Source organism: Variovorax sp. PBL-H6, assembly GCF_901827155.1.
Lineage (GTDB): Bacteria > Pseudomonadota > Gammaproteobacteria > Burkholderiales > Burkholderiaceae_C > Variovorax.
This window is the reverse complement of the sequence record NZ_LR594659.1, coordinates 5,919,262-5,976,932: the sequence shown is the minus strand read 5'-3', so window position 1 is coordinate 5,976,932 and position 57,671 is coordinate 5,919,262. Positions and strand designations below refer to the sequence as shown.

At 66.3% G+C, this 57,671-nt stretch carries 46 protein-coding genes (2 of these 46 only partly in view); 25 read left to right on the top strand and 21 right to left on the bottom strand.

Annotated elements, in window-relative coordinates:
• Both metX and metW read left to right on the top strand, forming a co-directional pair.
• Window positions 1–725, top strand: the 3' portion of a protein-coding gene (metX, locus tag G3W89_RS28095) for a homoserine O-succinyltransferase MetX (RefSeq protein WP_162577227.1). The gene continues 430 nt to the left of window position 1, outside the view; the window shows 725 of its 1,155 coding nt (coding positions 431–1,155); its start codon lies beyond the left edge, outside the window; its stop codon occupies window positions 723–725.
• Window positions 726–843: 118 nt separating this feature from the next.
• A complete protein-coding gene (gene metW / locus G3W89_RS28090; RefSeq protein WP_162577226.1) occupies window positions 844–1,437 on the top strand; it encodes a methionine biosynthesis protein MetW in 594 nt (197 codons plus the stop codon).
• Window positions 1,438–1,458: 21 nt separating this feature from the next.
• On the opposite strand, the gene G3W89_RS28085 is transcribed toward metW, so the two are convergent.
• The gene (locus G3W89_RS28085; RefSeq protein WP_162577225.1) at window positions 1,459–2,376 is read right to left on the bottom strand and encodes an ion transporter; all 918 of its coding nucleotides are present in this window, start codon (window positions 2,374–2,376) and stop codon (window positions 1,459–1,461) included.
• A 166-nt stretch (window positions 2,377–2,542) separates the two neighbouring features.
• Here G3W89_RS28085 and G3W89_RS28080 point away from each other — a divergent pair, with 166 nt between their 5' ends.
• The gene (locus tag G3W89_RS28080; RefSeq protein WP_162577224.1) at window positions 2,543–3,070 is read left to right on the top strand and encodes a bactofilin family protein; all 528 of its coding nucleotides are present in this window, start codon (window positions 2,543–2,545) and stop codon (window positions 3,068–3,070) included.
• Between the two features lie 15 nt (window positions 3,071–3,085).
• Here the strand turns inward: G3W89_RS28080 and G3W89_RS28075 are convergent, their stop codons facing one another.
• The gene (locus G3W89_RS28075) at window positions 3,086–3,913 is read right to left on the bottom strand and encodes a DUF72 domain-containing protein (protein WP_162577223.1); all 828 of its coding nucleotides are present in this window, start codon (window positions 3,911–3,913) and stop codon (window positions 3,086–3,088) included.
• 123 nt (window positions 3,914–4,036) lie between these two features.
• On the opposite strand from G3W89_RS28075, the gene G3W89_RS28070 reads away from it, so the two are divergent.
• Window positions 4,037–5,539, top strand: coding sequence for a M20 family metallopeptidase (locus G3W89_RS28070; RefSeq protein WP_162577222.1), 1,503 nt, complete (start codon window positions 4,037–4,039; stop codon window positions 5,537–5,539).
• 69 nt (window positions 5,540–5,608) lie between these two features.
• Here the strand turns inward: G3W89_RS28070 and G3W89_RS28065 are convergent, their stop codons facing one another.
• Genes G3W89_RS28065 through G3W89_RS33420 form a run of 5 tightly spaced genes read right to left on the bottom strand, consistent with a single transcriptional unit; the run spans window position 5,609 to window position 10,532 of the window.
• Entirely contained in the window at window positions 5,609–6,781 is a 1,173-nt protein-coding gene (locus tag G3W89_RS28065) for an MFS transporter (protein WP_162577221.1), read from the bottom strand.
• Window positions 6,782–6,790: 9 nt separating this feature from the next.
• Window positions 6,791–7,246 (bottom strand): YidB family protein, encoded by a 456-nt coding sequence (locus G3W89_RS28060; RefSeq protein ID WP_162577220.1) that lies wholly within the window; start codon window positions 7,244–7,246, stop codon window positions 6,791–6,793.
• Between the two features lie 43 nt (window positions 7,247–7,289).
• Window positions 7,290–8,651: a M20/M25/M40 family metallo-hydrolase gene (locus G3W89_RS28055; protein WP_162577219.1), complete on the bottom strand. Its 1,362-nt coding sequence runs from the start codon at window positions 8,649–8,651 to the stop codon at window positions 7,290–7,292.
• Between the two features lie 55 nt (window positions 8,652–8,706).
• Entirely contained in the window at window positions 8,707–9,441 is a 735-nt protein-coding gene (locus G3W89_RS28050; RefSeq protein ID WP_443083190.1) for a 16S rRNA (uracil(1498)-N(3))-methyltransferase, read from the bottom strand.
• Window positions 9,438–10,532 carry an aminoglycoside phosphotransferase family protein gene (locus tag G3W89_RS33420; protein WP_162577217.1) on the bottom strand — a complete coding sequence of 365 codons (1,095 nt, stop codon included), beginning with the start codon at window positions 10,530–10,532 and terminating at the stop codon, window positions 9,438–9,440. The genes G3W89_RS28050 and G3W89_RS33420 overlap by 4 nt, the downstream gene beginning before the upstream one ends.
• A gap of 90 nt (window positions 10,533–10,622) precedes the next feature.
• Here G3W89_RS33420 and G3W89_RS28040 point away from each other — a divergent pair, with 90 nt between their 5' ends.
• The 3 genes from G3W89_RS28040 to rsmA all read left to right on the top strand — a co-directional run bounded on the left by G3W89_RS28040 (window position 10,623) and on the right by rsmA (window position 15,299).
• Window positions 10,623–13,013, top strand: coding sequence for an LPS-assembly protein LptD (locus G3W89_RS28040; RefSeq protein WP_162577216.1), 2,391 nt, complete (start codon window positions 10,623–10,625; stop codon window positions 13,011–13,013).
• A gap of 13 nt (window positions 13,014–13,026) precedes the next feature.
• The gene (locus G3W89_RS28035) at window positions 13,027–14,442 is read left to right on the top strand and encodes a peptidylprolyl isomerase (protein WP_162577215.1); all 1,416 of its coding nucleotides are present in this window, start codon (window positions 13,027–13,029) and stop codon (window positions 14,440–14,442) included.
• Between the two features lie 86 nt (window positions 14,443–14,528).
• Window positions 14,529–15,299 carry a 16S rRNA (adenine(1518)-N(6)/adenine(1519)-N(6))-dimethyltransferase RsmA gene (rsmA, locus tag G3W89_RS28030; protein ID WP_162577214.1) on the top strand — a complete coding sequence of 257 codons (771 nt, stop codon included), beginning with the start codon at window positions 14,529–14,531 and terminating at the stop codon, window positions 15,297–15,299.
• Between the two features lie 329 nt (window positions 15,300–15,628).
• On the opposite strand, the gene G3W89_RS28025 is transcribed toward rsmA, so the two are convergent.
• The 3 genes from G3W89_RS28025 to G3W89_RS28015 form a co-directional block, all read right to left on the bottom strand.
• Entirely contained in the window at window positions 15,629–16,063 is a 435-nt protein-coding gene (locus tag G3W89_RS28025; RefSeq protein WP_162577690.1) for a barstar family protein, read from the bottom strand.
• Window positions 16,064–16,110: 47 nt separating this feature from the next.
• Entirely contained in the window at window positions 16,111–16,524 is a 414-nt protein-coding gene (locus tag G3W89_RS28020) for a ribonuclease domain-containing protein (RefSeq protein WP_162577213.1), read from the bottom strand.
• 182 nt (window positions 16,525–16,706) lie between these two features.
• The gene (locus G3W89_RS28015; RefSeq protein ID WP_162577212.1) at window positions 16,707–19,046 is read right to left on the bottom strand and encodes an NADP-dependent malic enzyme; all 2,340 of its coding nucleotides are present in this window, start codon (window positions 19,044–19,046) and stop codon (window positions 16,707–16,709) included.
• Window positions 19,047–19,210: 164 nt separating this feature from the next.
• On the opposite strand from G3W89_RS28015, the gene G3W89_RS28010 reads away from it, so the two are divergent.
• The 7 genes from G3W89_RS28010 (at window position 19,211) to G3W89_RS27980 (ending at window position 26,251) form a co-directional block, all read left to right on the top strand.
• Window positions 19,211–20,275, top strand: a complete 1,065-nt coding sequence (locus G3W89_RS28010) for an SPFH domain-containing protein (protein ID WP_162577211.1) — start codon at window positions 19,211–19,213, stop codon at window positions 20,273–20,275.
• A 75-nt stretch (window positions 20,276–20,350) separates the two neighbouring features.
• A complete protein-coding gene (locus G3W89_RS28005) occupies window positions 20,351–21,829 on the top strand; it encodes a DUF4178 domain-containing protein (protein ID WP_162577210.1) in 1,479 nt (492 codons plus the stop codon).
• A 22-nt stretch (window positions 21,830–21,851) separates the two neighbouring features.
• Window positions 21,852–22,073, top strand: a complete 222-nt coding sequence (locus tag G3W89_RS28000) for a DUF350 domain-containing protein (RefSeq protein ID WP_162577209.1) — start codon at window positions 21,852–21,854, stop codon at window positions 22,071–22,073.
• A 16-nt stretch (window positions 22,074–22,089) separates the two neighbouring features.
• Complete coding sequence (locus tag G3W89_RS27995; RefSeq protein ID WP_174258298.1) at window positions 22,090–23,655, top strand: polyamine aminopropyltransferase; 1,566 nt, start codon at window positions 22,090–22,092, stop codon at window positions 23,653–23,655.
• Window positions 23,652–25,235, top strand: coding sequence for an FAD-dependent oxidoreductase (locus G3W89_RS27990; protein WP_162577208.1), 1,584 nt, complete (start codon window positions 23,652–23,654; stop codon window positions 25,233–25,235). The genes G3W89_RS27995 and G3W89_RS27990 overlap by 4 nt, the downstream gene beginning before the upstream one ends.
• Before the next feature lie 51 nt (window positions 25,236–25,286).
• Entirely contained in the window at window positions 25,287–25,655 is a 369-nt protein-coding gene (locus G3W89_RS27985) for a TA system antitoxin ParD family protein (RefSeq protein ID WP_162577207.1), read from the top strand.
• The gene (locus G3W89_RS27980; RefSeq protein WP_162577206.1) at window positions 25,655–26,251 is read left to right on the top strand and encodes a zeta toxin family protein; all 597 of its coding nucleotides are present in this window, start codon (window positions 25,655–25,657) and stop codon (window positions 26,249–26,251) included. The genes G3W89_RS27985 and G3W89_RS27980 overlap by 1 nt, the downstream gene beginning before the upstream one ends.
• Here G3W89_RS27980 and G3W89_RS27975 read toward each other — a convergent pair.
• Window positions 26,248–27,633, bottom strand: a complete 1,386-nt coding sequence (locus tag G3W89_RS27975; protein ID WP_162577205.1) for an aminopeptidase P N-terminal domain-containing protein — start codon at window positions 27,631–27,633, stop codon at window positions 26,248–26,250. The two genes, G3W89_RS27980 and G3W89_RS27975, sit on opposite strands and share 4 nt — an antisense overlap.
• Window positions 27,634–27,770: 137 nt before the next feature.
• Between G3W89_RS27975 and G3W89_RS27970 the strand changes: the two genes are divergently transcribed.
• A complete protein-coding gene (locus G3W89_RS27970; RefSeq protein WP_162577204.1) occupies window positions 27,771–29,837 on the top strand; it encodes a hypothetical protein in 2,067 nt (688 codons plus the stop codon).
• Window positions 29,838–30,661: 824 nt separating this feature from the next.
• Here the strand turns inward: G3W89_RS27970 and G3W89_RS33045 are convergent.
• Entirely contained in the window at window positions 30,662–30,835 is a 174-nt protein-coding gene (locus tag G3W89_RS33045) for a membrane or secreted protein (RefSeq protein WP_174258297.1), read from the bottom strand.
• Window positions 30,836–30,924: 89 nt separating this feature from the next.
• Between G3W89_RS33045 and G3W89_RS27960 the strand changes: the two genes are divergently transcribed.
• Together G3W89_RS27960 and G3W89_RS33120 are read left to right on the top strand one after the other, a co-directional pair.
• Complete coding sequence (locus tag G3W89_RS27960) at window positions 30,925–32,712, top strand: hypothetical protein (RefSeq protein WP_162572190.1); 1,788 nt, start codon at window positions 30,925–30,927, stop codon at window positions 32,710–32,712.
• Between the two features lie 469 nt (window positions 32,713–33,181).
• Window positions 33,182–35,617, top strand: a complete 2,436-nt coding sequence (locus tag G3W89_RS33120) for a hypothetical protein (protein WP_162572189.1) — start codon at window positions 33,182–33,184, stop codon at window positions 35,615–35,617.
• 54 nt (window positions 35,618–35,671) lie between these two features.
• Here the strand turns inward: G3W89_RS33120 and G3W89_RS27950 are convergent, their stop codons facing one another.
• Both G3W89_RS27950 and speD read right to left on the bottom strand, forming a co-directional pair.
• Window positions 35,672–36,364 (bottom strand): nucleotidyltransferase family protein, encoded by a 693-nt coding sequence (locus G3W89_RS27950; protein WP_162577688.1) that lies wholly within the window; start codon window positions 36,362–36,364, stop codon window positions 35,672–35,674.
• Between the two features lie 11 nt (window positions 36,365–36,375).
• Window positions 36,376–36,768, bottom strand: a complete 393-nt coding sequence (gene speD, locus G3W89_RS27945) for an adenosylmethionine decarboxylase (protein ID WP_162577203.1) — start codon at window positions 36,766–36,768, stop codon at window positions 36,376–36,378.
• 104 nt (window positions 36,769–36,872) lie between these two features.
• On the opposite strand from speD, the gene tkt reads away from it, so the two are divergent.
• Both tkt and gap read left to right on the top strand, forming a co-directional pair.
• Complete coding sequence (gene tkt / locus G3W89_RS27940; protein ID WP_162577202.1) at window positions 36,873–38,912, top strand: transketolase; 2,040 nt, start codon at window positions 36,873–36,875, stop codon at window positions 38,910–38,912.
• Between the two features lie 40 nt (window positions 38,913–38,952).
• Window positions 38,953–39,957 carry a type I glyceraldehyde-3-phosphate dehydrogenase gene (gap, locus tag G3W89_RS27935; protein ID WP_162577201.1) on the top strand — a complete coding sequence of 335 codons (1,005 nt, stop codon included), beginning with the start codon at window positions 38,953–38,955 and terminating at the stop codon, window positions 39,955–39,957.
• Window positions 39,958–40,038: 81 nt separating this feature from the next.
• Here gap and G3W89_RS27930 read toward each other — a convergent pair whose 3' ends face one another.
• A complete protein-coding gene (locus G3W89_RS27930; RefSeq protein WP_162577199.1) occupies window positions 40,039–41,031 on the bottom strand; it encodes a hypothetical protein in 993 nt (330 codons plus the stop codon).
• A 109-nt stretch (window positions 41,032–41,140) separates the two neighbouring features.
• On the opposite strand from G3W89_RS27930, the gene G3W89_RS27925 reads away from it, so the two are divergent.
• The 4 genes from G3W89_RS27925 to G3W89_RS27910 all read left to right on the top strand — a co-directional run bounded on the left by G3W89_RS27925 (window position 41,141) and on the right by G3W89_RS27910 (window position 47,465).
• The gene (locus G3W89_RS27925; RefSeq protein WP_162577198.1) at window positions 41,141–41,743 is read left to right on the top strand and encodes a restriction endonuclease subunit S; all 603 of its coding nucleotides are present in this window, start codon (window positions 41,141–41,143) and stop codon (window positions 41,741–41,743) included.
• 26 nt (window positions 41,744–41,769) lie between these two features.
• Window positions 41,770–43,290, top strand: coding sequence for a type I restriction-modification system subunit M (locus tag G3W89_RS27920; RefSeq protein ID WP_162577197.1), 1,521 nt, complete (start codon window positions 41,770–41,772; stop codon window positions 43,288–43,290).
• A 135-nt stretch (window positions 43,291–43,425) separates the two neighbouring features.
• Window positions 43,426–46,728 (top strand): type I restriction endonuclease subunit R, encoded by a 3,303-nt coding sequence (locus G3W89_RS27915; RefSeq protein WP_162577195.1) that lies wholly within the window; start codon window positions 43,426–43,428, stop codon window positions 46,726–46,728.
• Window positions 46,725–47,465: a M48 family metallopeptidase gene (locus G3W89_RS27910; RefSeq protein WP_162577194.1), complete on the top strand. Its 741-nt coding sequence runs from the start codon at window positions 46,725–46,727 to the stop codon at window positions 47,463–47,465. The genes G3W89_RS27915 and G3W89_RS27910 overlap by 4 nt, the downstream gene beginning before the upstream one ends.
• Here G3W89_RS27910 and G3W89_RS27905 read toward each other — a convergent pair.
• The 5 genes from G3W89_RS27905 to G3W89_RS27885 all read right to left on the bottom strand — a co-directional run bounded on the left by G3W89_RS27905 (window position 47,419) and on the right by G3W89_RS27885 (window position 51,977).
• Window positions 47,419–48,216 carry an alpha/beta fold hydrolase gene (locus G3W89_RS27905; protein ID WP_162577193.1) on the bottom strand — a complete coding sequence of 266 codons (798 nt, stop codon included), beginning with the start codon at window positions 48,214–48,216 and terminating at the stop codon, window positions 47,419–47,421. The genes G3W89_RS27910 and G3W89_RS27905 overlap by 47 nt on opposite strands.
• A complete protein-coding gene (locus tag G3W89_RS27900) occupies window positions 48,216–49,235 on the bottom strand; it encodes a M14 family zinc carboxypeptidase (RefSeq protein ID WP_162577191.1) in 1,020 nt (339 codons plus the stop codon). The genes G3W89_RS27905 and G3W89_RS27900 overlap by 1 nt, the downstream gene beginning before the upstream one ends.
• Window positions 49,236–49,494: 259 nt before the next feature.
• Window positions 49,495–50,883: a hypothetical protein gene (locus G3W89_RS27895; protein WP_162577190.1), complete on the bottom strand. Its 1,389-nt coding sequence runs from the start codon at window positions 50,881–50,883 to the stop codon at window positions 49,495–49,497.
• 187 nt (window positions 50,884–51,070) lie between these two features.
• Window positions 51,071–51,517, bottom strand: a complete 447-nt coding sequence (locus G3W89_RS27890) for a VOC family protein (RefSeq protein ID WP_162577189.1) — start codon at window positions 51,515–51,517, stop codon at window positions 51,071–51,073.
• 52 nt (window positions 51,518–51,569) lie between these two features.
• A complete protein-coding gene (locus G3W89_RS27885; protein ID WP_162577188.1) occupies window positions 51,570–51,977 on the bottom strand; it encodes a VOC family protein in 408 nt (135 codons plus the stop codon).
• Between the two features lie 96 nt (window positions 51,978–52,073).
• Here G3W89_RS27885 and G3W89_RS27880 point away from each other — a divergent pair, with 96 nt between their 5' ends.
• The gene (locus G3W89_RS27880) at window positions 52,074–52,730 is read left to right on the top strand and encodes a TetR/AcrR family transcriptional regulator (protein WP_162577186.1); all 657 of its coding nucleotides are present in this window, start codon (window positions 52,074–52,076) and stop codon (window positions 52,728–52,730) included.
• Between the two features lie 34 nt (window positions 52,731–52,764).
• A complete protein-coding gene (locus G3W89_RS27875; protein WP_232076780.1) occupies window positions 52,765–53,355 on the top strand; it encodes a DNA-3-methyladenine glycosylase in 591 nt (196 codons plus the stop codon).
• Here the strand turns inward: G3W89_RS27875 and G3W89_RS27870 are convergent.
• Window positions 53,336–57,671 carry the 3' portion of a non-ribosomal peptide synthetase gene (locus G3W89_RS27870; protein WP_162577183.1) on the bottom strand. 878 nt of this gene lie beyond the right edge of the window, so the window shows 4,336 of its 5,214 coding nt (coding positions 879–5,214); the start codon falls outside the window, past its right edge — the gene reads right to left on this strand; it ends in the stop codon at window positions 53,336–53,338. The genes G3W89_RS27875 and G3W89_RS27870 overlap by 20 nt on opposite strands.

The window sequence follows — 57,671 nt, the reverse complement described above, 5'->3', positions numbered from 1 at the left end:
CGGTAATGGGCGGCAGCCTGGGCGGCATGCAGGCGCTGTCGTGGACACTGCAGTACCCGGAGCGCGTGCGCCACGCGGTCGTGATCGCCAGCGCCCCCAGCCTGACGGCGCAGAACATTGCCTTCAACGAGGTCGCCCGCCGCGCGATCGTCACCGACCCTGACTTCAACGGCGGCCACTTCTACGAGCACGGCGTCATCCCCAAGCGCGGCCTGCGCATCGCCCGCATGATCGGCCACATCACCTACCAGAGCGACGACCTGATGAACGAGAAGTTCGGTCGCGCGCTGCGCAGCGCCGTCGAGGGCGAGGTGGCCGGGACGGACTTCCTCTACTCGACCCAGGAGGTCGAGTTCCAGATCGAAAGCTACCTGCGCTACAACGGCGACAAGTTCAGCGAGTACTTCGACGCCAACACCTACCTTCTGATCACGCGCGCGCTCGACTACTTCGATCCCGCCCGCGCGCATGGTGGAGACCTGCGGGCCGCGCTGGCGCCGGCCACCGCCCGATTCCTGCTCGTGAGCTTCACGACCGACTGGCGCTTCGCACCCGCGCGCAGCCGCGAAATCGTGAAGGCGCTGCTCGACAACCGCCGCAGCGTCAGCTACGCCGAAATCGATGCACCGCACGGGCACGACGCCTTCCTCCTCGACGACGTGCGCTACATGAGCGTCGTGCGCTCCTACTTCGAACGTATCGCCAACGAGGAACTGTCGGCATGAGCCGCACGGCCGCTCCGAAGGCGAATAGCACCGCAGTCGAAGGCGCAGGTACGCCAGCGAGCTGCACAGCCGCTTCGAATGCTCATGGCAAGGCTTTCCCCAGGGCGGAGGATGCTTCATGAGCGACCTGGACACCCAGCGCGTGATCGCACGGCTCGTGCCCGAGGGCTCACGCGTACTCGATCTCGGCTGCGGCGACGGCGCCCTGCTCGACCTGCTGCAACGCGAGCGCGGCTGCAGCGGCTACGGCGTGGAGATCGCCGACGGCAATGTGCTGCAATGCATTCGCCATGGCGTCGACGTGATCCAGCTGAACCTCGACGAAGGCCTCGCGATGTTCGACGACGCGTCATTCGACGTCGTGCTGCAGATCGACACGCTGCAGCATCTTCGCAATGCCGAGGTGATGCTGCGCGAGACGGCGCGCGTGGGACGCATCGGCATCGTCGCCTTTCCCAACTTCGCGCATTGGCCGAACCGCATCAGCATCGCGCGCGGCCGCATGCCGGTGACGCGGCGCCTGCCTTACCAGTGGTACGACACGCCCAACATCCGCGTGGGCACCTTCAAGGACTTCGAGGTGCTCGCGCGCAAGAACCATCTGCGCGTACTCGACGCCTTCGGCCTTCAGGCAGGTGCCGAGGTTCGCTGGCTGCCGAACGCACGCGCCGCCACGGGGGTATTCAAGTTCGAGCGCGAGCGCGAGCGCTGAAGCCTTCCCGCCGCGCCGGCTTCATCGAAGCGATCGATGATGTTGCGCAAGGGCGCGCCGCCGTGCAGCCGGCGTGAGCCGCCGACGCGGGGCCGCGGTCTCGGGCACCGCCAGCGAGAACACGCCGCGCGGGGCGACAGGCACCGGGCCTTCGTGCGGTCCGCGGCGCGCCATCTCGGCCGTCACGATGCCGGTCGGGACGGCGAGCACGCCCCAGCCGATCAGCATCATCACGGAGGCAATGGCGCGGCCGAGATCGGTCTTCGGCACCAGGTCGCCGAAGCCGACCGTCGCCATGGTCGAGATCGCCCAGTACACCGCCACTGGAATGCTGGTGAATCCGTGCGCGGGGCCTTCGACCACGTACATCAGCGTGCCCATCACCAGCACCACAAGGATCACGAAGCCGACGAAGACGGTGATCTTGCGCCGGCTTGCCGCCACTGCGGTCACCAGCGCGCGGTACTCGACCGAGTAGCGCGACAGCTTGAAGATCCGGAACACGCGCAGCAGCCGCAGGACGCGCACATCGATCAGGTAGGCGAACTCCGGCGCGAGCGCGACCAGGAAGGTGGGCAGCAACGCCAGCAGGTCGATCACGCCGTAGAAGCTCGTCGCGTAGCGCAGCGGCCTTTGCACGCAGGCGAGCCTCGCGAAATACTCCAGCGTGAAGAGCGCGGTGAAGATCCATTCGAGCACGCCGAACACCTGGCCTGCGCGCTCCCTGACCGACACCACGCTGTCGAGGATCACCACCGTGACGCTCGCCACGATGACCGCGATCAACACCAGATCGAAGAGCCGACCTGCTGGCGATTCGGACTCGAAGATCACAGAAAAGAGCGTGCGTCGCCAGCCGTGCACAGGCTTGCCGAAACGGGCGTCGTTGTCAGGGAGCGGCTCGGCAGTCGGGACTGCAGGTGAGTGGATTTCCGGCATCGTTCGATCGCATGAAGTCAGGTCGAGCCATTGTCGATGCGCGCCAACGCAGCCGAAAGTTCCCAGGGATGGCCATTCGAGACTTATTCAGTTACGCTTCTTGCGCAATGAAGTGCAGAGACTTCCGAGCGCGTTCTTACGATGAGCCCTTTTGAGGAGCTACCCATTGGCTACACAGTCCCCCTTCTTCGGCAAGCGTGATCGCGAAACCGAACCCCTCGTCTCTCGTCCCGCGCCACTGGTGGGCTCAGGCACCAACCTCTCGGGCACGCCTGTGACCCCCGCCAACCTGTCGGCACAATCGGCGACCAGCGCTGCAGTGAAAGAAGGCGGCAGCAAGCTCACCGTCGGCCCCAACATCAAGCTCAAGGGTGTGGAGATCACCGACTGCGACACCCTCGTCGTCGAAGGCCTTGTCGAGGCGACCATGGACTCGCGTGTCATGCAGATCGCCGAGCAAGGCGCCTTCAAGGGCTCGGCCGAGATCGACATCGCGGAGATCCGCGGCCTCTTCGACGGCAACTTGACGGTTCGCGAAAAGCTCGTCATCCATTCCACCGGCAAGGTCACCGGCAAGATCCGCTACGGCAAGATCGTGGTCGAGGAGGGCGGCCAGCTCTCCGGCGAGATCAGCTTCGGTGCTGCCCCTGGCACCAGCAGCGGCAGCAAGCCGGCGCTGCAGGCCGCAGCCTGAGGTCGCGGCCTCCATTCAGCTCAGGCGTTGGATCAAGGCACCGGCAGCCGCCGGTGCCTTTTCTTTTGCGCCGTTGATGAAGTAGATGAAGACATCTCGCGTGCTCTTCGCCCCCTTCGTGCTCTTGGTGCCTCTCGTGCCCTCCTCGACGCAGGGCAGCGCCTCCGGCAGGCCGCCGCCGGCCCAGGTCTTGGCCGCCTCCGCCCAGGCATCGAGTGCCTTGGGCGCATAGCCGGTTTTCTGCCCGGCGTCGCTCATCATCAGCCGCGCATACACGAAGTCGCTCGTCAGATCGGCGAAGGATGGGAACTTGTCCGAGTCGGTGAACACCGTCGCCGCCTGATATTTGCGTGCCAGTGCCAGGTATGCCGGTGTCATGAAGCTCGGATGCCGCACATCCAGCACATGGCGCAGCGCACGGCTGCCCTCCTTCCTCGGCAGCAGCGCGAGAAAGGCCTCGAAGTCCTCCGGGTCGAAGGACTTGGAAGGCATGAACTGCCAGACGATCGGGCCCAGCTTGTCGCCCAGCTCGGTGATGCCGCTTTCGACGAAGCGCGAGACGGATTCGCCTGCGGCCGACAGCTGCTTGCGATTGGTCGCAAAGCGCGAGGCTTTCAGCGAGAACACGAAGTCCTCCGGCGTCTCGTCGTGCCATTTCTTGAAAGTCGGCGGCTTGAAGCTGCTGTAGTAGGTGCCGTTGACCTCGATCGCCGTGAGTTGCCGGCTGGCGTAGTGCAGCTCACGGCTGTGCGGCAGTCCTTCGGGATAGAAGTTGTCGCGCCAGGGCTCATAGGTCCAACCGCCGATGCCGACGCGAACGCGCTTGTTCGTGCTGCTGCTCAAATCTGCCTCCGATCGGGATGCCACTGCAAAGCCGGCAGAGATTAGCCCAAAGGGCTGCGGCCCGCGCGGCATGCGCCCATAATTCGCGAGGTCCCTTGCCAGTCCCTATGCGCGGAGAAACTCATGAACGCCCCCCTGCACCGCGAAATGCCTTCGGGCCTGCTCGACGCCGAGCGCGCCCTGTCCGATGTCTCGACGAAGTGGGACCAGGACATCGTCCGGCAACTCACCGACTACATCGCCATTCCGGCCAAGTCGCCCGGCTTCGACAAGGACTGGGTGCAGAACGGTTACCTCGACACCGTGCTGCGCAATGCGGCCCAGTGGGTGGAGGCGCAGAAGGTCGAGGGCCTCAGGCTGGAGATCGTGCGGCTCGAAGGGCGCACGCCCGTGCTCTTCTTCGAGGTGCCCGCCACCGGTACCGACATGACAGAGACCGTGCTGATGTACGGCCACCTCGACAAGCAGCCCGAGTTCACCGGCTGGCGCAGTGACCTCGGCCCATGGACGCCCAAGTACGAGGACGGCCTGCTCTACGGCCGCGGCGGCGCCGATGACGGCTACGCGGTGTACGCGAGCGTCGCCGCGTTGCAGGCGTTGAAGGCGCAGGGCGCAGCGCATCCGCGCGTGGTCGGCCTGATCGAGACCTGCGAGGAGTCCGGCTCCTACGATCTGCTTCCCTATGTCGACGCCCTGCGGCCTCGCCTCGGAGAAGTCGGCCTCGTCATCTGCCTCGACTCCGGCGCGGGCAACTACGACCAGTTGTGGCTCACCACTTCGCTGCGCGGCATGGCGAGCGGTACGCTGAAGGTCGAGGTGCTGACCGAAGGCGTGCACTCCGGCGACGCCTCCGGCCTCGTGCCCTCGAGCTTCCGCATCATGCGCCAGGTGCTCGACCGCCTCGAGGACAGCAAGACCGGCCGCCTGCTGCCCGAGAGCTTCCACTGCGAGTTGCCGGCCGATCGCCTCGAGCAGGCCAAGGCGACCGCTGCCATCTTGGGCGACGAGGTCTACAAGCGCTTTCCTTGGGCGCACTACGATTGCGGCGGCGCGACGGCCTTTGCGCTGCCGACCACCAGCGACCCGGTGGAAGCGTTGATCAACCGTACCTGGAAACCCACGCTCTCGGTCACCGGTGCCGAGGGCTTCCCGGCCTTGAAGGACGCGGGCAATGTGCTGCGCCCCTACACCGCGTTCAAGCTGTCTCTGCGCCTGCCACCGCTGGTCGATGCCGCCCGAGCGGTCCAGGAACTCAAGATCCTGCTGGAAGACAACGCGCCTTACCAGGCCAAGGTCACTTTCGAGAGCAACGGCGGCGCGACCGGCTGGAACTCGCCCTCCACCGCGCCCTGGTTCGAGCGTGCGCTCCATGCCGCGTCGCAGGCGCACTTCGGCGCGAGCTGCGGCTACATCGGCCAGGGCGGCACCATTCCGCTGATGAACATGCTCAGCGTCGGCTTCCCGAAGGCGCAGATGATGGTTTGCGGTGTGCTCGGCCCCAAGAGCAATGCGCATGGGCCGAACGAGTTCCTGCACGTGCCCTACGCCAAGAAACTGACCGCCGCGGTGGCCGAGGTGATTGCCGCGCTGCCGGCCGCCCAGGCCGCCCAGGCGGCCGCAGCCTGATGCGCGGCAGGTAAACGCGGCTCCAAGGAAGCTGCCGGCGTTCAGCGCCGCTGTGTGCGGGACGGAACCCTAGGCGATCGTCGCAGCGGCGCGCCGCCTGCGTGCGAGCCACAGCAGCGCCGCGCCGGTCAGCAGCACCGGCAGCAGAGAGCCGAGGTTCAGCAGCCGCCAGCCTTGCGTCGTGACCAGCACGCCGGAAGCGAATGAACTCAGCGCCAGCGTCGCGAACACGCACAAGTTGAGAGCGCCTTGCGCGCGGTCCTTCTCCTCGGCCGTGTACGCCGAGAGCGAGAGGGTCGTGCTGCCGGTGAAGAGAAAGTTCCAGCCCACGCCCAGAAGGAAGAGCGCGACCAGAAACCGGTGCAGCTCGACACCCGACAGCGCGATCGCGATGCAGCCCAGGGTGAGGAGCAGGCCTGCGCCCATCACCGGCAGCGTCCCGAAGCGGCGGATCAGGTGGCCGGTGAAGAAGCCCGGCGCGAACATGCCGATCACGTGCCATTCGAGCACCAGCGCGACATTTTCGAAGGGCAGGCTGCAGACCTGCATTGCGATCGGCGTGGCGGCCATCAGCAGGTTCATTACCCCGTAGCCGAGAGCGCCCGCCACAGCGGCGACGATAAACACGGGCTGGCGCACGATCTCGCCAAGCGGGCGGCCGGCCTTTCGCGTGCCTCTTGAAGGCGGGGCCGGAAAGTCGATGAAGTGCATCAGGGCCATCGCGAGCAGCGCAACGCCGGCCAGCGCGAGATACACCCCAGCGAAGGGCACCTCGAACCAGTGGCGCGCGACGGCCGCGAGATTGGGCCCCGTCACGGCACCGATCAGCCCGCCGGCCATTACCAGCGACACCGCCTTCTCGCGCCATGCCGGCGCCGCAAGCTCGGCGGCGGCGAAGCGATAGAGGCTGGCATTCGCGTTGTAGTACCCGGCCACGAGGGTGGCAGCGCACAGGAGCCAGAAATCCTTCAAGAGTGCGGCCTGCGCGCACAGCAGCGCAGAGCACAGGGCCACCGCCAGTCCGATCTGGAAAGAGCGGCGCCGCCCGAAGCGCTGCTGTGTGCGAGCCACCACGCCGGTGGCGAGCGCGCCGCCGACCACATAGCCCATGACCGGCAGCGTGGCCATCCAGCCGCGCGGCGCCAGCGCCAGGCCGACCAACCCGTTGATTGCGATGAAGGCGACGTTGTTCGTCAGGAACAAGCCCTGGCAGGCGGCGAGCAGCCAGAGATTGCGATTCATCGAGGCCGCTCAGCCCTTGTGCAGCAGACCGCTGAGCGAGGACAGCAGCTCGTCCTGGTTGCCCAGGCCTTCCTCCGGCGCGTGGCCCCTGGGCGTGAGGCGATCGACCAGCATGGGCAGCAGCGTGGCCAGCATCGGCAGCAGCGTGGCGGCATTGATGCCGAGCTTCTGCGCGAGCCCGGAGATGACATCGCTACCCAGCGCATCCTGCAGTTGCCCGCCCGAGACCGGCTGGTTCTCGCCCTTGCCGATCCACGAGCCGATCACGTCGCCCATGCCGGCCTGTTCGAACCTGGAGACGAGTCCGCCGAGTCCGCCTACCTCGCCGTTGTCGGCGAGCAGCCCTCCGAGCGCGCCCGCAAGCCCGCCACCGAGCCCATCGAGGCCGCCCAGGCCTTGGCCGTCAGGCTGCTGCGCCTGCCCGCCGCCGAGCACTTGTCCGAGTACCGAATCGAGCAGTCCCATGGTGGGCTCCTGAAGTGAATGGGTGTGAGGGAAAGAGCGCCGACTACGACTTCGGACGCGGCGGACGCTTGGGAAGGAGCGGCTCGCTCACGCCCTGCACGCCGACCAGGCCGAGCACGGTCGCGAGGGCATTCTGCGCGCCTTTCCAGCCCTCCGTCACGTCGATCCACTCGGACAGCGCATGGAAGCCGCCGGTCTTGCCGCCGCCGCCGATGATGATGGCCGGAATGCCGAGCGACATCGGCACGTTGGCATCGGTGCTGGCGCCCGTCAGCAGGCTCTTGTGACCGAAGGCGCTGTTCGAGCGAACCGCCGCTTCGACGATGACCGAGTCCGAAGGCGTGCGGCCGCCCGGGCGGTCGCCGATCAGCTTGTTGCTGACGCTGAGCGTGCTGACGTTCCAGCGCTTGTTCTCTTCCGCCACCGCCTCGTCGATCGCAGCCAGTACCTTCTTCTCGGTCTCGAGCAGCGCGCCCATCTCGTCGGAGCGGATGTCCACCGCCATGCGTGCGTCGGGCGCGATGGTGTTGACCGACGTGCCTCCTCCCACGGTGCCCACGGTGAAGGTGGTCTTGGGGAAGCTGGGTGTCCTGATCTCGGCGATCTTGGCGATCGCGCGGCCCATGCCATGGATGGCGCTGGGGACCTGGCCGAACGCAGCGTAGCTGTGGCCGCCCGGGCCCTTGAAGCTCACCTCGTAGCGATGGCTCGCCGTGCCCAGGACCAGCACCGTGCCCTCGGGCGCGGGCTCGACGCCCACCATGCCGTCGATGTCGAGATGGTCGCGGAAGATGGCCTTCATGCCACGAAGATTGCCCAGCTCCTCTTCGCCGACGTTGCCGACGAAGAGCAGGTCGCCGACCGTCTGAATCTTGTTGTCGTTGAGCACCTTGAGCCACGACAGCAGCACCGCCAGCCCGCGCGTGTCGTCCGAGATGCCGGGCGCGTAGAGCTTGCCGTCACGCTCCTTCACCTTGACATCGGTGCCAGCGGGAAAGACCGTGTCGAGATGGGCCGAGACCAGCAGCTTGGGGCCGTTGCCCGTGCCCTTGCGCAGACCCACGACGTTGCCCTCGGCGTCGATGCGCGCATCGCTGAGCCCCAACGCCTTCATGCGCGCCAGGAAGGCCTCCGCGCGCCTTTGTTCCTTGAAAGGAGGTGCCTCGATCTCGGTGAGCATCCGGAGGTCTTCGACCGAGCGCTCGTGATCGGCCTTCACCGCGTCGAGCAATTGCTTGATGACCGGTGCTGCCAGCAACTGCGTGTAGGCCTGGTCGACCACCGGCTTTACCTGCACAGGGGTCGGCGCAACGGCAGGGCCCTGGGCTTGGACGGGTCCCGCAATGCACAGGGTGGCGAGGAGAACGGGCGCAAGGCGGAATGACGCAGGCAAGAGCGATGGCATGGATGGGGGGAGGGAGTGGGGAGTGAAGGTCGAGGAAGCGGCCGGAGGATTCTGATCAAGGGTGCGCCAGCAATGCAAGCGCAGCCAGCGCCGCGGTCTCGGCGCGCAGCACGCGCGGGCCGAGCGTGAGCGGTGCAAAGCCGAGGGCGGTCGCATCGTGCTCCTCTGCGGCGCTCAGACCGCCCTCGGGGCCGCTGAGCACACAGGCGCCGCGCAGGCGGTCGGCGGGGACGCCTTCATGGATGTCGCGCAGGCTGCGGGCGCCCTCGGCCAGGCTCAGCACGAAGCGCTCGGCATCGTCCACGGGCGGGGATTCGATCCAGCCGGCGAGCGCGCGTACCGGGTGCACCAGCGGCACCCGGTTGCGCCCGCATTGCTCGCAGGCTGCAACGGCAATCGCCTGCCAATGCGCGCGCTTCTTGTCGGCACGCTCGCCGGCCAGGCGCAGCACGCCGTGCGCGGTCATCAGCGGCTGGATGCTGGCGACGCCGAGTTCGGTCGCCTTCTCGACGAGCCAGTCCATGCGCTCGTTGGCCGGCATCCCGATCGCCAGGTGTACGGCGCGCGGCGCCTCTCGCTCGATCGGTGCGTGCGCGCCGAGCTGCACGGTCACTTCGCTGCGCCCCATGCGCTCGACGGTGGCTGCGTATTCGCCGCCGTTGCCGTCGAAGAGCGTGAGCGCATCGCCGGGCTGCATCCGCAGCACCTGGACATGGCGCGCGGCGCCGGCCGGAAGCGCCATGGTGCCTTGCGCGGCCAAGGCCGTGGTGCAGTGAAAGCGTGGCGTCACAACCGCCCGTATGCGAAGCCGCTGATCGGCTGGGTACCTTCGATCTCGTCGACCGCGCGCAGGAGCGGCGTCAGCTCGCGATAGCGGCTCGCGGTCGCGCGGATGTAGGCGATGAAGCGCGGCGTGTCGGCCAGGTATCGGGGCTTGCCGTCGCGCAGCGTCAGCCGCGCGAAGATGCCCGCGACCTTGAGGTGGCGCTGCAGGCCCATCCATTCGACCGCCCGGTAGAAGGCGCCGAAGTCCTCGTCGAGCGGCAGCCCGGCTTTGCGCGCCTTTTCCCAGTAGCGCACGGTGAGGTCGAGCACGAAGTCCTCCTCCCAGCTCAGGAACGCATCGCGCATCAGGCTCGCAATGTCGTAGGTAATGGGGCCGTGCACCGCGTCCTGGAAGTCCAGCACGCCGAGCGTCGGTCCGCCGGTGATCATCAGGTTGCGCGGCATGAAGTCGCGATGCACGTAGACGCGCGGCGCCGCCAGGTTGTGCTCGACGATCAGCTGGAAAGTGCGTTGCAGCCTGTCGTGCAGCGTGCCTTCGACCGCCAAGCCTCGATACCGGGCCACGTACCAGTCAGGGAACAGCGCCAGCTCACGCTCGAGCAGCGCGCGATCGTAGGGCGGCAGGACCTGCGGCCTGGATGCCAGCTGCCACTGGATCAGGGCATCGATCGCCTGGACATAGAGCGGCCGCGCGGCCTCCGGATCGGCGGAGTCGATGACGTCGAGCATGGTCTGGCGACCGAGGTCGTCGAGCAGCAGGAAACCCTGGGGTTCGTCCCACTCGAGCACCTGCGGGGCGGTCAAGCCGGCGTCGCGCATCAACCGGGCGATGTGCACGAAGGGGGCGCTGTTCTCCTGGGCGGGCGGCGCGTCCATCACGATGCGCGTGGCGGCCGCGTCCTCGGTATCGATGCGGAAGTAGCGCCGGAAGCTCGCATCGGCCGAAGCCGGTCGCACGGTGGCCGGCAGCAGCCGGTGCTGCGGCCCGACCTTGGCCAGCCATTGGGCGAACGCCTGGGCGCGTTCCGGATCGCTCCAGCTGATCGTTGGGGATGGCGTTGCGGCGCTGCTGTCCGGGGGCGGGGAAGCTGTCATGGATAATCGATTCTACAAATCCACCCGGCGCGGGCGTCCGCGACGCCGGGCCCTCCGGTGCACCATCCCCGAAGACTCCTTTCCGTACCGATGCCTGACCTGATCCGAGCTGACTGGCGCCGGTGCCGACCGCCTCTGCCGCTTGCTTTGTTGACGCTGGCGCTGCTGCAAGCCCAGGGCGCATCGGCACAGGATGCCGGCCTGGACGCGCCGATCACGCTGAAGCGCACCCCGCAACTGCAGGAGACGATTCCGAAGACCCAGCGCGGCGAACTGCCGAGCTTCGTGGACGGCGACCGCATCTCCGGCCGCACCGATCTCGAAACCGTGATCGAAGGCAATGCCTCGTTGCGCCGGGGCGACACGGTGATCCACGCCGACCGCCTCGAGTACTACCAGCCCGAGGACCTCGCCAAGGCCAATGGCAATGTGCGCGTGAACCAAGCGGGCAATGTCTACGAGGGTCCTCATCTCGAGCTCAAGCTCGAGACCTTCGAAGGCTTCTTCGACAAGGTGCACTACCGCTTTCTGAACTCGGGCGGCCAAGGTGACGCCGAGCGGATCGACTTCGTCGACAGCAACGTGTCGATCGCGCGCCAGGGCACCTACACGACCTGCCGGCGGGAGGACTATCCTGGCTGGATGCCGGCCTGGATCCTGAGCGCCGCCACCTTGACCACCGACACCGAGGAGAACGTCGGCGTGGCCACCGATGCGCGGATGAGCTTCATGGGCATCACGACCCCGCCTTTCCCGTCGCTGAGCTTTCCCCTCAGCAACGATCGCAAGAGCGGCTTCCTGCCACCGACCGTTGGCGTGAGCAGCGTCAATGGCGTGGACGTCACCGTGCCCTACTACTGGAACATTGCTCCCAACCGCGACGCGACCTTCTACCCCGAGTTGATGGGCAAGCGAGGCGTCAACCTCGGCAGCGAGTTCCGCTACCTCGAGAAGGACTACAGCGGCGACATGCGTCTCGACTACATGCCCACGGACAGCCTGCGCAATCGCAAGCGCTGGGGCATCTGGACGAACCATACGCAGACTTTCGACCCCAAGCCGCTCGGGCTGGACTCGCTGAGCGCCTCGATCAGATTCAATCGCGTGAGCGACGACGACTACTGGCGCGACTTCACGCGCACGCCCTCGCTGACGACGCGGCTGCTGTCGAACGATGCCTCGCTCAACTGGACCAAGGGCGACTGGAACGGCATCGTGCGCGCGCTGAAATACCAGACGCTGCAGTACGACCTGTCGCCGATCATTCCGCCGTACGACCGCCTGCCGCAGATCACTGCGAACTACTACAAGTACGACTGGCACGGGTTCGACTTCTCGCTCAACACCGAGTACACGCGCTTCCGTGGCGACCCGGTGCAGCAAAGGCAGCCCAACGGCGAACGGGTGTATGCGCAGGCGGCGCTCAGCCGGCCCTTCCTCACGCCAGGCACCTTCGTCATTCCCAAGATCCAGCTGCATACGACCAGCTACCAGTTCGAAGCGCCGCTGGCCAACGGGGCGAACTCGGCGAGCCGCACGGTGCCCACCTTCAGCCTGGACAGCGGCATGATCTTCGAGCGCGACGCCAGCTTCTTCGGGCGCGCGTTCCGTCAGACGCTGGAGCCGCGCGCCTTCTATGTCTACACGCCTTACCGCGACCAGAGCCTGCTGCCGAACTACGACTCGGCGGCCAACGACTTCAACTTCGCCACGGTCTATACGGAGAACGCCTTCTCCGGCAACGATCGCATCTCCGACAGCAACACGCTGACGGTAGGCGTGACCTCACGGCTGATCGATCCCGACAGCGGCGCCGAGGCGGCGCGCTTCGGGGTCGCGCAGCGGCTGCGCTTCAAGGACCAGCGCGTCACGCTGCCGGGCACCACGGCCGTGACCGACCGGGTCAGCGACCTGCTGTTCGGCGCCCAGGTCAACTGGACGCCGCGGTGGAGCGTCGACGGTACCGTGCAGTACAACCCCGACGATCACAAGTCGGCCCGGACGGCCTTGAGCGCCCGCTACAACCCGGGGCCCTATCGCAATATCTCGGCGGCCTACCGCTACCAGGCGAACTCGACGCCCACTCTCAACGACGGCAACAAGTCGCTGGACGTGAGCTGGCAATGGCCGCTCAACGATCTTTGGGGCGACAAGGGCAAGGACCTCGGTCCGGGCCGCGGCCAGGGTGGAGGCCGCTGGTATGCCGTGGGCCGGCTCAACTACAGCCTGCAAGATCGCAAGCTCACGGACGGCGTGCTCGGCTTCGAGTACGACGGCTGCTGCTGGATCGGGCGCGTGGTCCTGGAACGCCTCACCACTGGCCAAGCCACGGCCAACACGCGCATCATGTTCCAGCTCGAGTTCGTCGGCTTCGCCGCGATCGGAGCCAGTCCCATGCGCACCCTGACCCAGAACATTCAGCGCTACCAGCCTCTGCGGCAACCCTTCCTTGCCCCCAGCCGCTTCACCAACTACGACTGAGCCCCTCTTCGCCATGAATCACATCCGCTCCATCCTCACCCTGGCGTGCCTTGCAACGCTGGCCGCGGCGGCCGGTGCGCAAGGACAGGGAGGCTCGCGCCCCGGCGTCGGCATCACCGACATCATGCGCGGTGGCCCGCGCCTCGCGCCGCCTCCGACAGTGCCGCGCGCCTCCCCGGCGCCCGCCGAGCCGACAACGCAGCGCTCGGCCGAGTACATCGTGGCGCTCGTCAATTCCGAACCCATCACCAATACCGACGTGCAGTCGCGGGTCGAGCGCCTCCTCAGGGAGAACGCCGAGGCGCAGCGCGTGCCGCGGTCCGAGCTCACGCGCCTGGTGCTGGAGCGGCTGATCGCCGAGCGCACCCAGCTGCAGGCGGCCAAGGACGCCGGCATCAAGGTCGACGAACTTGCCATCGATCAAGCCGAGCAGACTGTCGCGCGGCAGAACCAGATGAGCCTGACCGAGCTGCGCAGCCGCGTCGCATCCGAGGGAATCACGGCGCAGACGTTCCGTAACGACCTTCGAGACCAGCTCCTGCTGACGCGTCTGCGCGACCGCGAGATCGAAGCCAAGGTGAAGATCAGCGACGTCGAGGTCGACCAATTCATGCGCGAGCAGCGCAACGGCGGCAATGCCGCGGTGCCATCGAACATCAATATCGCCCAAGTGCTGGTAGCCGTGCCCGAGAACGCCACCGAGGCGCAGATCGCCCAGTTGCAGCAGCGCGCCCAGGGGATCGCCCAGCGAGCCCGCGCCGGCGAGGATTTTGCCAAGCTGGCTCAGGAGTTCTCCGATTCGCCTGATCGCGCCAACGGAGGCGTGCTGGGCATGCGCAGTGCCGACCGCTATCCTGGCCTGTTCGTCGAGGCGACGCAGTCCACCGCCGTCAACGGCATCGCCGGCCCGATTCGCTCCGGCGCGGGCTTCCACGTGCTCAAGGTGCTGGCCAAGAGCCAGCCTGGCTCGGCCGACGCGGTCGTCACCCAGACCCAGGTGCGCCACATCTTGCTGCGCAATGATCCGAAGCGCACGACTGCGCAGGCGGTGGCACAGCTGGCGGAGTTCAAGGAACGCATTCAGAAGGGTGCCGACTTTGCGGGGCTGGCTCGCGACAACTCGCAGGACACGAGCGCCAAGGAAGGCGGCGACCTGGGCTGGTCGCGCCCCGGGCAGTTCGTGCCCGAGTTCGAGGAAGCAATGAACCGGCTGGCGCCGGGGCAGGTCAGCGACCCGGTGGTGTCCCGATTCGGCGTGCACCTGATCCAGGTCGTCGCCCGCCGGGAAGCCAAGCTGACCCAGACCGAGCAGCGCGAAGCCGCGCGCGCCGTGCTGCGCGAGAAGAAGCTCGAGGAAGCCTACGAAACCTGGGCGCAGGAACTGCGCACGCGCGCTTACGTGGAGTACCGCGAGGCACCGCAACAATGACGCTTATGCACGGTCCTCCTTCGCTGGCCCGAGGCGTGAGAGCGCGCTAGAGCCATCCAGATGACCAAGCGCTGTGGCGGCCCTCGGTGAAGCACATTGCACGCAAGCGCTTCGGACAGCATTTCCTGTCCGACGCAGGCATCATCGATGCGATCGTGCGTGAGATCGCGCCGCGGCCGGGCGATGTGATGGTCGAAATCGGGCCGGGCCTCGCGGCGCTGACTCAGCCGTTGGTCGAGCGCCTCGGCCGGCTGACCGTGATCGAACTGGACCGCGACCTGGCGCAACGGTTGCGCGGGCATGGCCAGCTCGAGGTGGTCGAATCGGACGTCCTGAAGGTGGACTTCGCAGCCCTGACCGCTCGCTTGGCGGTGCCGCCAGCGGCGCTGCGCGTCGTCGGCAACCTGCCGTACAACATCTCGACCCCGATTCTTTTCCACCTGCTTGGCTTCGCGCATCTCGTCGCCGACCAGCATTTCATGTTGCAAAAGGAAGTCATCGACCGAATGACCGCCCAGCCGGCCACCTCGGACTACGGGCGCCTGAGCGTGATGCTGCAGTGGCGTTACGCGATGGAAAACGTGCTGTTCGTACCGCCGGAGAGCTTCGATCCGCCGCCGCGGGTGGACAGCGCCGTGGTACGCATGGTGCCTTTGGCCGAGCCGCCGACGGTCGACCCCGTCCGACTGGGCGAGATCGTTCAGGTCGCCTTCAGCCAACGGCGCAAGCTGCTGCGTCATAGCCTGGGGAAATGGCTTGAGCAGCATGGGTTCGCCGGCGATTTCGAAATACAGCGGCGCGCCGAAGAGGTGCCTGTGGCCGAGTACGTCTCACTCGCCCAATCACTTCCCCCATAAAGAGAAAGCCCGTTCAAGACGGGCTTTTCTGTTCGTGACGGCCCGTCGCTCTCGGCCACTCGGAGCGGTCAGCCTACCGACCGCCGGCAAAAGACGGCGGCAAGCAACATGACGTGCGCAGCCAGGGGCCTACTATGCCGCGGCGAGCCAGTAGCCCGCATTGAAGGGGCTGCTCATGCGCAGCGCCAGGGGCGACACGTCGACCAGCTTGTCGGTGGGCATTTTTTCTGCCGCCGGGTCGCTGTTGTTCTGGAGATCGATGCCCGAAACGGATTCGGTGCCGTTAGCCTGGTTCGCCCGTTCTGCTTGGCTGGTGGGTGCAGAACGGGCTACAGAAAAGAATAGAAGCACCGAAACGGTATTTTCCGATCGCCCCAATAGTCGGCGGCGTCCCGGAAGATATCGAGCAACTGCTCGCGCGCTTCCTTGTCGAACTTGGCGTTGGCAGGAATCTGCTCGAGCACGATGACAAAGCCGGGCTGCGGGCCCGATTTATGCAGCGGGTCGGTCATGCAGTCGTACAGCGCATCGAAGTTCTTGCCGAAGTGCTGCGGAAAGGTGAACTGTTGAGCGATCAGGTCGAGCACGTCCTGCTTCGATTGGGCGTTGCCCAGATTGGCATAGAGGAAGTGCTGCCCTGCCGCGTGTGCCGCCTCCTGCAGATCGCTCACGCGAAATGCACGAATCGATTGCACGATGTTGGGTCGCACGCCCCGAAGGGTGGGGGTCATCTCCGCTGGTCTTTCCATAGTTGTCGTGGTCATCTTTACCTCAGGGCGCCTGGGTGCGCCGCTCCAATCCAGTTCATCGCTCACGGCAAGATCTGCCTGAAACTCGCGTAATGGTCTGCCGTGTACCAGCAGACCGACGGCACCTTGCGCTCGCCTCCGCAGACGATGCGCCGTGGGCCGCGATCCCGCGAGCCGGGTGTTTCGACCGTGTACTCTCGGTAATGGCCCCGGCGCTCTCGCGGCAAGAGGTGTTCGCGATTGCCGAACACCGAGCCGTCCTTTTCATATCGGAAAGGGCCACCGTTCAAGATGGCTCCATAAGTGCGCTGGCCCTGTACCGGCAATTCGGCCAGCGCGATCGTTTCCTGTGCCGATCGATCGGCGCGGATGCCAAGCCATTCACGAGCCTGGGCTCCGGCACTCAGGGCCATCAACAAGAGGCCTGCGAGCGCGAATTTGGAGACCGGTAACGTGATCGAGGCGTAAGCCGCCATGGGGCACCAGAAGAAAAAGAGCGAGGGCCGAATCGCAGGTCAACCTCCGGGTTAACCCGCAAATTCAAGGCCGCAAGTGTGCCCCAGGGACGCACAAATAGCAAGCGCCTGCCCAATCTTTGAGCAGGCTGCCAGGGTCTTACCGATGCATTCGAAGTTAGCGGCCGCTGTCGTACAAACGCTTAACGCTCGGCGTTGGCATCCGCCACCGTCAAGGCGGTCATGTTGACGATACGGCGCACCGTCGCGGTCGCGGTGAGGATGTGCACAGGTTTGGCCGCCCCAAGCAGCACCGGGCCGATGGCGATGTTGCCGCCAGCGGCCGTTTTGAGCAGGTTGTAGGAAATGTTGGCAGCGTCGATGTTCGGGAATACCAGGAGATTGGCATCGCCAGCCAGGGCGCTGTGCGGCATCACCTGCGCGCGCTGCTTGCCGTCCAAAGCAACGTCACCGTGCATTTCTCCGTCGACTTCAAGCCACGGCGCCTGCTCGCGAAGCAATGCGAGCGTCTGACGCATCTTGATCGCGCTGGGGTGCTCGCTGGTTCCGAAATTCGAATGCGACAGCAGTGCGGCCTTCGGCTTCAAGCCGAAGCGCATCATTTCCTCGGCCGCCATCGTCGTGATCTCGGTCAGTTCTTCGGGCGTCGGGTCGTAGTTGACGTGCGTGTCGACCAGGAACACCTGCCTGTCCGGCAGCAACAGGCCGTTCATGCAGGCGTAGATCGGCATGTCCTGGGGCGTGCTTGCGCAACCACCGACACGCTTGCCGATGACCTGGTCGATGTATCGCAGATGCAGCGCGGTGGTGCCCCAGGTGCCGCAGATCAGGCCATCGACGTCGCCCTTGTGCAGCAGCATGGCGCCGATGAGCGTGAGGCGGCGGCGCATCTCGATCTTGGCGACCTGCACCGTGATGCCCTTGCGTTCGGTCATCCGGTGATAGGTTTGCCAGAAGTCGCGGTACCGGTGGTCGAAATCGGTATTCACCACGTCGTAGTCGAGTTCCTCCTTGAGGCGCAGGCCGAACTTCTCGATGCGCTGGGCGATGATGGCGGGCCGGCCGATCAGGGTGGGCCGGGCGATGCCCTCGTCGACCACGATCTGCGCCGCGCGCAGCACGCGTTCTTCCTCGCCTTCGCTGTAGGCCACCCGTTTCTTCGGCGCGCGCTTGGCGGTGTCGAAGATTGGCTTCATCGTGGTACCCGAGGCGTACACGAAGCTCTGCAGCTTGTCGCGGTAGGCGTCGAGATCGCCGATCGGACGCAGCGCGACGCCGCTCTCCGCCGCCGCCTTGGCGACTGCGGGCGCGATCTTCATCATGAGCCGCGGATCGAAGGGCTTCGGAATGAGGTAGTCAGGGCCGAAGCTCAGCTTCTCGCCCACATAGGCTGCCGCCACGCGCTCGCTCTGCTCGGCTTGTGCGAGTTCGGCGATGGCGTGCACGGCTGCGACCTCCATCTCGTCGGTGATGGTGGTGGCGCCGCAGTCCAACGCGCCGCGGAAGATGTAGGGGAAGCACAGGACATTGTTGACCTGGTTCGGGTAGTCCGTACGGCCAGTGGCCATGACGACGTCGTCGCGCACCGCCTTCGCCTCCTCGGGTGTGATTTCCGGATTTGGGTTGGCGAGCGCGAAGATCACTGGCTTCGCCGCCATCTTGGCCACCATGGCGGGCTTGAGGACCCCACCGGCGGAAAGGCCAAGGAACACGTCCGCGCCCTCGATCACCTCGGTCAGCGAGCGCGCCGAGGTTTTCTGCATGTATTGGCGCTTGTCGTCGTCCATCAGCTCGGTGCGGCCTTCATACACCACGCCCGCCAGGTCGGTGACGAACACGTTCTCGCGTTTCAGGCCGACCTTCAGGAGCAGGTTGAGACAGGCCAGCGCCGCAGCGCCCGCGCCGGAGGCGACCAGCTTGATCTGCCCGATGTCCTTGCCGACCACCTTCAGCCCGTTGAGCATGGCGGCAGCCACCGTGATGGCCGTGCCGTGCTGGTCATCATGAAAGACCGGAATCTTCATGCGCTTGCGCAACTCGCGCTCGACGTAGAAGCAGTCCGGCGCCTTGATGTCCTCGAGGTTGATGGCACCGAAGGTCGGCTCAAGCGCGGCAATGACTTCCACCAGCCTCGCGGGGTCCTTCTCGTCGATCTCGATGTCGAACACATCGACGCCCGCGAACTTCTTGAACAGCACGCCCTTGCCTTCCATCACCGGCTTGGAAGCCAGCGGCCCGATGTCGCCCAGGCCCAGCACCGCGGTGCCGTTGGTGATCACTGCGACCAGGTTGCCGCGCGCTGTGTACTTGAAGGCGTTGACCGGGTCCTTGACGATCTCCTCGCAAGGCGCTGCCACCCCAGGCGAATAGGCCAGGGCCAAGTCACGCTGGTTCATCATCTGCTTGGTCGCCGCGATTGCAACCTTGCCCGGAACAGGAAGCTCGTGGTACTCGAGGGCCGCCCGGCGCAGTTCGGCGCGCTTGTCTTCGGGCGTGGGGATCGGGGAGGTCAGATCGGACATGTGCCTTTGCTCCGTGCAACGCTTCTTGTAGGGGGCGCCGATTGTAGGCCTCGCGCTTTCTCGCCTTTCGTCAAGGCAGCTTGGCGCGCGACCAAAATGCCTGCCCGACGCCGGGCCGATATGGCAGTATGGCCGCGCTCACAACAACCGGACGAGGAGTTATCGTGGCGCTGATGGATTTCATCAAGAAACAGTTCATTGACATCATCCAGTGGACCGAGACTGGAGACGGGACGCTGGCGTGGCGCTTCCCCATGGCGGAGATGGAAATCCAGAATGGCGCTTCGCTCACGGTACGCGAGTCGCAGGTGGCGGTTTTCGTCAATGAGGGCCAGGTGGCCGACGTGTTCGGCCCGGGCATGTACAAGCTCACGACGCAGACTCTCCCGGTCCTCACCTACCTCAGGAATTGGGACAAGCTCTTCGAGTCCCCGTTCAAGAGCGATGTCTATTTCTTCAGCACCCGCCAGCAGGTCGATCAGAAATGGGGCACGCCCCAGCCGATCACCATCCGCGACAAGGACTTCGGCGCCGTTCGCCTGCGCGCCTTCGGCAACTTCAGCTTCCGCATCGGCGACGCGAAGCTCTTCCACACAGAGATCTCGGGCACGCGCGACATTTACACCGTGGCCGACCTCGATGGCCAACTGCGCGGCCTGGTTCTACAGAACATCAGCAACGCGATCGCCTCCAGCGGTGTCCCTTTCCTCGACCTGGCGGCCAACCAGATCCAGTTCGCGCAGGCACTGGCGGCGCAGCTGGTGCCGGAGTTCGCCAAGATCGGGATCCGGCTCGAGGCCCTCACGGTCCAGAACGTCTCACTGCCGGAGGAGCTGCAGAAGATCCTCGACCAGAAGATCGGCATGGGGATGGTCGGTAACGACATGGGCAAGTTCATGCAGTACCAGACGGCGCAGGCGATTCCGAAGTTTGCCGAGGGCGCCGGCCAGGGCGGCGGCATTGCCGGCGACGCGATGGGCCTCGGGGCCGGCGTGGCGCTGGGCCAGGTGCTGGCGCAGAACCTTCAGCAGGGACTCAATCCGGCGAGTACCGGCGCCGTCCCTGCTGCTGCAGATGCGGCGCAGCAGCAGCAGCCCACTGTCGCCGTGGTCAATCCGGCCGACGTGATGACCACGCTCGAGAAGCTCGGCGAGCTCAAGACCAAGGGCGTCCTCACGCAGGAAGAATTCGACGCCAAGAAGGCGGAACTGCTGAAGAAGCTGGTCTGAGCCGCTCCGCTCCGGTTGAGCCTGTCGAAGCGTCTTCGACAAGCTCGCAGTGAGCGGACCTCGCCGTCGCCTTTCGTGGCCACCGACTCTTCCCAGCAGCGCTACTACCGCGCGCCCTGCCCTGGCTGTGGCGCGCCGGTCGAATTCCGGTCGGCGCAGTCCACCCACGCGGTCTGCCCCTATTGCCAGAGCACCGTCGTGCGCCAGGGCGACACGCTCGCGCGCACCGGCAAGATGGCGGAGCTGTTCGACGACTTCAGCCCGTTGCAGCTGTTCGCCGCAGGGCGTATTCAGGACCAGCCCTTCACCCTGGTCGGCCGGCTGCAGTACAGCTACGACGGCGGCCGGTGGACCGAGTGGATCGCCGCGCTCGACGGCGAGCGCACCGGCGTCCTCAGCGAGGACAACGGCGCCTTCGTCTTCTCGCTGCCGTACGAGTTGCAGCGCGAGGCGCCCCATCCGGCCGAGCTGCGTGTGGGCGCCACCACGGCATTCAACGGCCAGAGCTACACGGTAGCCTCGAACCAGCAGGTTCGACTGGTCTCTGCGCAAGGCGAGCTGCCGCGCCTGCCGGAGCTTGGCCGCCCTTTCGCCGTGGTCGAGTTGCGCAACGATCAGGGGCTGGTGCTCAGCCTCGACTACGACACCCAGCCGCCGGGCGCCTACCTCGGCCGAGCGGTGCGGCTGGAGGACCTGCAGCTGACCGGTCTGCGCGATGAATCAGCCAAAGAGGAAAAGGGCCGCAGCTTCAACTGCCCGAACTGCGGCTCGCCGGTCACAGTCAACTTTGCCGAGAGCAAGAGCGTCACCTGCCGCGCCTGCAACAGCATCATCGACCTGACGCAGGGTATCGGCGGCGAGTTGCGTCACGCGACGCAGGACGAGCGGGTGCAGCCGCTCATCCCCATCGGCACCACGGGCCAGCTGCAAGGTGCACAGTGGCAGGTGGTCGGTTTCCAGCACCGCATGGGCGTCGCGCCCGGCGACGACGAGCATTTCGGCTGGAACGAGTACCTGCTCTACAACAAGAAGCGCGGCTTCAACTTCCTGGTCGATGCCGAGGATGGCTGGAGCCTGGTCAAGCCCACCACCGGTGCGCCCACCATGGCCGAGAACGGCGCGCGGGCCACATACCTCGGGAAGGTCTACCAGCAGCAGTACACCTACAACGCCGAGACCAGCTACGTGGCGGGCGAGTTCTATTGGCAGGTCGAGCGCGGCCAGAAGACCTTCAACCGCGACTTCGCCAGCGGCAGCGCGCTGTTGTCGATGGAGCGCTCGGCCAAAGAGCTGACCTGGTCCTCCGGCACCAAGATCGACAGTGCCGCGGTGGCCGCAGCCTTCAAGCTCGACGGCAAGAACGACATGTTCAAACGCGGCGACGCGCTGCCGGTGAGCGCGGCCGGCAAGCTCGGCTGCGGCACCATCATCCTGATCATGGTGGTGATCCTCATCCTCTTGATCATCCTGAGCACCTGCACCAGCAGCTCGAGCGGTTCGCGCAGCTCGGGCGGCTCCTATGGCGGCTACTCCAGTGGCGGTGGCCACAAATGACTCTTTTTTCCGGAGGTCCTTCATGTTTGGAATTGAATGGCTGAGGCCCGCGGCCTTCCTGGGCTCGATCCTCTACGCGCTCATCGGCGTGCTGATGTTCTGGATCACCTTCGTGCTCATCGACAAGCTCACGCCCTACGACCTGTGGCAGGAGATCGTCGAGAAGCAGAACGTGGCGCTCGGCCTCGTCGTGGCCGCGATGAGCCTGGGCATCAGCATCATCGTCGCCGCCGCGATTCATTGATTTCTCGGTGAGCTCGATGAGCGAGGCCGCCTTGAATCCGGCTCCCGCGGCGGCGGGGCGCGGCCCGCCGCCGGTCGAGATCGCGCTGCTGGCCAGCGTGTTCGTGGTCGCGGCCTGCGGGCTGGTGTACGAGCTGAGCGCCGCGGCGCTCAGCTCGTACCTGCTGGGCGATTCGGTGCTGCAGTTCAGCACCATCATCGGCACCTACCTGTTTGCGATGGGCGTGGGCTCCTGGCTCTCGCGCTACTTCGAGCGGCAGCTGCCGGCGCACTTCCTGCGCATCGAGCTGATGGTGGCGCTGATCGGGGGCGCGTTGCCGGCGCTGCTCTTCATTGCCAACGCCTACATTCCCGGCGCGTTCCGCCTGCTGCTCTACGGCCTGGTGCTGGCGGTCGGCACGCTGGTCGGGCTCGAGATCCCGCTGGTGATGCGCATCCTTCGCCGCAACGTGATGCTCAAGGACCTGGTCTCGCAGGTGCTGACCTTCGACTACCTGGGCGCGCTGGCGGTGTCGGTCGCCTTCCCGCTGCTGCTGGTGCCCCAGCTTGGCATGATCCGCACCGGGCTGCTCTTCGGGCTCATGAACGCGGCGGTGGCGCTGTGGGCCCTGTGGCTCTTCAGGCACGAGCTGCGCCGCCTGGGCGCGCATGCGCTGGCCTGCGCGCTGGCGCTGGCCGTGCTGACGGCCGCCTTCGTCTTTGCGGGGCACATCACGACGCTGGCGGAAGACAAGTTCTACCAAGACCGCATCGTCTTCAGCGAGAGCTCGCCCTACCAGCGCATCGTCGTTACGCGCGGCGGCGCCGGGCACCGGCTTTTCCTCAATGGCAACCTGCAGTTCGCCGAGCGCGACGAGTACCGCTACCACGAGGCGCTGGTGCATCCTGTGATGGCGGCGCAAGGCGCACCGAAGAAGGTGGCCGTGCTCGGCGGCGGCGACGGCATGGCGGTGCGCGAGATCCTCAAGTACCCCTCGGTGGAGAGCATCACGCTGGTCGAGCTCGATCCGAACATGACGCGGCTGTTCAGCGAGCACGAGACGCTGGCCGCCCTCAATGGCGGTGCGCTCAAGTCGCCGAAGGTCAGGGTCGTCAACACCGACGCCTTCCAATGGCTGCAGCAGTCCGGCGAGGCCTTCGACGTGATCGTGGTCGACTTTCCCGATCCGACCAACTTTGCGATCGGCAAGCTCTACACGAATTCGTTCTACGCCTTGCTCGACAAGCGGCTCGCCGCCAGCGGCTACGCCGTGATCCAGACCACCTCGCCACTCGTCGCCCGCAAGAGCTTCTGGACCGTCGTCACCACCATCGAGTCCGTCGGCCTGGTGGCGACGCCCTACCACGCGCATGTGCCCAGCTTCGGCGAATGGGGCTTCGTGGTGGCGGGCCGCAGGCCTTACCGGCTGCCCGAGTCCTTGCCCGAGGGGCTGCGCTTCCTGGCCCTCCCGGCGCTGCCCCAGCTGTTCGAGTTTCCCCGCGACATGGCGCGCGTGCCGGCCGAGGTAAACCGGCTGTCCAACCAGACTTTGGTCACGACCTACGAGCAGGAGTGGGGCAAGGTTGTCGGCCACGGAGGATGAAGCGTCGCGCATTCCTCGGTGCCGCCGGCGCGCTGGCGCTCGGCGCCTGCATCGAGCGGCACGAGATCGAGGGCGGCTTCAACGGCATCGATGTCGCGCGCGGCCACGCACTGCGCGACGAGGTGTGGCGCCGCAGCGAGGCGCCTTCGGTCACGCGTCGTACGCGCGTCGTCATCGCCGGCGGCGGTGTGGCGGGATTGGCAGCCGCGCGCGCCTTGCGCATGGCCGGCATCGAGGACTTCGTGCTGCTCGAGCTCGAGGACCAGGCGGGTGGCAACAGCCGCGGCGGTCAGGTGGGCGGCATCGCCTGCCCTCTCGGCGCCCACTACTTGCCGCTGCCGGGCGACCAGGCACACGAGGTGCAGGACCTGCTCGAAGAACTGGGCCTGCGCCGCCGCGTGGGGGGTCGCTGGGAGTACGAAGAACGCCACCTTTGCCACAGCCCGCAGGAGCGGTTGTTCTTCCAGGGCGCCTGGCAGGACGGCTTGCTGCCCCTGCAGGGCCTGCACGAGCGCACGCTTGCGCAGTACCGCCTGTTCTCGCGGCGCGTGGAAGCCCTTCGGCGCGAAGCGCGCTTCGCCATCCCGACACTGCGCGCGCCGCTCGCGCCGCGCCTGCTGGAACTGGACGCCCTGCCCTTCGCGGCCTGGCTCGAACGCGAAGGACTCGACGATCCGCAGCTGCGCTGGTACCTCGACTACTGCTGCCGCGACGACTACGGCGCCGGTATCGCGCATGTCTCGGCCTGGGCCGGCATCCACTATTTCGCGAGCCGGCACGGCTTCCATGCACCCGGCGATGAGGACGCCGAGCGCGACGCGGTGCTGACCTGGCCCGAGGGCAACGGCTGGCTTGCGCGGCGGCTCGCGTCGCCGCTGGAGGACCGCCTCAAGACGGGTCATGGAGTGCTGCGCATCGCCGAGACCCGCTCCGGCGTCGAGGTCGAGGCCTTCGATGCCCCCGCCGGGGCTCGCGTGCGCTGGCAGGCGGAGCGCTGCATCGTCGCGCTGCCGGGCTTCATCGCCGCCCGCGTGGTGGAGAACCCGCCCGCGCCGTTGCGCGATGCGGGCGCCGCATTGCGCTATGCCCCCTGGCTCGTGGCCAACGTGCACTTGCGCGGGCCGCTGGCCGACCGGCCCGGCGCGGCGCCGAGCTGGGACAACGTGGTCTACGGCACACGCGGGCTCGGCTATGTCGACGCGCGCCATCAGGCGCTGGACCCGACCCCGGGCGCCACTGTGCTGAGCTGGTACCGGCCGCTCGGCCCCAGCACTTACGACGGCCCGGATGGCCGGCGCCTGCTGCTGGATCGGCCCTGGAGCGGCTGGCGCGACGAACTGCTGGCGGAGCTGTCGCTGCCTCATCCCGATCTTGCCGCGCTCGCCACACGCATCGAGATCACCCGCTATGGTCATGCCATGGCCATTCCCGCACCCGGAATGCTTGCCCGGCTCCGCACGCACGAGCGCATCGTCGCCGGCCGCCTGGTATTTGCGCACAGCGACTGGTCGGGGTATTCGATTTTCGAGGAAGCCTTTGTGCGCGGGCATCTCGCGGCAGCCCTGCCGAGCAACCGCTGAATTGCGGGGCATTGCCCATCTGGCGCAAAATGCGCCAATCAGGAGTGACACATGCCGATGCCAACCCCCTTTGCTTCCGTCAAGCTGCCGGCCGCACTGGTCGACAAGGCGCGCGATGCGGCCCAGCCCATGCGCCGTTCAGTGGCGAGCCAGATCGAGTATTGGGCCACGCTCGGCCGCGCGCTGGAGCAGACGGGTCTCTCCACGCAGGACAGCCAGGCATTGATCGCGCGCGAGGCAGGCGCAAGTTACACCGTTGCCGGCGAGGCGCCGCCGGCCCTCTCGTCCGAGCTCGATGCCCTGCACGGCCACGTCCTGGCTCTTGCCCAGTCCGGCGCGCTGGCCGAGCGCGCCAAGGCCGCGGTGGCCGAGAATCGCGCCAGGTCGCAGACGCGTCCGCGCAGCCGCCGCGCGGCCTGATGCCCGTTCTCCACCTCATCGCCGGCCCGAACGGTGCCGGCAAGTCGACGCTCTACCGCTACCTGATTCAGCCGCGCTACCCGCAACTGCCCTTCGTCAACGCCGACCTGTACGAGCGTGAACAGCTCGGCCACATCCGCCATGCTGTCCGACGCTCCGAGGCGGCGCGAACGTGGGCCGACGTCCAGCGCAAGAACCGACTGGACGCCGGACAGGCCTTCGTCAGCGAAACCGTCTTCTCGCATCCGTCCAAGCTGCAGCTCATCGCCGACGCGCGCGCCTTGGGATTCGAGGTCGCGCTCTATGCGGTGTGCCTGGACGATCCGCGCCGGCTTCTGGACCGGGTTCAGCAGCGCGTGAACGAGGGCGGCCACGACGTCCCCGTGAGCAAGATCATGGCGCGCTATCCGCGCACCCTCGAGAACCTGCGCCTGGCCGTGCGCGAGGTGCAACTCGCCATGTTGTTCGACGCAGCGGACACCGACACCGGAGGCCCCCACCTGGTCGCCTCCGTGGTGGGCGGCGAGGTCCGTCCCCACGGACCATGGCTGCCCGCCTGGGCTCGCCAAGTGCTGAGCCCCGCCGAGGCGGCTTAGGCCCGCATCAATGCCTCGATCTCGTCCGGCTTGACCGGCACCCCGCGCGAGATCAGCTCGCAGCCTGTCTCGGTCACGATCGCGTCGTCTTCGATGCGAATGCCGATGTTGTGGAACTGCTCCGGCACGCCTTCGCCCGGCCGCACATAGATGCCCGGCTCGATGGTCAGCACCATGCCCGGCTTCAGGATGCGGCTGGGGCGGTTCTTGATCAGCTCGTTCGACAGCGGGTCCCTTCGCTCGCTGACCTCGCCGGCCTGCGTGGGCTCCACATAGCTGCCGCAGTCGTGCACGTCCATGCCCAGCCAATGGCCGGTGCGGTGCATGTAGAAGGCAAAGTAGGCGCGCTTCTCGATCACGTCGTCCACGCCGCCCACTTTGTCGGCGTCGAGCAGCCGCAGGTCCAGCATCCCCTGCGACAGCACCTTCACCGTCGCCTCGTGAGGGTCATTGAAGCGAGCGCCCGCTCGCGTCGCGGCTATCGCTGCGTCTTGACTGGCCAGCACCAGCTCATAGAGGGCACGCTGCGGGCCGGTGAAGACGCCGTTGGCCGGAAAGGTGCGAGTGATGTCGCTCGCGTAGCCGTCCAGCTCGCAGCCTGCGTCGATCAGCACCAGCTCACCGTCGCGCACCGGCGCCACGTCGGCGCGGTAGTGCAGCACGCAGGCATTGGCGCCGGCGGCCACGATGGAGGTGTAGGCCGGGTACTGCGAACCGCCGAGGCGAAACTCGTGCAGCAACTCGGCATCCAGGTGGTACTCGCGCACGTCCCGGCCTTCGCGCAGCATGCGCGCCGACAGCTGCATCGCGCGAACATGGGCCCGGGCGCTGATCTGTGCCGCACGGCGCATCGTGTCCTGCTCGTGCGCATCCTTGATCAGGCGCATCTCGTCGAGCGGGCCACACAGGTCCCGCTGCTCATCGGGGCACAGCGCGCCGTAGCGAACCCTGGCGCGTACCGCCGACAGCCAGCCGTCAACACGCGACTCGAGCCCCTTGTGCGTCGCGAAGGGATACCAGACTGTTTTCTTGTTTTCCAGGAGCTTCGGCATGCGGCTGTCGAGTTCCTCGATCGAGAAAGCTTGGTCAACCTCCAATTCCGCCGCTGCCGCGTCGGGACCCAGGCGGTAGCCATCCCAGATCTCGCGCTCCAGGTCCTTGGGAGCGCAGAACAGGGTGGCATGTCCTTCGCTAGTGAGCACCAGAAGCGCGTTGGGCTCGACGAACCCAGTCAGGTAATAGAAGTAGCTGTCGTGCCGGAACAGGAAATCAGTGTCCCGGTTGCGGGGGCGCTCGGGCGCCGTCGGGACGATCGCAACCGCGTCCGGCCCCATATAAGAAGAAAGTTCTTTACGCCGAGAGGTTTGATGATTTGCGGCCATAGCGTGACTATGCAATACCTTTGTAACCCTCTCCTGGGAGAGTGAAAACACATCACGAAAACATTTGCAAGAAGGGTTGCCCTGTAGGAGTCCTCCCACGTACAAATCACTATCTTGTCAAACTGGAGGTGTTTTTGTTGAAGTTTTCATATAAAGGCGCTGCGCTGCTCACGGTGGTCGCGAGCGCCCTCATCACGGGTTGTGGAGGAGGTGGCGGAGGCGGCGGCGGTGGATTCGCCGCCCTCGGCGCGACAGCTACCGCAACAGACGCGGCTACGAGCACCGGCACCACGACGGACACGAGTACCGCCGCTGGCGCTGGCGCTGGCACCGGTACCGCCGCCGTTTCGGGCTCGGGCACCAATGCCACGCCGAGTACCCAGGCTCCGGCCAGTACAACCCCCGTCCCGAACGAAGTGATCGACACTTCCGGCGCTATTGCGGCCGATGCCTACAAGGCAACTGCCGCCCAGTTCGCCAAGGATGCGGGCATCGCTTACCGTTACGGCAATCCGGCTCCGGTCGACAACGCTGGCATTCCGACGCTGTCCCAGCGCTCGGACCAGACCATGAGCTATCACGCCGGTACCTGGCAAGTCGGCGGCCCTCTGCTCGCCGACGCTGGCCTTTATTCGACCAACCAGGCCCACGTGGGCTTCGTGGCGGACAACCCGGCGGTGCGCATGGGGGTGGGCGATCTGCAGATCTCGGCCGTCGACCACAACACGTTCTCGCAGGCGCCGCAGCTGCCGTGGCAGGAAGCCGCGGCGTGGGACGGCAGCGCAGGGCGCACCAACTACAACGTCAGCACCTACAAGACGGCCGGTCTCACGAACGGCGACCCGGTGGCGGTGGCGCGTTGCGGCGGACGCACGGGCTTCTGCTCGACCTCGCTGGTGGCCTTCAACAACGGCCTGATCGGCACGGCCGGCAGCAATACGGCGAACAACAAGGGTTCCGTCAAGCTGCCCGCGAACAAGGTGCCCACGGGCATCGCAGTAACCAACACCAGTGAATACGCGCTGGTGACGGTGTGGGACACGACGGCGATGAAGGGCCAGGTCGCGGTGATCTCGCTGGCCGGGCTGTGCAACAACTGCAATCCCTACGATTCCACTAAGAACGGCAGCTACGACGCGTGGTATGACTGGTGGCACGAGTGGATGGGTGTGTACCCGGGCTTGCCGAACATGGGCAACATCGCCTTCATGAAGGTACTGGGCTACATCGACCTGCCGGGCATGAACGCGCCGACCGAGATCGCGGTGACCACCGGCTTCGACCAGTTCCAGACCGCTTTGGGCGACAAGGGCGGGGAATTCATGGGCCAGACCTACTCGCCCCTGACCGATCCGGCCAAGCGCGCGACGTTCTCGGGTTCGGGCACCAACGCGAACCGGTACGCCAAGGCGGGTGTGGCGGTTGTCATCTCCAAGTCGGAGAAGAAGGCTGCGTTCATCGACCTGAAGCCGCTGTTCAGCTACGTCAACAGCGTCTACTTCGGCAATGGCCCGACGGAGTTCACGAACCTTGGGCAGGGTGACAGCCAATGGCCGTACACCTTCGCGTACAAGCCGCAGCAGACGCCGACGGTGATCTCGACCGTGGCACTGGACGACCGCCCCACCGCTGTAAAGACGACCCTGTTCGGCAACGTGCACCGCGCGTGGATCGGCACCGAATCAGGTTCCCTGCGGATCTACGGACTGGGCAACGTTCCCACCGGCACCACGGCGACGGATGTCGTTGAGAAGGGCCGTGTCGCGATCGGCAGAAACCCGACATCGCTCGCGACTTCGAAAATCGACCCCGACAACAAGACGATCGAGCCGCTGAACCAGCAGGTGTTGGTGGCCTCGCGCGGCGACCGCAAGATCCAATGGGTTCGGTTCAGTTCCGACGGCAACAGCGGCAGCGTGGTGCGCACCCTGCAGGACTCGCGCATCGTCGACCCGATCGCGGTGGAAGACGCCGACAACTTTGCCAGCGACAACATGGTGCTGAGCATTGCGGACTATGCAGGCAAGAAGGTGTCGAACTACCGCTACGGTTCCGTCATCTTCGCCAGTCGCGGTGGCTCCTGGTCCTGCCAGCCGCCCGGTGGTTGCCCCGTGCAACCTACCAACGGCGTCAACATCGAGTTCGGCGGCAGCTTTGCCATGGAAGGCAAGCCTTTCAACATTCGCACTGCGAACGTGCCCTGATCTGCTGAGATCCGGCGTCTTCCAGACCAAAAAAGCCCGCCTCGCGCGGGCTTTTTTATTTGTTTCCGCCGCCTTCCGGCCGCTCGTCCTACAAAACCGCGCGCCGAAATCCACTTACCCAACGTCGCGAATTTGCGTTGGAAGCGTTAGCAAGCACAACGTTAGTAACACGTCCCTAGGGAACCCAATACACATAGGAAAGGAAGTGCAAGAAGAGTTGCCCGGGGAGTGGATCACCCGTACAAACCCGAACTTGATCAATCTAGGAGGGATTTGTTTGAAAGTCATAGACAAAAGCGCGCTTCTGCTTTTTGTTGCAGCAGGCGCACTCGCAGGATGCGGGGGCGGAGGCAATGGTTCCGGCGGCGGCTTTGCCGCTTTGGGCTCGGAGACGTCACCAACGACCGCATCTTCCACCGGCGTCGCGCCGGCCGAATCATCTGCCGCGACGAAGGAAGGCGCGGCGCCCCTCAGCAAGCTTGATTCCAGCTGGGTCAAGATCGCGAACGAGGGCCAAACATTCACAGCGGCTGCGGGCACTCCCGTTCAATACGGTGCAAACGACACCTACGCCAGCAAGTCGCTGTCAGGCTCGGTAGCCTGCGGCAATGGGACCTTCGGGGACCCACTGCCCTATGTGGCGAAGGCGTGCTATGTGCAGACCGCGGCTGCGCCGGCGCCAGCCCCTGCACCCGCACCCGCACCCGCACCCGTAGCCGGTACGCGGCTGGCTAGCGAGGGCTCGTCCTTCACGCTGGCCTCCGCGACGCTGGTGCAATATGGCGTCAATGGGAAGTGGGCGCAAAAGACCGTGAGCGGCAGCGTCAACTGCACGAACGAGGTCTTCGGCGGCGACCCAGCGCCCTTTGTCGCCAAGGCCTGCTACTCGCTCGGCTCGGCGACCGCGCCGGCACCAGCGCCAGCACCAGCACCAGCACCAGCACCAGCACCAGCACCAGCACCAGCACCAGCACCAGCACCAGCACCAGCACCAGCACCTCAGGCCCCGTCCCCGGCTCCGGCGCCGGCCCCTGCCCCTGCCCCGGCTCCCGCCGTCTCCGGAGACGTCGTCGACAGCGCGGGCAACGTGCAGGCCAGCGCGTACCGTGCGATGGCGCCGCTTCTCGCCAAGGCAGAAGGCATTGCCTACCGCTACGGCAACGCGCCGGCGGTGGACAACAGCGGCATCCCGACGCTATTCAAGCGCGGCGACCAGACCATGAGCTATCACGCCGGTACCTGGCAAGTCGGCGGCCCTCTGCTCGCCGACGCTGGCCTTTATTCGACCAATCAGGCCCACGTGGGCTTCGTGGCGGACAACCCGGCGGTGCGCATGGGCGTGGGCGATCTGCAGATCTCGGCGATCGACCACAACACCTTCTCGCAGTCACCGCAGCTGCCGTGGCAGGAAGCGGCAGCGTGGGACGGCAGCGCAGGGCGCACCAACTACAACGTCAGCACCTACAAGACGGCCGGTCTCACGAACGGCGACCCGGTGGCGGTGGCGCGTTGCGGCGGACGCACGGGCTTCTGCTCGACCTCGCTGGTGGCCTTCAACAACGGCCTGATCGGCACGGCCGGCAGCAACACGGCGAACAACCGCGGCTCGGTCAAGTTGCCCGCGAACAAGGTGCCCACGGGCATCGCAGTGACCAACACCAGCGAATACGCACTGGTGACGGTGTGGGACACGACGGCGCTGAAGGGCCAGGTCGCGGTGATCTCGCTGGCGGGGCTGTGCAACAACTGCGACCCGTACAACCCCAACGGCGGAACGCCCACGGGCATGCGCAGCGGGACCTACGACCGCTGGTATGACTGGTGGCACGAGTGGATGGGTGTGTACCCGGGCTTGCCGAACATGGGCAACATCGCCTTCATGAAGGTGCTGGGCTACATCGACCTGCCAGGCATGAACGCGCCGACGGAAATCGCGGTGACCACGGGCTTCGACCAGTTCCAGACGGCGCTGCCGGAGAAGGGCGGGGAATTCATGGGCCAGACCTACTCGCCCCTGACCGATCCGGCCAAGCGCGCCAGCTTCAGCGGTTCGGGCAGCAATGCCAACCGGTACGCGAAGGCGGGTGTGGCGGTCGTCATCTCCAAGTCGGAGAAGAAGGCTGCGTTCATCGACCTGAAGCCGCTGTTCAGCTACGTCAACAGCGTCTACTTCGGCAATGGCCCGACGGAGTTCACGAACCTTGGGCAGGGTGACAGCCAATGGCCGTACACCTTCGCGTACAAGCCGCAGCAGACGCCGACGGTGATCTCGACCGTGGCACTGGACAACAAGCCGACGGCAGTGCGGACGACTCTGATGGGCAACGTGCATCGCGCCTGGATCGCCACCGAGGAAGGCTCGCTGCGGATCTACGGACTCGGTAACGTTCCCACCGGCACCACGGCGACGGACGTGGTCGAGAAGGGCCGTGTCGTGATCGGCAAGAACCCGACCTCCTTGGCCATCTCGAAGATCGATCCGGACAACAAGAGCATCGAGCCGCTGAACCAGCAGGTGCTGGTGGCCTCGCGCGGCGATCGCAAGATCCAGTGGGTGAGGTTCGGGTCCGACGGCAACAGCGGCAGCGTTGTTCGCACCCTGCAGGACTCGCGCATCATCGACCCGATCGCGGTAGAGGACGCCGACAACTTTGCCAGCGACAACATGGTGCTGAGCATTGCGGACTACACGGGCAAGGCGGTGTCGAACTATCGCTACGGCCCCGTGATCTTCGCAAGCCGCGGGGGCTCCTGGGCTTGCCAGCCGCCCGGCGGTTGCCCGGTCCAGGCGACCGGCAACATGAACATGGAGTTCGGCGGCAGCTACACGATGGAGGGCCGGCCCTTTACGCTCCGGTCGGCCAACGTGCCCTGATAGCCCCTCGCTTCAGCCAATTTACGGCCCGCCGATGCGCGGGCCTTTTTTTTGGCTGTTGTTTCCCTCAGACATCGGCTGTCCACAACGAATTCTTCAGTATGCGAATTCCGAAATCTCAAGTAACCATATGAAACTAACGTAACGCCAAGGCGTTAGAAAGCGCAACAAAGCAACCGAATGAAAGTAACGTAGGACTGAACTTACAAGTTAACTCGATTCGGAGCCCTGGATGAAAGTCACGGAAAAAAGCGCTTTGCTCCTCTTTGTTGCCGCGGGCGCCCTGGCGGGTTGTGGAGGCGGCGGAGGTGGCTCCGGTGGAGGATTTCCGGTTTCGTTCACAGGCGACGCCACGCTGACGCCCGCGCCCGCCGTTGCAGATCTGGCGGTCGCAAAAGAGTCGGAATCGTCGGACAAGCCACTCGATTCGAGTTGGACGAAGGTCGCCGAGGAGAATCAAGGGTTCAGATTGGCTACCTTGCAGGCGGTGAAGTACGGCGCCAAGTCGACCTGGCAGACCAAGTACCTGTCAGGGTTCGTCGTCTGCAGCAACGCGACCTTCGGCGACCCGCTGCCCTATGTGGCGAAAGCCTGCTACGTCCAGCCCACTGGTGCCGCATCGACACCAGCGCCAGCGCCAGCGCCTGCACCAGCGCCTGCACCAGCGCCAGCACCAGCGCCAGCACCAGCACCTGCAGCAGCACCAACCACAGGAACGCAGCTGGCCCAGGAGGGGGCTTCTTTCACCGTGCCTCTTGCCACTTTGGTGAAGTACGGCTCTGGCACTTCGTGGCTCGTGAAGACTGTGACTGGCACTGGGCAGTGCACCAACGAGTTCTTCGGCCGCGATCCCCTACCCTTCGTAGTGAAGGCCTGCTATTCGCTCGGCGCTGCCGACGCCGCGCTCGTGCCTGCACCAGCACCAACACCAGCACCAGCGCCAGCGCCTGCTCCCGCACCAGCGCCTGCTCCCGCACCAGCGCCGGCTCCCGCACCAGCGCCTGCTCCCGCACCAGCGCCGGCTCCCGCACCAGCGCCGGCTCCCGCACCAGCGCCGGCTCCCGCACCAGCGCCGGCTCCGATCCCCACCGGCGACGTCGTCGACAGCAGCGGCCGCGTCGTTGCTGACGCTTACCGATCGCTGGCATCCAAGCTCGCGAAGGCAGAGGGCATCAGCTATCGCTATGGCAGCGCGCCGGCCGTGGACAACAGCGCTATCCCGACCTTGATCAAGCGCGGCGACCAGACCCTGAGCTATCACGCCGGCAACTGGCAGGTCGGCGGCCCGGTGTCGGCAGATCCGGGCCTGTACTCGACCAATCAAGCCCACGTGGGCTTCGTGGCCGACAACCCGGCCGTGCGCATGGGCGTTGGCGACCTGCAAATCTCCGCCGTCGACCACAACACCTTCTCGCAAGCGCCGCAGTTGCCTTGGCAGGAAGCCATGGCATGGGATGGCAGCGCCGGGCGCAACAACTACAACGTCACCACTTACAAGAGTGCGGGCCTGGTGAGCGGGGATCCGGTCGCGGTGGCGCGTTGCGGCGGCCGGACCGGTTTCTGCGCGACCTCGCTGGTGGCCTTCAACAACGGCCTGATCGGCACCGCCGGGAGCAACACGGCGAACAACCGGACCTCGCTCAAGCTGCCCGAGGGCAAGGTGCCGACGGGCCTGGCGATCACCAACAACAGCGAATACGCGCTGGTGACGGTGTGGGATACCGTGGCGCTGAAAGGCCAGGTGGCCGTGATCTCGCTGGCCGGGCTCTGCAATAACTGCGACCCGCTCAACCCCAACGGCGGTACCCCGACCGGCATCGGAAGCACTACGTACAGCGCCTGGTACGACTGGTGGCACGAATGGGGGGCCGTCTATCCGGGCCTGCCCAACATGGGCAACACCGCGTTCATGAAGGTCCTGGGCTATGTCGACCTGCCGGGCATGAACGCGCCCACGGAGATCGCTGTCACCACCGGCTTTGACCAGTTCCAGACGGCGCTGCCCGAGAAGTACGGCGAGTTCATGGGCGAGACGTACACGCCGCTGACCGATCCGGCCAAGCGTGCGACTTTCACGGGCACCGGCACCAACGCCAACCGATATGCACGGGCGGGCGTGGCGGTGGTGATCTCCAAATCGGAAAGGAAGGCCGTCTTCATCGACCTGAAACCGCTGTTCAGCTACGTCAACAGTGTTTACTTCGGTGCCGGTCCGACCGAGTTCACGAACCTGGGCTACGCGGACAACCAGTGGCCCTACACCTTCGCCAGCAAGCCGCAGCAGACGCCGACCGTGATTGCCAGCGTGGCGCTGGACGACCGGCCCACGGCGGTGCGTACTACCCTGTTCGGCTCGGTCCATCGCGCCTGGGTCGCGACGGAGAGCGGTTCGCTTCGGATCTACGGACTGGGCAACGTGCCGGCCGGCACCACGGCGACGGATGTCGTCGAGAAAGGCCGAGTGGTCGTCGGCAAGAACCCGACCTCGCTGGCCATCTCGAAGATCGACCCGGACAACAGAACCATCGAGCCGCTGAACCAGCAGGTGCTGGTGGCCTCGCGCGGCGATCGCAAGATCCAATGGGTTCGGTTCAGTTCCGACGGCAACAGCGGCAGCGTGGTGCGCACCCTGCAGGACTCGCGCATCGTCGACCCGATCGCGGTGGAGGACGCCGACAACTTTGCCAGCGACAACATGGTGCTGAGCATTGCCGACTACACAGGCAAGGCCGTGTCGAACTACCGTTACGGCTCCGTGATCTTTGCGAACCGGGGCACGTCATGGGCCTGCCAGCCGCCGACCGGGTGTCCGGTCCAGCCCACCGGCAGCATCAACATGGAGTTCGGCGGCAGCTACACGATGGAGGGCCGGCCGTTCCATATCCGAACGGCCAATGTGCCCTGATGCAGCGGGTCTCCCGGTCTGGCGACTGTCCGTCCCGCCCCTGTGCGGGCCGCTTCATTCCGCGTTCAGTGCTGCGAGTCGCTCGGGCGTACCGACGTCGGTCCAGGGGCCTCGGTAGAGCTCGGCACTGACCCGGCCGCCGGCGATGGCCTCGCGCAGCAAGGGCGCGAGAGGCGCCTTGACCCCGCCCGCGTTGCCAGCCGGAATGTCGCAGTAAGGCGGCGCGAAAAGTGCAGCGCGGTACAGGCCGATGGTCGAAAAGGTGTGCTTCGCCGGCGCATCGTTCAGGGCCAAGCCGTCGGCCGAGATCCCGAAGTCGCCACGCGGGTTGTGCGGTGGGTTCGGCACCAGCCACAGGTGCGCGAGCCTTCCGCTGGCCACGAAACGGTCCACCGCTGCCCGGCTGAACGCGAAGTCCGGCGCGTACACGTCGCCCGCCAGCACCCAGAAGACATCTCCCAGCAGCGGCAGCGCACGCACGATGCCGCCCGCCGTCTCCAGCGCACTGCCGAAGTCGCGAGCCTCATGCGAATAGACGATTTCGGAAGCGGCGTGACGCGGCCCAAAGTGCAAAGCAATCTGTTCGCCCAGCCAGCCGGTATTGACCACCAGCCGCGCGAAGCCGCCGGCAGCCAGAGCTTCCATGGGCCATTGCATCAGCGGCTTGCCCCGTACCTCGAGCAGTGGCTTGGGCCGCTGGTCGGTCAGCGGCCGCATCCGTTCGCCGCGACCGGCAGCGAGGATCATGGCGCGGATGCTCACTGGAAGGGCTCCGCCCCGATCGTGCCGCGTTGCAGCGAATGCCGCTCCGTGCGCTTCGGCATGAAGATCGCCTCGAGCGACGCCGTCAGCGCCTGCGCCTTGGCCGAGTGATCGCCGCCAAAATTGCAGACATAGACATCGAGCGTCGCACCACGCTGCTCGGGCCAGGTGTGCACGCACAGGTGCGACTCGGCCAGCAGAACCGTGGCCGTGACGCCGCCCGGTCCGTGCGGGCCACCTGGAAAGGAATGGAACAGCGTGCCCACCGCCTGCAGGCCCACGGCATCGACCGCCCTCACGCATGCAGCCCCCAGGGCCTGCGCGTCCACAAGCCAACGCGTCTCGCAACGGCAATCGTGGAGGTCGGCGGTCAGGTGCAGGCCATGCATGGCCGGCACTCTATCAGCCCTCTGCCGCACCTCCGGGCGAGCACCAGGCACCGCCCGCTAAAATCTCGGGCTCCCCAACCTGCTCCCAAGAAAGTTCCGACCTCATGGCCAACCAAGCCTTGATGGCCAACGCGATTCGCGCGCTGGCCATGGATGCCGTTCAACTCGCGAACTCGGGGCATCCGGGCGCACCGATGGGCATGGCCGACATGGCGGTCGCGCTGTGGGGCGATCACCTCAAGCACAACCCCGTCAACCCGCAGTGGTTCGACCGCGACCGCTTCGTGCTGTCCAACGGCCATGCTTCGATGCTTATCTACGCCGTGCTGCACCTGACGGGTTACGCGCTGCCCGTAGACGAGCTCAAGCGCTTCCGCCAACTGCACAGCAAGACCGCCGGCCATCCCGAAACGGGGATCACGCCCGGCGTGGAGACCACCACAGGTCCGCTCGGCCAGGGCATCACCAACGCGGTCGGCTTTGCGCTGGCCGAAAAGCTGCTGGCCGCAGAGTTCAATCGGCCCGATCACCCCATCGTCGACCACCGCACCTACGCCTTCCTGGGCGACGGCTGCCTGATGGAGGGCATCAGCCACGAAGCCGCCGCACTGGCCGGCGCCTGGAAGCTTGGCAAGCTGATCGCGCTCTACGACGACAACGGCATTTCGATCGACGGCCCCGTCAAGCCCTGGTTCATCGACAACACGGCGGAACGCTTCAAGGCCTATGGCTGGAGCGTGATCGGCCCCGTCGACGGCCACGACGTGAAGGAGGTGTCGGATGCCATCCACCAGGCCCGGCAGCAGGACGAGCGCCCCACCCTCATCATCTGCAAGACGCAGATCGGCAAGGGCAGCCCCAATCGCGCCAACACCGCCAAGGCGCATGGCGAGCCGCTGGGAACGGACGAAATCGGCCTCACCCGCACGGCGCTGCAATGGCCGCACGAGCCCTTCGATCTGCCGCAGGCCGTGTACAAGGAATGGGACGCCAAGGCGGCCGGCGCGCAACGCGAAGGCGCGTGGAACGACAAGTTCGCCGACTACGCCAGGCAATACCCGGACCTGGCGGCCGAGTTCACCCGCCGCATGAAGGGCGAGCTGCCGAAGAACTTCCACCAGACCGCGTTCGATACCGTCGTCACGGCCCACACCAAGGCTGAAACGGTGGCCTCGCGCAAGGCCTCGCAGCTGGCGCTCGAAGCCTTTACTGCCACCTTGCCCGAGCTGTTGGGCGGCAGCGCCGATCTCACCGGCTCCAACCTGACCAACACCAAGAGCACGCCGGCCCTGCGCTTCGATGCCACCGGCGCCGTGGTGCGCACCGAAGGCAACGAACAGCTGCCCGACGGCATGCCGGGTCGCCACATCAACTACGGCGTGCGCGAGTTCGGCATGGCAGCCATCATGAACGGCGTCGCGCTGCACGGCGGCTTCATTCCCTACGGCGGCACCTTCCTGACCTTCAGCGACTACAGCCGCAACGCCATCCGCATGGCGGCGCTGATGAGGCAACGCGTGGTGCACGTGTTCACCCACGACTCCATCGGCCTTGGCGAGGACGGTCCCACGCACCAGTCCATCGAGCACGCCGCCTCGCTGCGCCTCATTCCCAACCTCGACGTCTGGCGCCCCGCCGACACGGCCGAGACCGCGGTGGCCTGGGCCGTCGCGCTCCAGAACGCCACGCGCCCGACTGCGCTGCTGCTGTCGCGCCAGAACCTGCCCTACGCGCCCAAGAAGGACCTCGCCGACATCAGCAAGGGCGCCTACGTGCTGGCCGAGCCCGAGCTCAAGAAGAAGCTGCAGGCCGTCATCATCGCCACGGGATCCGAAGTGCAGCTCGCGCTCAAGGCGCAGGAGCTGCTGGCCGCGAAGAAGATCGCCGTGCGCGTGGTCTCCATGCCTTCCACCACCACCTTCGATCGCCAGAGCGTCGCCTACAAGAAGAGCGTGCTGCCGCAGGGAACACCGCGCATCGCGGTCGAGATGGGCGCCACCGACGGCTGGTGGAAGTACGGCGTCGCGGCCGTCGTCGGCATCGACACCTACGGCGAGTCGGCGCCTGCCGGCGTATTGTTCAAGCATTTCGGCTTCACGGCGGAGAACGTCGCTGCCACGGTCGAGGCGGCGCTCGCGCGCTGATCCGGCCGCATCCAGTTTTCAACTTCCAGGAGCAAACCACATGGCTATCAAACTTGGCATCAACGGATTCGGTCGCATCGGTCGCAATGTGCTGCGTGCGGCGGTGCAAAACTTCAAGAACGACGTCGAGATCGTCGCGATCAACGATCTGCTCGAGCCCGAGTACCTGGCCTACATGCTCCAGTACGACTCGGTGCACGGCCGCTTCCAGGGTGAGATCACCGTCGAGGGCAACACCCTGATCGTCAACGGCAAGAAGATCCGCCTGACGCAGGAGCGCGAACCTGCCAACCTCAAGTGGGGCGAAGTGGGTGCCGACGTGGTGCTCGAATCCACAGGCCTCTTCCTCACCAAGGAGACCTGCCAGAAGCACCTCGACGCGGGCGCCAAGAAGGTGATCATGTCGGCGCCGAGCAAGGACGACACCCCCATGTTCGTCTACGGTGTGAACGACAAGAAATACGCCAATGAGGCCATCATCAGCAACGCCAGCTGCACCACCAACTGCCTGGCGCCTCTGGTCAAGGTGCTCAACGACAAGTGGGGCATCAAGCGTGGCCTGATGACCACCGTGCACGCCGCCACTGCCACCCAGAAGACCGTGGACGGCCCCAGCAACAAGGACTGGCGCGGTGGCCGCGGCATCCTCGAGAACATCATTCCCTCCAGCACTGGCGCGGCCAAGGCCGTGGGCGTGGTGATCCCGGAGCTCAACAAGAAGCTCACCGGCATGAGCTTCCGCGTGCCGACCTCGGACGTGTCCGTGGTCGACCTCACGGTCGAGCTGGTGAAGGAAGCGACGTACAAGGAAATCTGCGCCGAGATGAAGGCCCAGAGCGAAGGCGCGCTGAAGGGCGTGCTGGGCTACACCGAGGACAAGGTCGTCGCCACCGACTTCCGCGGCGACCCGCGCACCTCCATCTTCGACGCTGAAGCCGGCATTGCACTCGACGGCACCTTCATCAAGGTGGTGAGCTGGTACGACAACGAGTGGGGCTACTCCAACAAGTGCCTCGAAATGGTGCGGGTGGTCGCGGCCAAGTAGCCCTTCCTCCGCTGCCGCTCGGAACGCGCCCATGGGCGCGTTTTTTGTTGTACGAGCGTATCTCGGGCCGCCAAGCGGCGCTCAGGCGCCCGCTCCCATCGGCTTGGCCGGGTACCAGCTGCGCTGCGGCATGTCGTAGGCATGGTGCAGTTGCGTCCCCTGGTTCAGGAAGGTCAGAACGCCCCGCCGCTTGAGGGCGTCTGTCACGATGCGGTAGCCCATCGAGAGCGAGTCGACCGGCGCCGACATGAAAGCCGTCTTGGTGTACTCGCGCTGCTCGCGTGGCTGGCGGTCGCCGACCAGCCGGTCCAGCACCCGGCTCGAGAGATGGTCGGGGTTGCCGTCGTTGGGTACCTGCATCAGCCGAAGATTCGTGGGCAGGCCCAGGCCCAAGTGTTCCGCGAAGGTGGAGGCGTCGCTCAGCGCCCGGATGCCTGCATTGCTCGTCAGCAGCACGCCCCGGCCTTCGAACTCCCCATACAGCACGACGCTCGACTCGTCCTCCGCAGATGTCGCTGCATCGCGGGGCAGCGGCTCGAAATCCCAGCGGCTGCCCATGCCTGCACTCGCCAGCCGCATCCACCGTGCCGCGTCGGCCAGCGTCAATCCGGCCCCGCGCGGCAGCGCCGTCCCGAAGGCGGGCAGCAGGCCCTCCACGTACCAGCTCCGGTTGGGCGACAGCACGGTGAACGGGCCGACGACCGCGCCGGCGAAGGGCTCATGCACCGACACCTGTCGTGCCAGCGCGAGCGCCTCCAGCTTCTTGGCCATGGCCATGGCCTCCCAAGTGCGATCGGTGTGCGCCCAGGGCCGGTGCATCCACAGCTCTCCGACGCTGAGCCTTTCGAGAATCAGCTCGAGGCCTTCGGAACGCCGGGCGCCAGGATGCGAACTCACCATGTAGTCCACGTGCGTGCTGAGGCAATACGCCTGCACGTGGCTCACCAACTGTTGGGCCGAGGCACGTGTACCGCCGTCGCAGACCAGCAGCTTGTAATTGCCGGGTGTGCCCCATCGCACGAGGATGGCCGAGCCGCCGGTCTCGGCGGGGAAGAAATCGACTTCGTAGCCCACGAATGCTCCCTGACATATCAACGCATCACTCGAGTTGATGCATAGAAATTTGTTGTTGATGCTCAGAGTGTGTGCGAGAAGATGCAGCTGTGCAAGTAGCATGTGCATCATGTCCATTCATGCAATTAGCACGCCTTTGGGCGCCGAGGTTCGCATTCGAGCGGGCCATCCCTTCCGCGGCGCCATCGCGGACGTCCGCGGCGGCCCCGTCCTTGCCGTACAGATGAAAGACCTGGACCCGGTCCACGGCGTTGATTGGCAGGGCGTCATCCGCACGCGGCTGGAGGGACGGCGCGAGCCCGACTGGCTGGCGGCCGAAGACCTGCTCTTCGTCGCGCGGGGCACGCGCTTCTACGCCACTTGCGTCGGCGATCTTCCCGGGCCGTCCGTGTGCGGCCAGCACCTCTTCCATCTCCGGGTCAAGCCCGGGCGCGCGCTGCTGCCCGCCTTCCTTGCCTGGTTGATCAATCAGGCACCGTTCCAGCGGGCTTTGCGGCGCGCAGCCGAGGGCTCCAGCCAGCTGAGCGTGCGCCGGCCTGTGCTTGAATCGCTGCCCATCGGCGTGCCGTCTCTGGCCGACCAGCAGCACATCGTCGCGCTGGCCAGCCTTGCGCGACGAGAGCGGCAGCTGCACGACCTGCTCGTGCGCAACCGCGAACGGCAGTTCGAATCGATTGCCGAAGCGCTTGCCCGCGCCTCGGGCAACGCATGACACAACCCAGGGAAATCGAGAAACGCATGAACGAGACAACCACCAGAGCGATCAGCCAGGACAGCATCAACGCCGCCGTGTGGGCAGCCTGCGACACCTTCCGAGGCGTCGTCGATCCGAGCACCTACAAGGACTACGTGCTTCCGATGCTCTTTCTCAAATACGTATCGGATGTCTGGCAGGACCACTACGACGGCTACAAGGCGCAGTACGGCGACACCGCCTCCGACCTCATCGAGGAACTGCTCAAGACCGAGCGCTTCGTCCTGCCGCCCAGCGCCAGCTTCTACGCACTGCATGCCTCCCGATACGAGCCGGGCAACGGCGAACGCATCGATCGCGCGCTGCATGCCATCGAAGACGCCAACATCGCCAAGCTGCGAGACGTGTTCCAGAACATCGGCTTCAACGCCAACAAGCTCGGCGACGAACAGCAGAAGAACGACATCCTGCGCCACCTGCTCGAAGACTTCGCCAGGCCCGAGCTCGATCTTCGCCCCAGCCGTATCGGCCAGCTCGACCTGATCGGCAACGCCTACGAATACCTCATCAGCCACTTTGCCTCGTCGAGCGGCAAGGCCGCCGGCGAGTTCTACACCCCGCCCGAAGTTTCCAGCCTCATGGCGCGCCTGATGGACCCGCAGGAGGGCGAAGAGATCTGCGACCCGGCCTGCGGGTCCGGCTCGCTGCTGCTCAAGTGCGGCCGACTGATCCGCGACCGCACCGGCTCCAAGCGCTACGCCCTTTACGGACAGGAGGCCATCGGCAACACCTGGACGCTGGCCAAGATGAACCTGTTCATGCATGGCGAGGACAACCATCGCATCGAGTGGGGCGACACGCTGCGAAACCCGAAGCTGCTGGCGAGCGACACGAGCCTGCGCCACTTCGACGTGGTCGTCGCCAATCCGCCATTCAGCCTGGAGAAGTGGGGGTACGAGGCGGCAGAACGAGACAAGTTCGGCCGCTTCCGTCGGGGCTTGCCTCCGCGAACGAAGGGCGACTACGCTTTCATCCTCCACATGGTCGAGACCATGAAGCCCGCCAGCGGGCGCATGGCCGTCGTCGTGCCGCACGGCATTCTCTTTCGTGGCGCCGCAGAAGGGCGCATCCGTCAGAAGCTCGTGGAGGAAAACCTCCTCGATGCCGTCATCGGGCTGCCCGAGAAGCTCTTCTACGGCACCGGCATTCCGACCGCCGTGCTCGTGTTCCGCAAGAACAAGGCCGACGACCAGGTGCTCTTCATCGATGCGAGCCGTGATTTCCAGGCTGGCAAGAACCAGAATCTGTTGCTGGAGGCGGACTTGCAGCGGGTGCTCGACGCCTACAGCGCACGCGTGCCGATTGAGAGGTTTGCGCATCTCGCAACTTCGAAAGAAATAGCGCGCAACGACTTCAATCTGAACATTCTTCGCTATGTCGACATCTTCGAGGAAGAGAAGCTGATCGACGTAGCGGAACTGCAGCACGAGCGAGAGGTACTCAAGAGGGAGCTCGCGGGGGTCGAGGAAAAAATGGCTGCGCAGCTCGCGGAGATAGGGGTATGAGCGACACGCCCAAATTGCCGCGACCCTACGACGAGGCCGAGGTGACTTCACACCCAACCATTGCAGTCCTGGCAACGGTTCACGCCGAAGTTGTGCGCCAGTCATGCGGAGACTGATCGTCGCCGGACTCCCACGATGAGCGTCGCTCCTTCTGCCCACGAGCCATGCAGCGCACAGATGTGCGCGCTGCGCATGCTCTGCAGGATGGGGTGGAACTACTTGAGCGCGACCGATTGCCTTGCTCTCCGGCGCTCAACGCGCGAAGTCCTTCTCAAGCCGCGCCTCATCGAACTCCTGCAGACTCGCCGCTTCGATTACAAGGGCGAGGCCTACCCGCTCTCGCCCAGCGCAATCGACCAGATCCTGCGCGAGCTCTCCAACCTCGGAATCGGTGAGGGCCTGCTCGCCGCCAACGAACGCTTCTACGCCAAGCTCGCCTACGGCATCACAGTCACCGAATTCATGCCCGACGGCAGGCGGCACCAGCCGACGATCCATGTGATCGACTGGACAAACCCGAGCGCCAATCGTTTCGACGTCACGGAAGAGCTGCGGGTGCTATCCAGCCACGGTGCCCACTCCCGCGCGCCGGATATCGTCGCCTACGTCAACGGTATTCCGCTGGTCGTGATCGAGGCCAAGCAGCCGCAATGGCAGCATGGCGGCAGCCTGGCCGACGCGATGGTGCTCGAAGGCATCAGCCAGCAATTGCGCAACCAGCGCCACGACGAGATACCGGAGCTCTTCGCCTATGCTCAGTTGCTCTTGTCCATCAGCCAGACGGACGGTCGCTATGGCACCACCGGCACGCCGGAGAAGTTGTGGGCGCGCTGGAATCAGGATGAAGAATTCGACGATGCGATGCTCACGGCCCTGAAGAATGCGCCACTGCCCGCCTCGGTCGACGCGACCCTGTTGAAAAGCAAGGCCGCCCTGATGCGCGGGCGCTTCCAATCGCTCGGTTCGCCAACCCTGCTGCCCAACCAGCAGGACCGCCTGCTTGTCGGTCTGTTGAAGCCGCAACGGCTGCTCGACCTGCTGCGCGGCTTCGTGCTTTTCGACAGCAAGATCGGGAAGATCGTCGCGCGCCACCATCAGTTTTTCGGTGTTCGCGCCCTGCTCGAGCGACTGGCTGGGCAGCGAGCCGACGGTGGGCGCAATGGCGGTGTGATCTGGCACACGACGGGCTCGGGCAAGAGCTTCACCATGGTCTTCCTCGCCAAGGCGCTGCTGTTGAACGAAGGCCTGAAGGAATGCCGGCTGGTGGTCATCACCGACCGGCGCGATCTCGAACAGCAGCTCGCACGCAACTTCATGACCGGCGGGGCCTTCGGATCGTCCATCGTCACGCACAAGGAGGGCGAACACAGCAGGGCCCTGACGGGGCGCGACCTGGCCCTGCGCATCGGGCAGGGCACGAAGCGCATCACCTTCGCGCTGGTGCAGAAGTTCAACACCGCTTCCAGGCTGGCGGCGTGCCGCAACGATTCGCCCGATGTCGTGGTGCTGGTGGACGAGGGCCATCGCAGCCACGGCGGGGAAACGCACGAGCGCATGAAGAGGTCACTGCCGCGTGCCGCTTACGTGGCCTTCACGGGCACGCCGCTGCTGAAGGAAGAGAAGACTGCGCAGAAGTTCGGCCCCATCATCCACGCGTACACCATGCAGCGCGCGACCGAAGACCATGCCATCGCGCCGCTCCTCTACGAGGAGCGTGTGCCCGGGCTGTCCATCGATGCCGACGCGGTCGATCGCTGGTTCGACAAGATCACCAACGGCCTCGCCGAGGCGCAACGCGCCGACCTGAAGAAGAAGTACGCTCGCAGCGGCGTGGTCCACGGTGCTGCCAAGCGCATCGATCTGATTGCATGGGATATCGCCACGCACTTCCATGAAAACTTCAAAAGGGTCGGGTCGGGCCTGAAGGGCCAGGTCGCCACGGCCAGCAAGCTGGATGCCGTGCGCTACAAGAAGGCGCTCGATGCCACGGGCCTGGTCACGAGCGCCGTCGTGATCTCCCCGCCCGACATGCGCGAGGGCAACACCCGGATCGACGAAGACGGCATGGCCGAAGTGCAGAAATGGTGGAGGCAGAACGTGGACCCGGGCATCGATGCGGTCCACCACGAAAGAAGCGTATTGCAAGCCTTCGGCACCCGCGGCGACCCCGACCTGCTGATCGTGGTCGATCGCCTTCTCACCGGTTTCGACGAACCGCGCAACGCGGTGCTTTACATCGACAAGCCGCTGAAAGGTCACAACCTGATCCAGGCCGTGGCCCGCGTGAATCGCCTCCATGGCGCCAAGCGCCACGGCCTGCTGGTGGACTATCGCGGCATCCTGAAGGAACTCGACACGGCGATCCGCGCCTACCAGGACCTCGAAGCCCGGACGCAAGGCGGCTTCGAGATCGGCGATCTCGAGGGTCTCTACGCGCAGGTCAGCACCGAATACAAGCAACTGCCAATGCGACACGAGACGGTGTGGTCCTTCTTCGAAAGCGTTGCCGATCGCAAGGACCCCGAGCAGCTGCGCCAGGCATTGAGTCCTCGCCTCGTGAGCGATGGGATGGGCGGCGAATACGACGAACGGCAGAAGCTGCGTGACGACTTCCATGCTGCCCTGACTGCTTTCGGCGCGGGTCTGCAGGCCGCGCTCGCTTCGCGCGGCTTCTTCGAAGACCGCAGCGTTTCGCAAGCGCTGATCGCACAGTACAAGGCGGACCTCAAGACATTGATCCAGGTGCGGCAGGCCGCACGGCGCGACGCCGGTGAGACGGTCGACTTCAGCGAATACGACGAGCAGATCCGCAGGCTGGTGGACCAGCAGGTCATCGGAACGAAGGTGCAGGAGAGCGACAAGGCCTATCTGGCGGACAAGCTGGGCCTGCGCGACGTTGCCGGGATCTGGTCTCGGGACAAGGCGCGCAACGAGGCAGACCTGATCAAGACCCGCCTGCGCAAGACGATCGAGCAGGATCTGGCTGACGACCCCTACGCGAGGCAAGTGTTTTCCGAGCTGCTGCAAAGCGCAATCGAGCAAGCCGAGGCCATGTTCGACCATCCGCTCAGGCAGTACTCGATGTTGAAGGATTTCGAGCGCGACCTAGACCGGCGCGCAACGCCCGGCGTGCCGGAAGCCCTGGCCTCCAACCCGATGGCAAGGGCCTGCTATGGCGCGATCCTGATCGCGCTGGGCGAGGAGGCATCGAGGCTGGACGAGGCGCAGCAAAGCCAGCTTGTCAACCAGGCGCTCGCCATCAGCCACGTGATTCAGGCAGCGCTGGCCGAGCATTCATTGAACCCGCAGAACATCGAAGCTGCCATCCGCAAGGGCCTGCTGCAACTGCTCTACGCGCCGCTCGGCCTCGACAGGGCCAACGATGTGATCGGGCATGTGCTCCAGATCACCCGCGTGGTACTGGCGCGTCGCACATGAGTGTTGCAGCCCTTCGCAGCCTTCGCTACGGTGACGAACGGATTGCGTTCAGCTTGCGTGTCCAGCCGGCGCGCAAGGCACAGCGCATTGCCATCCACGTCGAACCCGACGGGCGCGTGGTGGTCGATGTGCCGCAAGAGACGTCCGAAGCCGCGGTGCAAGCGGCTGTGCAGCGGCACGCGCGCTGGATCAGCGGCCAGGTCGCCGCAGTTCGAGCGCGCCTTGCGCATGCGTTGCCGCGTGCGCATGTCAGTGGCGAGTCCCTGCTCTATCTCGGCCGGCGCTACGTGCTCAAGGTCGCCGTCGATGAAGGTCGGGACGGCCACGTGCGTCTGTGCGGCACGTGCATTGAAGTCGCGGTGGCGAAGGCCGACATGGCCCGCGTGCAGGCATTGCTCGACGCCTGGTACCGAAAGCGCGCGGGCGAGGTGCTGGCCGCGCGACTGGTGGTCCTCGCGCAATCTTTGAGCTGGGTCCGCACGCCGCCGCCGATGCAGCTGCGCGTCACGAAGAAGCGATGGGGCAGCTGCTCGCCGGCGGGCCGTCTCACGCTCAACCCGAATCTCGTCAAGGCGCCGCGCGAGTGCATCGACTACGTGCTCATCCACGAGTTGTGCCATCTTGGCGAGCACAACCACGGGCCACGCTTCCACCGGCTGCTGGACACGCTGATGCCGGACTGGCGCGGGGTCAAGGCGCGTCTGGACGATCTGGTCGAGCAGCTGATGCCCGCCTGAGCGCCCGAGCAGCCCAGCGCGCCACTTGCGCCGCAAGCCATGCCCCATCGTCCAGGGGCAGGTCATGGCCGGCGCTGGCGTGCTCCGCCATCTCCACGCCCCACTGGCGCGCCAGCCGCCGCGAGCAGTTCGGGTTCACCAGGCCATCGCAGGCACTCGCCAGCACGAGCAGCGGCACGGAAGGAGCCTGCGCCGGGGCTCGGTAGCGCGCCGCCGCAAGCACCTGGCGCACCGCATTCGATCGCGAAACCGGTCGCGCCTCGCGCATCGCCGTCCAGTCGTCGAGCACGGCCGTGCCGCGGTCGGGACGGCGGGTGGTGAGCCGCAGGATGGTCGCCTCGCGCTCGCGTGTGTTCTGGCGGCCGAAGGCCAGGCCGAGCAGAGTGCCGTAGTTGGCGGGGCGCAGACGCTCATGGAAGGGACTGAAGGGCCGCAGGCTGGTGTTGATCAGGACGCAGCCTGCGAGCTCGCGCGGGTGCTGCACCGCCCAGTCCACTGCCACCATCGCGCCCAGCGACATCGCGAGCAGGTTGTAGGGCGGCGCGATCCCGAGCGTGTGAAGCTGCTCGCGGCAGGCTTCCATTGCGGCGCCGATGCGAGCCGAGCTGCGCAGTTGGTTCAGCCGCCCATTGCCGGGGAGGTCGAGCGCCACGATCCGCGCGGCAGGGAAGCCGTCTTGCAATTGGCCGATGAAGCGCCCCCAGTGCCCACTCTCGCGGGTGAGTCCACGCATCAGAACCCATGTGTCCATCAGTGCCTTCCGTACCAGCGCGCCATCGCCTGCTGCTCGTGCTGCGTGCGTCGCGTGCCGGCGGGCAGCCAGCGTTCGTGGCTGCCCACGGCGCGGGTGATGAAGTCCATCCATCCGATGTGCTGGCGCAGCACGCGCTGCTGCCGGTGCTCGATCACCGGGTTGAAAATGCCATGGCGTGAGAAGAGCTGTCGCGGGTTCTTCTTGACCCACAGCCAGGATCCCATCTCGAGCGTGACCGGCAGGAATACGTTGCCCGGCCGTTGATCGGCGCCCAGGTAGAGGTGGTCCCAGAGATCGCCGTGCGCCAGGTACTGTCGGCTCTGCGGCTCCAGCTTGTAGCGATGGTGCAGCAGGCTCTGGTCGAGGATCTCGCACAGGGCGTGCATCTCCGCCAGTTGCCCGATCGGCCGCGTGGTGTGGGCATACGGGAACCAGATGCGGTCGCTGAGGCCGAAGCCCGAATGGCAGTCCACCGCCACGCTGAGCGGCCGGCCCAGCAGCTCGGTCTCCACCAGCGTGCACATCGCCGCGCTCTCGCATTCCATCGGGTCGCCGGCGGCGCCGCGGTACCAGGGCAGCTTCGCACTGATGCGCTGGCCGCCGACGAGGTACGGTACCTGCTCCTTCGACTCGACCGGCGCGTTGCGCATCAGGTCGACGCCGTTCGGGTTGGCGCGCGTGCCCAGCCACATGCCGCCTGGGTTGACCAGCGGCATGAACACGAGTCGCATCGTCTCCAGTTGCCGGTGCAGCGTCTCGTCCCAGGCGAGCCGCATCACCAGGCTGCGCAGATAGGCGATCACGACCTGCGCGCCGATGCGCTCCAACCCGTGCACGCCGCCGAAGAACCCCGCGGCGGGTGCGTCCGGGCGCGTGCTGCCGAGCAGAAAGGCCTGGACCGGGAAATGCCGCGCGCCGGCGGCCACTTCGCACAGGACGCGCGTCTCCAGGTGCGCGCCGGCCAGTTCGATCAGCTGCGCCAGCTCCAGCAATTCGGGCAGGTCCGTGGAATTCACGCGTCGATGGCAGGTGAAGGAGTGCGCGCAGGATAGCGGCAATGCATGCCATCAACATGTCATGCAAGTCCCTTAGCGTAGCGAAAGGAACACCCATCCAGGGCACACCCGCCACACCATGCAATCCTCCGTCCTCTGGCCTCCGAATCGCCACACCTTTCGCGCGCTCGGCGGTGCGCTGGTGTGGGGGTTGATCGAGTTCGTCGCCTTGGCGCGCTCGCGCCGCACCGCGAGGCGAGCCGCCAGGACCCGAAGGCGCTCAATCCGCGAAGAATTTCGGTAGCTTGGCGAACACCCCGCTGGCCACCAGATCGTCGCGATGCCGTCCGCGAAACTCCTTCCACAGACTGTCCATGGTCTGGGCGACCGCCTCGTAGCAGGCCGCCTTTTCCTCGGGGGAGCTCTGCTTTTCAATAGGAGCGATAGAAAATCCGACTTCGTTCAGCAGCGTAATCATGTCCACCACCTCGAACTCTCGGACGAAGAATTCCCTGGCGCAGTCAAGAAAGGACGTCTTGTCATCCGGCGTCTGGAGCAGCGTCACCCATTTGACGTTCTCGTGCAGCATGTGGAAAAGCACCACCAGATCTTTTTTCACATCCTGGGCGGGCAGGTTGCTTTGCGGGTCTACCAGCTTTAGATAGATCGGCATCAACCTAGGAGCGATGACGTCGATCACCCCGAACCGCATCATGTTCTGCATGTGGCCGCAGTCGTGGCGGTGAGTGTGCAAATGCTGCTGCTTGTAGTACTTGTCGTGCACGGCGTACGGTTGCTCGGCGGCTCCGCTCAGCAGACCCTTGCCGTGAAAGATGCAGTGCAAGATGGCCTGCACGCCTTGCGCACCCGTCCGGGAGAACGAGGGCACCATCGACATTTCCATGCCGTCTAGTTCAAACATGGTATTCACGCACTTCTTGTAAAGCTTTTCGTCTGCTGGCGTCAGCGGTTCTGACGAGAACAGGTTGCTCCTGGGCTGGTCTTTGGTCGTGTAGCTCAGCACCAGCGTTCTTTCTTCCTTCGGCAGCGTCTTCCCTGGTGGATCACCGTCCAGATCGTCAAGCCACCGCTGTACCTCGTTCGCGGCATCCGAAAGCATGGCGTGTGCGAACAGCAGGAAGCAGGTTTTGTCCCGGGTCGGCCTGAAGTCCTGAGGATGGGCCAGGGCGCCCAGCAAGTCGCTCTCGAGCGTCTGGAACCTCGCAGCCATGCCCTGGACAAACTTGAGTTCCTTCTCCAGCCCTTCGCGCAGCTCCGGTGGCGAGTCCGATAGCATTTTGTCGTACTGGCGGCACGTCGCTTCCATCTTCACGCTCAGCGGTTGCAGCAACTCCACAGACTTCTTCAGCAAGTACTGCGCCGGCCGATCATGCGCGGGCTGGCCCGGCTTGATCTCACCCGTTTCGAGCTTCCCGAAGAAGTGGGCCAACAGCACACCCTGGAAGAGACAGTTGCTGAAGGAGGGACTGCCCACGCTGAGGACATGATGTTCTTTGAGGATTGCCGCGATATCGCTTTCCCGGTAAGGCGGTGGAAGCTTGACTTCTGCCAAGCGATGTATCGCCGCTCGTACGGGCTGATCCTGCACCGGCTGTTCGTCTTTCTGGATGTGAACGTTGACGGGATTCGCGAGAACGACGGGTCTCATGGATGCTTTCTCCTGCGGCCGACGACGGTCGGCTGTCCTGCAGTTCGGACCGCGCGCAGAAGCTACGTTCCACGGCTGGGAGACGGGCTGCGTAATTGTTCACGGGACGGGCTCATCCGGCTCAGCGTTGCTTCATGCCCGGCCGGCGACGGACACTTGGTCGCAGTTTGAACCCGCCTTGAACGGCTCAGCCCTTCGGCGCCTCGAACACGCCGACCATCCAGCCGACGCCGAAGCGGTCCTGCACCATGCCGAAGCAAGGCGAGAAGAACGTCCGCCCGAGCGGCATTTGTACCTGGCCGCCCTCGCCGAGCGCCGCGAACTTGCGCTTGGCATCGGCTTCGTCCGCCACGGTCAGCGACAGCGAAAAGCCGCGGAAGACGGGAGCCTGCCTGGCCATGCCATCGGAGGCCAGCAGCGTGGTGTCGCCGATCTTGAACTCGGCGTGCATCACGTTGTTCTCGGCGGGTGGGCCGGACATCTCGGCGCCGCCGCACATGTCAGGGTTGCCCGCCGCTTCGGGGCTGTCCTTGAAGCGCATCAGCATCGTGACTTCGGCGCCGAGCTTGGCGCGGTAGAACTCGAGCGCCTCTTCGCAGCGGCCTTCGAAGAACAGGTAGGGCTGGACATGCATGGCAATCTCCTTTGGGGTCGTGGGTGGGTGAGGAATTCGACAGGGGCGGCGCTCAGGCTTGCGGGAAGGCGCTCATGTCCATGTACGCGAGCTCCCACATGTGGCCGTCGAGGTCCTCGAAGCCGTGCTGGTACATGAAGCCGTGGTCCTTCGCCTGGGTGGGCGTGCTGCCGCCGGCGGCCACGGCCTTGGCAACCTGGCCATCGACCTCGGCCCGGCTCGCGCAAGAGAGGCACAGCAGCACCTCGGTGCTCTTCGTGGCGTCGGCGATGGCCTTCGGCGTGAAGGTCTTGAAGAAGCTCTCGACCAGGAGCATCACGTGGATGTCCTCGCTGATCACCATGCAGGCGCCCTGCTCGTTGGTGAAGCGAGGGTCGAAGCTGTACCCCAGTGCCCCGTAGAAGGCCTTGGACTTCTCGAGGTTCTTGACGGGGAGGTTCACGAAGATCTTGGTGCTCATGCCGGCTTCCTTTGGAAAAACGCGTGTAGGTCGAGGAATTCCGTTGTTGTGTACAACGTCCACAAAACAATACCAAAGATAATGGACGCTGTCCACATGAAAAACACCTCGACGCTCCCCGGCCCCACGCCCCCGGCACGCAGCACTTACCGGCACGGCGATCTGCGCCGGGCGTTGCTCGAGGCGGGGGTCGAACTCGCTCGACAGGGCGGCCCGGAGGCGGTGGTGCTGCGCGAAGCCACACGGCGTGCCGGCGTCGTGCCCAATGCGGCCTACCGGCATTTCGCCAGCCGCCAGGCGCTGCTGCTCGCGGTGCGTGCTGCAGCCCTGTCGGCGGCAGCCGGGGCCATGGAGGCCGAGCTCGCCGCCGTGCCGCGCGATGGCTCGCCTGCCGAGATCGCCCGCGCCAGCGTTCGCGCCATCGGTGCCGGGTACCTGCGCTTCGCCCAGGATCAGACCGGACTGTTCCGCACCGCCTTCGGCGCCGCAGTGGAATTGGAGGTCCCGCCCGATGATGCGAAGGGCGGCGCCAGCGGCCTCAATCCATTCGAGTTGTTGGGCGCTTCGCTCGACCAGATGGTGGCCGCCGGTATCCTGCCCCCCGAACGCCGCCCGGGCGCCGAGTTCCTGGCCTGGTCGGCGGTGCATGGTCTGGCGCTGTTGATCATCGATGGCCCACTGCGCGGCGTGCCCCGCGAGCAAACCGACGAACTGGGCCGCAAGCTGCTGGAGATGGTGGAAAAGGGACTGTGAGCCGCACCGCTGCTCCGCCCGTCAAGATCGCGCCGTGAAAGCACGCATTCCCGCCCACATCGATTTCCTCGCACCTTCACACGAAGTGGCGCCGCGGCTGCTCGGCCTGGTGCTGCTGGTCGGTGGGGTCGGTGGCCGCATCGTCGAGACCGAAGCCTACGACCGGGAGGACCCCGCCTCCCACACCTTCGGCGGCCTCACGCGGCGCAATGCCCCCATGTTCGGTCCGCCCGGCCGGGCCTATGTCTACCGTTCCTACGGCATCCATTGGTGCCTCAATTTCGTCTGCCGCGAGGAGGGCCATGGCGCCGGCGTCCTGATTCGCGCGCTGGCGCCCACCGCGGGGCTCGAACGCATGCGCGCGCGGCGGGGCATGGAGGATGTCCGGCTGCTGTGCGCAGGCCCCGGCCGGGTCGGGCAGGCGCTGGGCATCGATGGGAGCTTCAACGGCAAGCGGCTCGACCGGCCGCCCTTTGCCCTGCTGGCCGCGCCCGACGATCACCCGGCCGTGGTGGTCGAGGCCGGTCCGCGCATCGGCATCACCAAGGCGGCGGATGTGCCCTGGCGCTTCGGCGAGAAGGGCTCGCCTTTCCTGAGCAAGCCCTTCAGGACTCGGCGCGCCTGAGGTTCTCCTCGCGCGCGATCTGCTGCAGGCTCTCGTAGATGAGCCGCCGGGGAGCGACCTTCCAGCCCAGCAGCGCCTCGATCGCAGCGACGGCACGCATCGCCAGCAGCGAGTGCCCGCCCAGGTCGAAGAAGTTGTCGGTGCGGCCGATCTGCTCGATGCCCAGCAGTTTCGACCAGACGCCGGCGATGAGCTGCTCGCCATGCGTGGCCGGCGCGACGTAGCTGCGGCCGTCGGCCAGGGTGACATCCATGACTGGCGCCGGCAGCGCGGCACGATTGACCTTGCCGTTGGGCAGCAGCGGCATTGCGTCGAGCGAGACGAAGTGCTGCGGGACCATGTAGTGCGGCAGCCGTGTGCGCAGGTGCTCGCGCAGCACCTGCGGCGCCGGCGGCACCGGGCCGCGCGAGACGAAATAGGCCACCAGCCGCACATCGTCCTCGCGCTCCGCGCGCGTCACCGCCACGCAGTGCGCCAGCTCGGGATGGTCGAGCAACGCGGACTCGATCTCGCCCATCTCGACGCGGAAGCCCCGCAGCTTCACCTGGTGGTCGGCGCGGCCCATGAGCTCGAGCAGCCCATCGTGACGCCAGCGGCCCAGGTCGCCGGTGCGGTAGAGCCGGGCGCCGGGCTCCTCGCCGAACGGGTCGGGCACGAAGCGCTCGGCCGTGAGCTCGTCGCGGTGGTAGTAGCCGAGGGTGACGCCGGCGCCGCCGATGTAGAGCTCGCCGGGCACGCCGATCGGGCACGCATGGCCGTGCTCGTCGAGCACCCAGACCGCGACGTTGTCGATGGGCCGCCCGACCGCGATCGCCTTGCGCGGCTCGGTCACCTTCCAGCCAGTGGACCAGACCGTCGTCTCGGTCGGCCCGTAGATGTTCCAGAGCTCGCCCATGCGCGCCAGCAGCTGCTCGGCCAGCACCGGCGGCAGGGACTCGCCGCCGATCAGCCCGCGAAAGCCCGGCCCGCCGGCCCAGCCGGTCTCGATCAGCCCACGCCAGGCCGAGGGCGTCGCCTGCAGCAGCGTGGCTTGATGGGTCTCGAGCAGCACGCGCAGCGCCGCCGGGTTGTGCACCTGCTCCTGCGACGCAATGATCACGCGGGCGCGCACCACCAGCGGCAGCAGCAGGTCGAGCACCGAAGGGTCGAAGGAAGGGCTGGTGATCGCCAGCACGCAGTCGTCGGCCGACAGGCCCGGCGCCTTCACCATTCCGGCGAGGAAGTTGACGACCCCGCGGTGAGGCACCCGCACGCCTTTGGGCTGGCCGGTGGAGCCCGAGGTGTAGATCAGGTAGGCCTCGTCCAGCGGCGTGGCATCGAGCGCCGGGTCGGGTGCCAGCGGCCGTTGCGGATGGCCGGCCGTCAGCCGGTCGTCGTCGATCGCCAGCATCGGGATCGCCAGCCCCTCGAGGACGCCGTGCGTGTCCTGCTGCGCGAGCACCGCGGCCAGGTCGGCATCAGCCGCCATGAAGCGCAGGCGATCCGCCGGGTAGTCCGGGTCCAGCGGCACATAGGCCGCGCCTGCCTTCATCACGCCCAGCTGCGCAATCAGCATGTCGGGACTGCGCGCGATGCACAGGCCCACCCGCCGCCCGCGCGCGATGCCGCGCCCGCGCAACGCATGGGCCAGCCGGTTCGAGCGCGCCTCGAGCTCGCCGTAGCTCAGCGTGCGGCCGGCCGCGTCGATCACCGCCACGCGCTCGCGCACCTCCGGCGCGCCCAGGCCCAGGTAGTCGTGCACCAGCTGCCGTGCCGGTAGTGGCGAGCGCCCGCCGTTCCAGCCGTGTTGCAGCAGATCGAGCTGCGACGGCGCGAGCATCCCGTGCGTCGAGATCCGGCGCTCGGGCCGCGCCAGCAGCCGCTCGACGAGCGCGAGGTAGTTCTCGAGCATGCGCGCCGCCGTCGCCTCGCTGTAGAGATCGCTCGCGTACTCGAGGTGGATGCGGTGCGAGAACTCGGTGTCGATGTGCATCGACAGGTCGAACTGCGCGGCCACCCGCGCGAAGTCGAATTCGTCCACCTCCAGCCCGAAGAGTTCCGGCTCGCCCACCGGCGCATTGAGCACGTTGAAGAGCACGCGCACCGGCCCCTCCGGGTGCAGCGTGCGGTCATGCCCCAGCGCATCGATCAGCTCGTCGAAGGGCGCGTCCTGGTGCGTGTAGGCCTCCAGCGCATTGCGGCGCACGCGATGCACCAGCTGGGTAAAGCTGGGATCGCCCGCGAGGTCGGTGCGCATGACCAGCGTGTTGACCAGCGTTCCCACCAGCGGCTCCGCGGCGAAGCGGTGGCGGTTCGCGATCGGGGTGCCGATCGCGATGTCCTCGCTTTTCGCGTGGCGCGACAGCATCAGCACGAAGGCCGAGAGATAGACCACGAAGGGCGTCACCGCCTCGCGCCCGCCGAAGTCGCGCATCGCCTCGCGCAGCCGCGGCGGCAGGCCGGCCGAGACGCGCGCCCCCCGGTGGCTGGCCTTGGCCGGCCGCGGGAAGTCGGTGGGCAGGTCGAGGTCGGGCAGGTCGCGCAGGCGCTCCAGCCAGTAATCGAGGTGCGGCCGCCGCGCCTCCACCGCCGCCGGACTGCGTTGCCAGGCCGCATAGTCGGCGTACCCGATCGCCGGCGGCGCCGACACGGGCTCGCGCCCGGCCGCCAGCGCGCCATAGGCCGCAAGGGCTTCGCGCATCAGCAGCGCGCCGGCCCAGTTGTCGGTGATCGCGTGGTGCAGCAGCCAGAACAGCACGTGCTCGCGCTCGCCCAGCCGGATCAGGGTCGGGCGGTGCAGCGGCGCCTGCGACAGGTCGAAAGGCTGCGCCGTCCGCTCGGCGAGCAGCACGCGCGCCTGCGCGTTGCGCTCGCGCTCGGGCAGCCGGCTCAGGTCGATCTGTTCGATCGGCACCGCGAGCCCGGGCAGGATCGCCTGCATCGGCTCGTGCTCGCCCATCACGAAGCAGGTGCGCAGACCTTCGTGCCGCTGCACCATGGCGTCGAGCGCCTGCTGGCACAGCGCCGGGTCGAAGGCGCCGCGCAGCCGGATCGCGATCGGCACGTTGTAGGCGGTCGATGCCGGGTCGAAGCGCTGGATCACCCACATCCGCCGCTGCGAGAGCGAGGCCGGCAGCGGCGCGCCGCGCGGCACCGGCTCGATGCCGGCAGCAACCGCCGCCCGGCTCTCCAGCGGTTCTTGCTCGGCGGTTGCGACGTGCGCCGCCATTGCGGCCACGCTGGCATGCTCGAACAGCTCGGCCAGCGGCAGCGCAACGCCGAAGCGCGCCGACAGCCGCGAGAGCACCTGCGTCATGCGCAAGGAGTTGCCGCCGAGCTCGAAGAAGCTCTCATGCACGCCGAAGGCGCGCGTGCCCAGCACCTCGCACCAGATGTCCCACACGGCCTGCTCGCGCGCGTCGCGCGGCGGTACATAGCCCGGCCGCTCACGGCGCTCGCCCTCGTCCGTGCGCTCCTCGTGCAAGGGCCCGGTGCCGGCATCGATCGGCGCCACCAGCGGCAGCTCGCCGGCCAGGAAGGCCTCGCGGCAGCGGTGGCGCTGCACCTTGCCGCTGGAAGTGCGCGGCAATCCGCCTGCGCGCAGCAGGGCGACGGCATGCACCGGCAGGCCGTGCTCCACGGCGATCGCGCGGCGCACCGCGCGGAACACCGCGTCGGTATCGGCCTCGGCTTGCGCGCGCCGGTCCAGCTCCAGCGCCAGCACCACGCCCTCGCCGGCCTGCGTCTCGACCGCGAACGCCGCGCCGAATCCCGGGCGCAGCGCCGCATGGGCGCGCTCCGCGCTCCATTCAAGGTCTTGCGGATAGTGGTTCTCGCCGTGGACGATGATCAGGTCCTTCACGCGGCCGGTGACGAACAGCTCGCCGTCATCGAGGAAGCCCAAGTCTCCGGTGCGCAGGAACGGGCCCGTGCCGTCGGCCAGGTGCCCGCCGAAGGCGGCCTCGGTGGCTTCGGGCTGCATCCAGTAGCCGCCGCCGACACCGGGCGCGCGCACCCAGATCTCGCCGATGCAGCGATCGGCGCAGGCGTGCCGGTCCTCGTCGACGATCAGGATTTCCGTGTCCTTCATCGCCCGTCCGCAACCGACCAGCCGCCGCCCGTGCGCCGCGCCTTCGGGCAGCGGGTCGAAGCGGTGGGCCAGCAAGGCCGCCGGGTCCGCCGACACGATGCGCGGGGACGCATCCAGCGTGCTTGCGCTGACGCCCAGCACCGCCTCGGCCAGGCCGTAGGACGGCGCAAACACCCGCGCGGGCATGCCCGCTGCACCGAACGCCGCGAGCACACGCTCGACCGTGTCGGCCTTGACGGGTTCAGCC

Excerpts from the sequence above, each read along its gene's own strand:
- G3W89_RS28060 (WP_162577220.1), bottom strand. The coding sequence starts at position 7,246 with ATGGGACTGCTCGATTCGGTACTCGGACAAGTGCTCGGCGGCGGGCAG.
- G3W89_RS28000 (WP_162577209.1), top strand. The coding sequence starts at position 21,852 with ATGTTTGGAATTGAATGGCTGAGGCCCGCGGCCTTCCTGGGCTCGATC.
- G3W89_RS27995 (WP_174258298.1), top strand. The coding sequence starts at position 22,090 with ATGAGCGAGGCCGCCTTGAATCCGGCTCCCGCGGCGGCGGGGCGCGGC.
- G3W89_RS27910 (WP_162577194.1), top strand. The coding sequence starts at position 46,725 with ATGAGTGTTGCAGCCCTTCGCAGCCTTCGCTACGGTGACGAACGGATT.
- G3W89_RS28070 (WP_162577222.1), top strand. The coding sequence starts at position 4,037 with ATGAACGCCCCCCTGCACCGCGAAATGCCTTCGGGCCTGCTCGACGCC.
- G3W89_RS27950 (WP_162577688.1), bottom strand. The coding sequence starts at position 36,364 with ATGATCCTCGCTGCCGGTCGCGGCGAACGGATGCGGCCGCTGACCGAC.
- G3W89_RS27980 (WP_162577206.1), top strand. The coding sequence starts at position 25,655 with ATGCCCGTTCTCCACCTCATCGCCGGCCCGAACGGTGCCGGCAAGTCG.
- gap (WP_162577201.1), top strand. The coding sequence starts at position 38,953 with ATGGCTATCAAACTTGGCATCAACGGATTCGGTCGCATCGGTCGCAAT.
- G3W89_RS27890 (WP_162577189.1), bottom strand. The coding sequence starts at position 51,517 with ATGCATGTCCAGCCCTACCTGTTCTTCGAAGGCCGCTGCGAAGAGGCG.
- G3W89_RS28025 (WP_162577690.1), bottom strand. The coding sequence starts at position 16,063 with ATGACCACGACAACTATGGAAAGACCAGCGGAGATGACCCCCACCCTT.
- G3W89_RS28035 (WP_162577215.1), top strand. The coding sequence starts at position 13,027 with ATGAATCACATCCGCTCCATCCTCACCCTGGCGTGCCTTGCAACGCTG.
- G3W89_RS27915 (WP_162577195.1), top strand. The coding sequence starts at position 43,426 with ATGAGCGTCGCTCCTTCTGCCCACGAGCCATGCAGCGCACAGATGTGC.
- metW (WP_162577226.1), top strand. The coding sequence starts at position 844 with ATGAGCGACCTGGACACCCAGCGCGTGATCGCACGGCTCGTGCCCGAG.
- G3W89_RS27880 (WP_162577186.1), top strand. The coding sequence starts at position 52,074 with ATGAAAAACACCTCGACGCTCCCCGGCCCCACGCCCCCGGCACGCAGC.
- G3W89_RS27985 (WP_162577207.1), top strand. The coding sequence starts at position 25,287 with ATGCCGATGCCAACCCCCTTTGCTTCCGTCAAGCTGCCGGCCGCACTG.
- speD (WP_162577203.1), bottom strand. The coding sequence starts at position 36,768 with ATGCATGGCCTGCACCTGACCGCCGACCTCCACGATTGCCGTTGCGAG.
- G3W89_RS27990 (WP_162577208.1), top strand. The coding sequence starts at position 23,652 with ATGAAGCGTCGCGCATTCCTCGGTGCCGCCGGCGCGCTGGCGCTCGGC.
- G3W89_RS27895 (WP_162577190.1), bottom strand. The coding sequence starts at position 50,883 with ATGAGACCCGTCGTTCTCGCGAATCCCGTCAACGTTCACATCCAGAAA.
- G3W89_RS28020 (WP_162577213.1), bottom strand. The coding sequence starts at position 16,524 with ATGGCGGCTTACGCCTCGATCACGTTACCGGTCTCCAAATTCGCGCTC.
- G3W89_RS27925 (WP_162577198.1), top strand. The coding sequence starts at position 41,141 with ATGTCCATTCATGCAATTAGCACGCCTTTGGGCGCCGAGGTTCGCATT.
- G3W89_RS28055 (WP_162577219.1), bottom strand. The coding sequence starts at position 8,651 with ATGCCATCGCTCTTGCCTGCGTCATTCCGCCTTGCGCCCGTTCTCCTC.
- G3W89_RS28040 (WP_162577216.1), top strand. The coding sequence starts at position 10,623 with ATGCCTGACCTGATCCGAGCTGACTGGCGCCGGTGCCGACCGCCTCTG.
- G3W89_RS27885 (WP_162577188.1), bottom strand. The coding sequence starts at position 51,977 with ATGAGCACCAAGATCTTCGTGAACCTCCCCGTCAAGAACCTCGAGAAG.
- G3W89_RS33420 (WP_162577217.1), bottom strand. The coding sequence starts at position 10,532 with ATGACAGCTTCCCCGCCCCCGGACAGCAGCGCCGCAACGCCATCCCCA.
- G3W89_RS28015 (WP_162577212.1), bottom strand. The coding sequence starts at position 19,046 with ATGTCCGATCTGACCTCCCCGATCCCCACGCCCGAAGACAAGCGCGCC.
- tkt (WP_162577202.1), top strand. The coding sequence starts at position 36,873 with ATGGCCAACCAAGCCTTGATGGCCAACGCGATTCGCGCGCTGGCCATG.
- G3W89_RS27920 (WP_162577197.1), top strand. The coding sequence starts at position 41,770 with ATGAACGAGACAACCACCAGAGCGATCAGCCAGGACAGCATCAACGCC.
- G3W89_RS28085 (WP_162577225.1), bottom strand. The coding sequence starts at position 2,376 with ATGCCGGAAATCCACTCACCTGCAGTCCCGACTGCCGAGCCGCTCCCT.
- G3W89_RS27905 (WP_162577193.1), bottom strand. The coding sequence starts at position 48,216 with ATGGACACATGGGTTCTGATGCGTGGACTCACCCGCGAGAGTGGGCAC.
- G3W89_RS28065 (WP_162577221.1), bottom strand. The coding sequence starts at position 6,781 with ATGAATCGCAATCTCTGGCTGCTCGCCGCCTGCCAGGGCTTGTTCCTG.
- G3W89_RS27975 (WP_162577205.1), bottom strand. The coding sequence starts at position 27,633 with ATGGCCGCAAATCATCAAACCTCTCGGCGTAAAGAACTTTCTTCTTAT.